We start from the raw sequence: 48,203 nt of genomic DNA on the forward strand, positions 1-48,203 counted from the left end.
ATATAACACATTCGCCTACTCGATTGCAAGTCTTTTTTTATTTTTAAATCATTTCAAAAATTAAAAAAATCTCCCCTGCAAAAGCAGCGAAGATTAATTTATCATAAGATTGCCTTTAGAGTCAAGTGTTTAATCTAAGTTTATTTTCGAATGACATCTTGGATGTATAGGCTTCTTTCCGTTGTTAGGTTTATAATATCCCCGTTTACATTGACCCAAGGGCGGGTTGGATGGGTCCGATCGGAGAATACAATTTCACCAATACGGTTATCACTCAGCTTGACCAAAACTCCATTATGGAATTGGGTTACTTTTTGGATAAACGTTTGGACTAATGAAGGGTCCAGCTTTCCGAAAGATTCGGTAAAGAGTTGGTCCAAAACGATATAACGAGAAGACGCTTTTTTATGATAACGATCGCTAGTCATGGCATGAAACATATCTGTGATCGCCACGATTTTGGAATAGAGGTGTATGTTCTCCCCCTTCACTCCAAGAGGATATCCGGAGCCATCTTCCCGTTCATGATGCTGCAGAGCAGTAAGCTTAACGCCTTCGCTAATTGCCTTTACGTTTTTCAAAAAGTTATAGCCGATGATTGTATGCTTCTTCATTTCTTCGACTTCTTCTTTCGTCAAACTGTCAGGCTTAAAGAGAATATGGGAATCAACCTTAGCATTGCCTATATCATGAAGAAGACCTCCCAATGCTACAGGAATCCAGTCTTTCGAAGGGAGTCCATGCCACTTGGCAAGGCAATACGATGTGAGACTCACCATGATACTATTATGATATATGTAGTCAGTAAGTTGAAACATTTTCGGTGTGAACGTCAGAATATGATATTGGTCGATATGTTGAAGCAATGTTTCAAGCTGTGTCCTAATTTCAAATATTTGGGGGTTCTCCCCACTTACCGAGGTAAACAGCTTTCTAAGCAAAGCAAGCATTTTATCATACTCATCGTAAAAAGGGTTGGATTTCGACACAGATACTGTTTCTTCTGCAACCGCATCTTTGACTTGCTGATCCGTTGTTTTGGATTCAATAGCAATGGCCGGGATGAGGAATGCCTTTAATATTTCGATTTCCTTTTCGGTAATGATTTTCCCTTTGGGTAGTAATAGATTGCCTCGTTTGGTCTGAACGTGCTCGATTAACTTCTCGCCGGGTTTCAACTGGGAAACTAGGACCATCGCCATGAATCACACTCACCTAACTTTCTGTCGTATCAATATTATTCTAAACGAAAAAGAATGGGGATGTAACCCCCATTCTCATCTCATTGCCGAAAATATGCATCAATTTTTCATGAAAATTATTCGATGCCTTCTTGGCCGTTATCCTCGTCGCCCTCATGATCCTCTAAAGGCTCTTCGCTTTTCTCAACTCGCGCCACAGTGGCCACTTCATCTTCATCACGGATGTTGATCAGCTTCACACCTTGAGTATAGCGGCCCATCATCGAGATCCCCGACATGCTGGTACGAATAATCGTTCCCAGAGCCGTAATGATCATAAGGTCCTCGTCGTCCCTTACAATCTTCAGACCGACAACAGGTCCATTCTTAGGTGTCACATTTAGCGTCTTAATCCCTTTACCGCCACGCGACTGAAGTCTGTACTCGGATACAGGCGTCCTTTTTCCAAAGCCTTTGGACGTTACGATCAAGACACTGTTATTAATATCGACAACGTCCATATCAATAACCGCATCGTCGTCTCCGATGTGGATTCCTTTTACCCCTGTAGCGGAACGGCCCATTGGGCGTACTTCCTTCTCAGGGAAGTGAATGGAAATCCCTTGCTTGGTCCCCATAATGATTGTCTGATTGCCGTCAGTCAGCTTCACACCAATCAAGTCATCGTCCTCACGCAAAGTGATTGCGATCAGCCCCCCCTTACGAATGTTTCCGTAATCGTTCAGAGGCGTCTTCTTCACTAGACCATTCTTGGTTGCGAAGAACAAGTGCTGATCGGACTCAAAACCTTCTACCGGAATGACCGCATTGATCGTCTCACCTTGCTCAATCTGCAGCAAATTGATAATCGGCGTTCCCCGGGCGGTACGGCTTAAATCCGGTACCTCATATGCTTTAAGACGATACACTTTCCCTTTATTCGTAAAGAACAATAGGAAATGGTGCGTATTGGTCACGAACAGATGCTCTACGAAATCATTATCTTTCGTATCCATCCCGATGACGCCTTTTCCGCCCCGCTTTTGACTGCGGTAAGTAGTAACAGGCAGACGTTTAACATAACCCGTATGCGTAATGGTGATGATGACATCTTCCTGCGGAATCAGGTCTTCATCCTCAATGCTGTCTCCACCAAAAGTTATTTCGGAACGACGCTCGTCTCCGAATTTTTCTTTAATTTCTTTGAGTTCATCGCTAATGATAGCAAGAACCAGTTTCTCATCGGCCAAGATCGCTTTGTACTCTGCAATTTTTTTCAGAAGCTCAGCATATTCAGCCTCAATCTTCTCGCGTTCCAATCCGGTCAAGCGCTGTAAACGCATGTCCAAAATCGCTTGAGCTTGATCTAAACTCAACGAGAATTGATCCATTAACCCTTCACGGGCTTCCTCGGTCGTTTGAGAACGGCGGATCAAGGCGATAACCTCATCCAGATGATCCAGCGCGATTCTTAAACCTTCGAGAATATGCGCTCTGGCTTCCGCTTTACGCAAGTCAAACTCCGTCCGGCGGCGAATGACTTCCTTCTGGTGCTCCAGGTAGTGGAACAGCATTTCTTTCAGGTTGAGTACTTTAGGCTCTCCGTTAACAAGCGCCAGCATAATGATCCCAAAATTGGATTGCAAGGCTGTATGCTTAAACAAATTGTTCAGAACGACATTAGGATTAACATCTCTACGCAGCTCGATGACAATACGCATCCCGTTGCGATCGGACTCATCTCTTAGGTCAGTAATCCCGTCAATTTTCTTATCACGGACAAGCTCCGCGATCTTTTCGATCAGACGGGCTTTAATGACTTGATAAGGCAGCTCATTGACAATGATACGGGCTTTATTGTTGTTTTCTTCGATGGTCGTTTTGGCTCGCATCGTAACCGAACCGCGACCTGTGCTATAAGCCTGCTTAATTCCTTCACGGCCCATAATAAAGCCGCCGGTCGGGAAGTCGGGACCTTTAATCGATTCCATTAATTCAAGCGGTGTTACATCCGGGTTCTCAATCAGCTGATGGACTCCGTCAATAATTTCGCTCAAGTTATGCGGAGGGATATTCGTTGCCATCCCAACGGCAATACCCGAGCTTCCGTTCACCAGCAAATTAGGGAAACGTGCAGGAAGAACAGCAGGTTCATGCTCTTCACCATCGTAGTTGGGTACGAAATCAATTGTTTCTTTGTTCAGATCCCTCAGCAGCTCCATCGCAATTTTGGATAAGCGTGCCTCGGTATAACGCATAGCCGCGGCAAAGTCTCCGTCGATAGAACCGAAGTTTCCATGGCCATCTACCAGCGTATAACGCAGCGAGAAGTCTTGAGCCATCCGAACCATGGTTCCGTATACAGAAGCATCACCATGAGGGTGATACTTACCGATGACCTCACCAACAATCCTGGCCGACTTCTTATACGGCTTGTCCGGAGACATGCCGAGCTCAGACATCGCAAACAAAACACGGCGATGCACCGGCTTCAGACCGTCCCTTACATCGGGCAAGGCGCGGCTTACGATGATACTCATCGCATAATCGATAAAGGAAGTCCGCATTTCCGAGCCGATATCGATATCTTTTATTTGTGAACGTTGTTCTTCGGACATGGTTTACCTCCTAAGGGCAAAACTTGATCATTTCTGTTGATGGAGACGTTTTATAATTAAATTATTTAATGAATTCGACTTGATAAAAGGACTCCCCGCATTTATTCGCGGAATCTGTAATGGATCTGCCTGGCGCGATGCAATCTCGCTGTAGGTTGTAAAAGCATACGCGATGCCTGCTTCCCTAAGCAGCTCGGCAGACTGCGTATCATAAATGCCGAATGGATAGGCAAAGGAATCAATCGGTCTTTCGTACAGCTGTCCCAGCTTTGCCCGGCATCGTTCGGTATCTTCAATAATCCGCTGACGAAAGGCCTGCTCCGTCTCTTCAACGGAGCCGTTATTCAGCCTTGTCGTAAAGAGAGCCCCTCCATTAGGGGCAGTGTCGTGCAGACTATCTGTATGGCATTGCACATCGATCCCTGCGTGCTCACGAGTCATTTGCCGGATTTCGTCACGGGACAGCGAGGGAATGCGGCTTTGCTCGGGATGCTCCAAATCCTTCGTAATCACAAAGTTGACGGCCGGGATATTCATAGCTTTGAGAATGGGGTAAGCATTCGTATAAAAGCTTTTGTACCCGTCATCAAATGTAACTAGAATTGCATTGGGAGGCACCGTCCCCCCAGCCAGAAACTGTTTAAACTGCGTGAGTGTGATGAAATGGTACCCTCTCTGAACCAAATCCGTTAGCTGGCTGTGAAACAACCGGGTCGGTATCGTAACCATCCCGTCTGCCGAATCGTCTATATGATGATAAGCAAGCACCGTGACCTTATCCGTATAGAGAGTGATCGGCGGCTGCCGAAACAATCCCGGTGTCAGCCATAGCAACACTAGGGCGAGCGCCCACAACCCGATTCTCTGGGCTACAGTTAATCCGGACATCCGTGATGGTCCATTAGAAGTCCAGATTTTTAACATATTTCGCATGCTTCTGAATAAAGTCTCTGCGCGGCTCTACATTCTCGCCCATGAGCATATCAAATATGGAATCAGCCTCAATCGCATCTTGAATGCTTACTTGCAGCAGTGTACGGCTTTCCGGATCCATTGTCGTCTCCCACAGCTGTCCTGGGTTCATCTCACCTAGACCTTTATAACGCTGTACATTCACCTTGCTGCCTTCCCCAAATTCTTGCATGATAATCTCACGCTGTTTGTCATTGTAGGCATAACGAATGATCTTGTTGCGCTCCAACTTGTACAATGGCGGTTGAGCTATATAAATATAACCTGCATCCAGCAGCTTCCGCATGTAGCGATAGAAGAAGGTCAACAGAAGCGTCCGAATATGAGCACCATCGACGTCCGCATCCGTCATGATAATGACTTTGTGGTAACGGGCCTTCGAAATATCGAAATCATCTCCGATACCAGTACCTAGTGCCGTGATCATCGCCCGGATCTCCGTATCGGATAAGATGCGGTCCAGTCTTGCCTTTTCTACGTTCAAAATTTTACCTCGCAAGGGCAAAATAGCTTGGAAATGACGGTCACGCCCTTGTTTGGCAGAGCCTCCCGCTGAATCACCCTCAACGATATAGATCTCGCTGATGGAAGCATCCTTGGAGGAGCAGTCCGCGAGCTTACCTGGCAAAGCACTCACTTCCAGAGCACTTTTACGCCGGGTTAATTCTCTGGCTTTGCGCGCTGCTTCGCGGGCACGTGCAGCCTGCACGCCTTTTTCAATAATTTTTTTGGCTACAGCCGGATTTTCATCCAAAAACTCATTCAGCTTCTCCGAGAAAAGGGACTCGACAATGCCGCGAACCTCACTGTTGCCGAGCTTCGTCTTCGTCTGCCCTTCAAACTGAGGCTCTGGAATTTTGACGGAAATAATCGCAGTCAAGCCTTCGCGTACATCGTCGCCAGAAAGGTTCGAATCACTGTCTTTGATTGCGTTATATTTGCGCGCATAATCATTCAAAATCCGCGTCAGCGCACTTTTAAAGCCAGACTCGTGCGTACCGCCTTCATGGGTATTGATGTTATTGGCAAACGAATAAATGTTCTCCGTATAGCTGTCGTTATACTGGAGAGCGATTTCGACCTGGATGGAGTCCTTTGACCCTTCCGTATAGATCGGCTCATGCACCGACTCGCGATTGCGATTCAAAAACTCAACGAATGAGACGATACCGCCCTCGTACATAAACGTATTGCTTACATCCGTACGCTCATCCACTAAAGAAATTTCGATTCCTTTATTCAGAAACGCCAATTCCCGGATACGGGATTGCAGCGTGTCATAGTCATATACTGTTGTTTCCGTGAAGATTTCTTCATCCGGCCAAAAGGTAATCGTTGTACCGGTTTCCTCTGCATCGCCTACCACTTTCAAATCATACTGAGGAATGCCGCGCTGGTATTCCTGCTGATGAATTTTGCCTTCCCGTTTTACTTGCGCGATGAGCTTTTTGGACAAGGCATTAACGACGGACACACCTACACCGTGAAGACCGCCCGATACTTTATAGCCTTCACCGCCGAATTTACCGCCAGCATGAAGCACGGTAAGGACAACCTCCAGCGTTGACTTCTTCAGCTTTACATTCTCACCAACGGGAATCCCACGACCATTATCGATACAGGTAATACTGTTATCCTTATGGACGATGACTTCGATCTTCGTACAAAAACCGGCCAAAGCTTCGTCAATACTGTTATCAACGACTTCCCAAACAAGATGATGAAGACCTCTGCCGCTGGTCGATCCGATATACATCCCCGGACGTTTACGAACAGCTTCAAGACCTTCGAGCACCTGTATCTGACTTTCATCATACGTATTTTGATTCACAGACATGTTGACACCCACTTTTCCAAGGTAAAATCTAGTTTGTTAACAGATGATGCGCCCGTTTTTTCAAGGTCATGGATGAGATTGGAGAGTAATATACTTTGGACTGCGTGACCACGAGCGATTTGCTTTCTTCTTCGCCGATCACTTCCACCCGTTTCTCTTTGATCGCGAAGCTGACAAATTGCTTTGAAATTTTCGAAGATTTTTCGATGGATAAGTCGAATATGGCAACGAGCTCGGATGCGCGAATAATTTTTTCTCCGCCCAGATGGATGAACATATTGGCCATCTCCTTACGTGAGACTTGGTTGAAACTAACCTTCGTTGCTCTATGTCAAGCTTCCGTTTCGCACATGAATAACAGAAGCGCTTTCCAGTTTTGCCAAATCTATGCTTTCAATGCCGGTCGTTGTTATAAAGGTCTGCACCTTATTCTGAAAAGTTTCGATCAGCTGCGTCTGCCGGTACTGATCCAATTCGGACAGCACATCATCCAGCAAAAGGATCGGATATTCTCCAACCTCTTCCCGGATCAATTCGATTTCTGCCAACTTCAAAGAGAGAGCCGTTGTTCTTTGCTGGCCTTGGGAGCCGAACGTTTGCACTTCCTTGTCGTTAATATAAAACAACAGATCGTCCCGATGCGGACCAACTAAAGAAACACCTCGCCGAAGTTCCTGTTCTTTCACCTGTGATAACTTTATCATAAATTGGTCAAATAAAACAGATTCATCTTCAAGAACCGCGTCGTCAAAGGCTGTGGAGTAGACAATTCGGAGCTGTTCATTACCTGCGGTAATGCCCGAATGAATCTTTTCCGCCCAGGATTGCAGCTTCTTTATAAAGCTTTGACGTTTTTTAATGATTTTAATACCAAATTGCGCCAATTGTTCATTCCAAACATCCAATAATGCCGCTTTTGTATCTCTGGTGGTGAATAATTGCTTTAAATACTGATTGCGTTGAGCAAGTATTTTCTGATATTGGGAAAGATCGTATAAGTAGGCGGGATGGACCTGACCCAGCTCCATATCCAAAAAACGACGGCGGACTGAAGGAGAGCCTTTGACAATTTCCAAATCTTCAGGCGCAAACATGACAACATTCAAGGAGCCTATGAAGTTGCTCAGTTTCTTTTGCTCGAGTCCGTTAATCCTGGCCTTCTTCCCTTGCTGGGAAATCATGAGGTCAAGCGTAATCGTGCCGTATTTTTTTTCCACCTCTGCGTGCAGCAGCGTATGGGGGGCATCCCACTGGATCAGCTCCCGGTCCTGGTGCGTCCGATGGGACTTCGTAAGTGCCAAAACAAAAATGGATTCCAACAGATTCGTTTTACCTTGTGCATTGGGACCCACGATAATGTTGACCATATGATCGGTTTCAAAAAAAACCTCGTCGTAATTGCGATAATGCTGCAAAGACAGCTTTTTCAATTGCAAAGCGGTTCCTCCTACAGGCTTTTCGCCGCTTTATTCACATGTTAATAACGCGCCACAACAAATTCTCCACAGCCTTCAACCCGAACCTTATCTTGATCCACAAGCTTTTTGCCGCGGCGATTCTCCGGCTCTCCGTTGACCCATATGGCCGTTTCCTGTAAAAAGCTTTTTGCTTGTCCGCCCGTAGAAATACAATCGGCCAGTTTTAGAAACTGACCAAGGGTAATGTAATCCGTGTGTATGGAAATTGTCTTCATGATTGTTGCCTCCAGAGCAATCTATTAGTTGGTCGTACGGTACGGCAAAATGAGCTGCAGCAGCGTAGACGCTTCTTCCGGACGAATGATAATCGGCTGCATCGCACCGGTGAACCCGATCCGGATCAGCTCGCTGTCCATCACCTTCAGGGCATCCAGCATATATTTCGAGTTGAACGAAATACGTAAGAGCTCGCCCGTCAGGCTCTGTACTTCCAGCTGTTCCGTCACTTTTCCCAGTTCAGAGGAGCTGGAGGAAACCTCGATCGTGTGATCCTCACGCATAATCAGCTTCACGATATTCGTTTTCTCTTCGCGGGACAGCAAATAAGCGCGGTCAATCGCTTCGGCCAGCTGCTGTGCATTAATAACCATCTCTGTCTGATACGATTGCGGGATCAGCTTGGAAGTGTCCGGATAAGTCCCATCCAGGATTCGCGTGTAGAACAGGATCGAGCTGAGCTTAAATAACACCTGATTTTCAGCAAAAATGACATCGATCAGCGTATTTTGATCCGGCAAAATTTTGGATAGCTCATTTAAGGTTTTACCGGAGATGGAAATATTATTTAACTGAAAATTAGCATCGACCTCAACCGGTGTTTCACGGCTTCCGAGACGATGGCGGTCACAGGCGGTGAATTTTAGCTTTTGATCGGCAATCGTCCACAAAATACCTGTCAAAATAGGTGTCGATTCATTCGTCGAAACCGCAAAAGAGGTTTGTTTGATCATTGTTTTCAATAAATCACTTGGCAATTGAATGCGACGGTTCTCTTCAATGCTCGGCAGTGTCGGATATTCCTCCGGATCCAAGCCCACCAGTTGGATTTCGGAGGAACCGGAACGGATTATCGTTTGAAAATGGTCTTTCACTTCAATTTCCACCTGTTGTGCAGGCAGCTTGCGTACAATCTCAACGAAAAACTTGGATGAAAGAACAACACTGCCCGGACGCTCCATTTGGATAATGCTGAGCTCGTTCTTTTCCTTGGGGATAAAGCTCTGGATGGAAATATCCGTATCGCTCGCTGTCAAAGTCAATCCTCTGGAGTCGGCATCTATTTTAATCCCGCTAAGAATAGGAATCGTCGTTTTGTTGGAAATGGCTTTGGATACGTGTTGAATCGATTCGTTCAGGTGTTCTTTCAAGATCGTTAATTTCATACTGTCACTCCTATAAATTCGAAGATGATGGAGATGGCCATATACCTCTATAATACATGTTTTTATTTAGTAATAGTAGTAGGGGCCGTGGATATGTGGATATGTGGAAAATAAGCACAAAACGAAAGCCTATCCACATGTGAATAGATTGTGCATAGGCCCATAGTTATGCAGATGTGTTTGCAAAGCAAAATAAGCATGCTTCGGCTACATCGTTACGTTTTTCACTTTTTCCATTAAATTTTGAATAATTTTGGTCAGCTCTGGATCCGTCTTTAAAGCAACCGATATTTTCTCATGCGCATGAATGACTGTCGTATGATCACGCCCGCCGAACGCCTCGCCGATCTTCGGAAGAGAAAAGTCAGTCATCTCTCTAGCCAAATACATGGCAATTTGCCGCGGATAAGCAACCATCTTGGTCCGCTTTCTTGCTTTGAAATCCTCCAGCTTAAGCCCGTAAAATTCTCCGACCTTTTGCTGAATATCCTGGATCGTAATCACTTTGGGGCGGCTGCTTGGAATAATATCCTTCAGCGCTTCGGCAGCAAGGTGCGAGCTGATATCTTCATTAATCAAAGAAGAGTAGGCGACAACGCGGATGAGCGCGCCCTCCAGCTCACGAATGTTGGAATCAATCTGATTGGCTATGTAAACCATGGCCTCATTAGGGATTTCCAGGTTCTCGGCCTTCGCCTTTTTGCGCAAAATTGCGATTCTTGTTTCCAAATCCGGCGGTTGAATGTCCGTAATCAATCCCCATTCAAAGCGTGAACGGAGTCTTTCCTCCAGCGTCGGGATTTCCTTAGGCGGCCGGTCACTGGAAATAATAATTTGCTTGCGTTCCTCGTGAAGGGCATTAAACGTATGGAAAAATTCTTCCTGCGTTTGTTCTTTTCCGGCCAGGAACTGAATATCATCTATAAGCAGCACGTCAATGTTACGGTATTTGTTACGAAAGCTTTCGCCCCGGTTATCCCGGATGGCATTGATAAATTCATTCGTAAATTTTTCGGACGAGATATACAGCACCTTGGCACTCGGATTGTGCTCGAGCACATAATGTCCGATTGCATGCATCAAGTGGGTTTTGCCTAATCCTACGCCTCCGTATAAAAACAACGGATTATAGGCTTTCGCCGGCGCTTCGGCGACAGCTAGTGACGCGGCATGAGCAAAACGGTTGCCCGATCCGATAACGAAAGTATCAAATGTATACTTCGGATTCATCATATGACTGAACGTTTCTTCCGGAGCAGCGGGTGGAACTTTGGCAGGGACGGTCGGCGGGGAGGAGGGGACACCGGCGGTTTTATCTTCATCCGATTCGATTATAAATTTTACTTCCGCTGGCTTGCCCATATAATCAAACACCGTATCTTTGATCAGCTTGGTATACCGATTCTCCAGCCACTCTCTGGCAAAATTGTTCGGCGCACAGATCACGACCTTCGATTCGTTAAAAACCACGGCTCTTGTGGATGTAAACCAGGTTTCAAAACTAGGTTTACTCAGCCTTGTTTGAATAATGGAAAGGACTTGCAGCCATTGCTCGTTGGGATGGCTTTCCACAATGTATTCACTCCTTCAAAAAAATAAGCGGTGTGGCGTAAGCCATACGGGTGTAGAAAAAACGCGGGTTATGTCGGAATGTATCCACATGATCCATAGGTTGTTAGTAACTATTATACAGAAGGCGTGCAAATTGTTCACAAAGATATCCACAGCCTGTTGATAAAAAAGTTGATAAATACATCCTATCCACAGGATGAGCATAACTATGATATCAAAATATGCTATGTTAATCAATGAAATGTTTGTGTTTATCCACATCTTCTATAGATTGTGTGTAACTGTTATACACAACACTAGATATTGTTAATAATCTGTTATTATTTCGACAAATGCCGCGAATTCGCGTTAATTTTTATACACAGGCGTTTCTTTGTGCGCATTTGACAGAAGTCGACTGGGAAAACTTTGTGAAACCGGGAAGTTGACTTTTCCCTTATATGATGGTTTAATGTTAAGAGGTATTTTTGGGAATGGATTTTCCTCGAGGAGGTGCATGATTGATGAGACCTACATTTAAACCGAATGTAAGAAAACGTAAAAAAGTACACGGCTTTCGTAAAAGAATGAGTACGAAAAACGGCCGTAAAGTACTGGCTGCTCGTCGTCTAAAAGGAAGAAAAGTATTGAGCGCATAATACAAGAGGCCACTGTCAGGTGGCTTTTTTTGTTGCCTTCATACGGCAGCGGCATAAAATGGCCTGTTTCCGTACAGGCTAGTTATTGTTTTGGCGAATGGACCCTGGGGAATAGGGAGAGTTCATAGTGGAAAAGAAAAACAGATTAACGAAAAGAGAATACTTCGACAAGGTGTACCGCGGCGGAAAATCGTCTGCGAATCACCAGTTTGTTCTATATTATTATATGAGGCCTCAGCAGGAGTCATTTCGTCTTGGCATTTCGGTGAGCAAAAAGCTGGGCAATGCGGTTGTTCGCAACCGGATCCGGCGTCTTGTCAAAGAAGTCGTGCGTTTGAACGTGCATCGATTCTCCGGCGGCTACGATTACATATTGATTGCCCGCAAGCCTGTTGTCGGCATGAGTTATCAGGAAGTGGAAAAGAGCATTCTTCATGTATTTAAAAGAGCCTCGATGACGGTTCGAAAATAGGCGGAGCCATTTCTTTTTTAGGGAGAGATATGGTATAGTTTATTATTGGAAAAGAAACTATAGGAGGATATTATTTTGACGCGTCGACTTGCTACCTATTTGCCGTTGCTTTTCATGTTCCTGCTGCTTGCAGGCTGTACTCCGGCAACCACTCCTATTAATCCGGAAAACGGAATATGGGACAAGTATTTCGTCGGACCGCTGGCCGATGTGCTGGACTGGTTTGCAAATGTGCTATGGGGTTCATATGGATTGGCTATTTTAGTCGTAACGATTATTATTCGATTTATCATATTACCGCTTACGCTGAAGCAGTATAAAAGCTCCAAGAAAATGCAGGATCTGCAGCCCGAGCTGAACAAGCTGAAACAAAAATTTAAAGATGATCCGAAAAAACAGCAAGAAGAGACGATGAAGCTGTTTCAAACGAACGGTGTCAATCCGTTGGCAGGCTGCTTGCCGCTGATCGTTCAAATGCCGATTCTTATCGCGTTGTATAATTCGATCATGAGAAATCATAACATTGCCGAACATTCCTTCCTATGGATGCAGCTTGGCACGAAGGACCCTTATTACATTTTGCCATTGCTCGCGGCATTAACGACCTTCATCCAGCAGAAGACGATGTCCTCTCAGATGAATCCGCAAATGAAAAACCTGATGTTCATTTTCCCTGTCATGATTTTCGTGATGGCAATGAACTTCGCATCCGCGCTTCCGCTGTACTGGATTTACAGCAACATCTTCACGATCATTCAAAATTACTTTATTTATGGTGGATCTCAAAATAAGGGTGGCCAATCAAAATGAAGAAAATGGTGGTTACGGGGAAATCGATTGAGGAAGCTGTAAAAAACGGACTTCAACAATGGAATACCACGGAGGATCGGGTAAAAATGACGGTATTGGAGCAGCCCTCTCGAGGGCTGTTCGGCCTCATTGGCACCAAGGAAGCGAAAGTGGAATTGGAGTTTATACCCGATGCTGTAGAAGAAGCCATATTTTTTTTGAACGATGTATTTAGAACGATGAGCTTGGAAGTACGCATTGAGAAGAAATCGGATAAAGACGGTATCGAGCTGCATTTATACGGTTCGGAGCTGGGCATGCTGATCGGCCGCCGCGGCCAAACTTTGGATGCGCTTCAATACTTGGTGAATATTGTAGCCAACCGCTATTCAAATTCACATTTGCGCATTGTACTGGATGCGGAGCAGTTCCGGGAACGCCGTAAAAAAACATTGGAGGACCTGGCCGCACGGCTTGCGGATCGGGTCATCCGGACGAAAAAGGAAGTTGTGCTTGAACCCATGTCGCCACAAGAGCGCAAAGTGATTCATGCGAAGCTGCAGGAGCATCCGAAGGTTCGCACGTTCAGCAGGGGTGAGGAGCCAAATCGCAGAGTGGTCATCGTATTCAGATAAACAACGCTATCGCTGCAATGATGTCATGGTTATGACTCATTGCTTTTTTTCAATTTACAGCCTATGAGATTGAGGTGCAGCTATGATTCATGATACTATCGCGGCTATATCGACTCCACTCGGTGAGGGTGGAATCGCGGTCATTCGGGTAAGCGGGGATGGGGCGGTTGCTGCGGTTGATCGGGTGTTTTTCGGTAAAGATAAACTTTCTGAGGTGGCCACGCATACGGTGCATTATGGCTGGATTAAAGAACCGGCGACAAAATCCCGCATTGATGAGGTTCTCGTAACTGTCATGAGAGCCCCCAGGTCCTTTACGATGGAAGACGTAGTGGAAATCAGCTGTCATGGAGGATTCATTTCGGTAAAAAAAGTGTTGGACCTATTGCTCGAATTCGATGTTCGTCTTGCCGAGCCCGGGGAATTTACAAAAAGGGCATACCTAAACGGCCGAATTGATTTGTCCCAGGCGGAAGCCGTCATCGACCTGATTCGGGCGAAATCGGACCGGGCCTACAAAGTGGCGATGAAGCAGTCCGAAGGGACGCTGTCCAAACAGATCAAATCGCTTCGCCATGACTTGGTTGAACTGATGGCACATATTGAAGTGAACATCGACTACCCTGAGCATGATGTCGAAGAGATGACGAATGCGTTCATTAAAGAGAAGTGTAATGCTGCGATGGCACAGATTGAGCGGCTATTAACTACTGCGCATCAGGGGAAAATCCTTCGTGAAGGCATTGTTACAGCTATCGTTGGGAAACCGAATGTCGGTAAGTCATCGCTGCTGAATACACTCGCGCAGGAAAATCGGGCCATTGTGACTGACATTCCGGGAACGACGAGAGACGTTATCGAAGAGTTCGTCAATGTCAACGGCATTCCTCTGAAGCTGCTGGATACGGCAGGGATTCGGGAAACGTCAGATATTGTCGAACAATTAGGGGTAGAAAAGTCGAAGAGTGCCCTAGTCGATGCGGATCTGATTCTACTGGTGTTCAATGGGGCTGAGCGGCTGCAGCCGGATGAGCTGGAGCTGATTGAGCAGTTGAAGGAGAAGCAAACGATTGTCATCGTTAACAAACTGGATTTGCCTCAGCAGTTGGAGATGGATCAATTGACCGCTCATTTTCCATCCGAACGCGTGGTTAGAATGTCGCTGCTAGAGCAGCAAGGAATCGCTGATTTGGAAAAAGCTATCGCTAGTATTTTCTTCAGCGGTCAGGTAGAATCAAGTGACCTGACTTATGTGAGCAATGTGCGGCACATTTCATTATTGAAAAAGGCAAGCAGCTCCTTACAGGAGGCGTTCCAGGCTACCGAAGCTTTTGTTCCTATAGACATGGTTCAAATCGACATTCGCAACGCTTGGGAATTTCTCGGTGAAATCATCGGTGACTCTGTCGGCGATTCCTTGATTGATCAAATTTTCTCCCAATTTTGTTTGGGTAAGTAATATATATATTTGCAGGTTGTGAAAGAGGAGGAATAGAAATGAGCTACAATGCAGGAAAATATGATGTGATTGTTGTTGGGGCCGGACATGCCGGCTGTGAAGCTGCACTCGCAGCAGCTCGTATGGGCTGTGAAACGTTAATGATTACTATTAACCTGGATATGGTTGCTTTTATGCCATGCAATCCCTCGATCGGTGGTCCGGCGAAGGGCCATGTTGTAAGGGAAATCGATGCCCTGGGCGGAGAGATGGGGCGGAATATCGATAAAACGTATATTCAAATGCGGATGTTGAACACAGGGAAAGGTCCTGCCGTTCATGCGCTTCGTGCCCAGGCAGATAAATTTTTGTATCAGCACACGATGAAACAAACGATGGAGAACGAGCCCAAGCTGACGATGCGTCAAGGTATGGTCGAAGAGCTCATCGTTGAAGATGGCGTCATTAAAGGGGTTGTTACCAAAACAGGTGCGCAATATATGGCAGACGCCGTTGTTATCACAACCGGAACTTATTTGCGCGGCAAAGTGATTATGGGGGAGCTCATGTATGAGAGTGGTCCGAACAACCAACAGCCGTCGGTGAAGCTGTCGCAATCTTTGAAGGATATCGGCTTGGAGCTGGTTCGCTTCAAAACCGGAACTCCGCCGCGTGTTCATAAGGACACGATTGATTTTAGTAAAACGGTTATTCAGCCGGGCGATGAAAAGCCGAAGTTTTTCTCGTTTGAAACGACAGAGGAAATTCCGGATCAGCTGCCATGTTGGTTAACGTATACCTCAGAAGATACGCATCAAATTATTAACGATAATTTGCATCGCGCTCCTATGTTCTCCGGTGCGATCGAGGGGACAGGACCGCGCTATTGCCCATCCATTGAGGATAAAATTGTCCGTTTCAGCGATAAACCAAAGCATCAAATTTTCTTGGAGCCGGAAGGCCGCAATACTTCGGAGTACTATGTTCAAGGTCTTTCCACAAGTATGCCTGAGGATGTTCAACTGGACATTTTGCGTTCCATTCCGGGTCTGGAAAAAGTAGAAATGATGCGTACCGGCTATGCGATCGAATACGATGCTGTTATTCCAACGCAGCTGAAGCCTTCGCTTGAAACGAAAGTCGTGAGCGGATTGTTCACAGCCGGACAAATTAACGGAACATCCGGTTATGAGGAAGCGGCAGGTCAAGGGGTTATGGCCGGAATTAATGCGGCGCGTAAAGTTTTGGGCAAAGAAGCGGTCATTCTGGACCGTTCGCAGGGCTACATTGGCGTGTTGATCGATGATCTCGTGACCAAGGGAACGAACGAGCCGTATCGTCTGCTAACCTCCAGAGCGGAATATCGTCTGCTGCTTAGACATGACAATGCGGACCAAAGATTGACGCCTATCGGATATGAAATCGGGTTGATCAAAGAGGAGCGTTACCAGAAGTTCCTGTTGAAAGTACAACAAATCGAAGAGGAAACCGAGCGTTTGAAAACGACAAAGGTTAAACCATCCGAAACTCAAGCCATGCTGGCTTCTTTGGGCAGTGCGGAAATTAACAACTCGGTTGATTTGATCTCATTGCTTCGCCGTCCGGAAGTCACCTATGCTCATATTCACAGCATTTCTCCGGCTCCAGTAGAGCTGTCTGAGGAAGTGATGGAGCAAGTAGAGATTCAAGTGAAGTATACCGGGTACATTGAAAAGCAGCTTGCTCAAGTGGATCGTCTGCACAAGATGGAGAAAAAGAAAATTCCGGATGATATCCGTTACGATGAAATTCACGGTATTGCTACGGAAGCGAAACAAAAGCTTGCGAAAATTCGCCCGATCTCGATCGGTCAAGCATCCCGGATTTCGGGAGTTACACCGGCAGACATTTCGATTTTGCTTGTTCATCTGGAACATTACAATAAAGTGGTTGCAGCCAGGGGTTAAATAATGGATTCTATACAAACACAATTTGTAGGTTGGTGCAAGGAACAACATATTGATTTAACAGCTCATCAGCTCGATCAATTCGAGACGTACTACAAGGAATTGGTCGAGTGGAATGAGAAGATGAATCTGACTGGCATTACGGAGAGAGAGCAAGTGTATGTGAAACACTTCTACGACTCTCTTTCCGTTTCCTTTTTTACATCGATGTCTGATAAGCAAAATATTGCTGATATTGGATCAGGGGCAGGGTTTCCGAGCATTCCATTAAAAATAGCGTTTCCTCATCTAAAAGTCACCATTGTGGATTCTTTGAATAAAAGAATTCAATTTTTAAATCACTTGTCAGAGCGTCTTGGATTAAATGATGTAAGCTGTATTCATGGTAGGGCAGAAGATGTAGCACGAATATATAAGCATCGTGACCAATATGATCTGGTTACAGCAAGGGCTGTTGCAAGGCTGGCCGTGTTGAATGAGTTTTGTCTTCCTTTTTGCAAGGTAAACGGACAATTTATTGCTATGAAAGGCAATGAGCCTGCTGAAGAAATTAAGGAAGCAGCTTATAGCTTGAAACAGCTGAAGGGTGTAATTTTACATACGAATCGTTTCGTTTTGCCGGATAGTGAAGCATCAGTAAGACATTTGGTAATGATCGGGAAGCAATCGGCGACGCCAAGTAAGTATCCACGAAAAGCTGGAACTCCTTTAAAATCACCACTCGTGTAAAAAGAAGTATGTTCCACGTGAAACAAATATGTCGTACAGCTAAATAAAATGAACGAAGAAAAGGGTGCCTTATGCATGCCTTTTTTTCATAATTATATGTATAAATAGTCTATTTATATTAAACTATGAAATCTTTGCGTCAATTTACTAAATATAATAAGTGGGACCCCAGCCGGATGCAGGAAAATTCAAATTGCTGGAGAATTAGTAAGTAGCAAGGTAAGAATAGGAAAAGCGTTCAAGAGCAGTCCCCCAATAGTTGGTTATTGATGGCGGTCAGCTGTTCTTGCGATCAGAAAGTGTCTGACGAGGTTGGACGTACAGCTTTCTTTTCTCTAAAAAGTTTCTTATTTACGGCAAAAGATCGGGTGGATAAATTAATGAAAGAACAGATCTCAAAATTGTTTGGATTTTCGGAAAAAGCCACGGCGGATGAAATTAAAAATATTTCAATCCGCGACATTATCCCAAGTCCATATCAACCTAGAACGATTTTCGATGATGAACGAATTGATGAGCTGTGTCAGACCATTAAAACTCATGGCGTCATACAGCCGATCGTAGTTCGTATGAGGGAAAATGCATTTGAGTTGATTGCTGGCGAACGCCGTTGGAGAGCTGTCAAAAAGCTTGGTCTGGACACCATCCCGGCTATTATTCGTGATTTCAATGATTCTCAAGCAGCCTCTATCGCATTAATTGAGAACCTTCAACGTGAAGGGTTAACGGCGATTGAAGAAGCGCTAGCTTATCAGCAGCTGATTGATCTGCATTCGTTGACACAAGAAAGCTTGGCCCAGCGTCTGGGGAAAAGCCAATCCACGATCGCAAACAAAATCAGATTGCTTAATTTAAGCGAGCCTGTTAAAGCTGCTTTAATGGAGCGCAAAATTACAGAGCGGCATGCGCGCGCGCTGCTTTCTTTGGATCAAGAGGAGCTGCAGATCAAGGTTCTGGAGGATATTTTATCCAAGGAATTGAACGTGAAGCAGACAGAGGCGCGGATTCAATTTTTGAAAGAGACTGTGAAATTGAAGAAGGCGAAGCGAGTTTCTTATTCCAAAGATGTGCGTCTTGCTTTGAATACGATTAGGCAGTCTGTCGATATGGTTACGTCTTCAGGCTTGCAAATCAATACGACAGAGCAGGATTTTGAGGATCACTATGAAATTGTAATCAAGATACCAAAAAGATAGTTTTTGTAGTATGATAGGGGATAGATTTACAAAAACATAATGCATGGTACAAGCTCCGTAAAGGAGCTTTTCTTTACCGCAATTTATAAGCTTTCGAGGTCATCGGATGTGGAAATTATATTTGGCGATAAAACCATCCATAGAACGCGGTCGCTCATCTTGAAAGATGGCGAAGCCGTTGTTCCTTGCTTGGGCAAGAAAGGATAAGCTCGGCAGCTTATTACTGCGATCAAGTGGATAAAATGCATGCTTCTAATATGGGTTGCTGACGCAATCGTATAGGATGAGGGATGATCCATGGCTTCTGATTCGTTGCATTTGCCTTTGTGGTTTGGTGTTGCTTGTTGTAGGTTTTGTGATAGCTAATGTTACCCTGGGATACTTCTAGTTTTGGGATTGATTTGTATGCGTAGTGCCATGTTTGTACAAGTATGTTATTGAGGTGAAATGATTTTGTCTAAGATTATAGCAATTACGAACCAAAAGGGCGGGGTGGGCAAAACAACGACATCCGTTAACTTAGGTGCTTCTTTGGCTTCCTTAGGGAAAAGAGTTCTTTTGGTCGATATTGATCCCCAAGGAAACACCACGAGTGGAATCGGGGTCAACAAAGCTGATGTCGTCTATTGTATCTACGATGTAATCATTAATGATATCCACCCCAAGGATGCAATGGTGGATACGGCGATCCCTAACTTGAAAATCATCCCTGCAACCATTCAGCTGGCAGGGGCTGAAATTGAGTTAGTACCTACGATCTCGCGCGAAGTTCGTCTCAAAAAATCGCTGCAGCTAGTGAAGCATATGTTCGATTATATTCTTATCGACTGTCCGCCATCTCTAGGTATTTTGACGGTGAACTCCTTGACGGCTGCGGATTCCGTTATTATTCCGATTCAATGCGAATACTACGCTCTCGAAGGGTTAAGCCAACTGTTGAATACCGTGCGTTTGGTTCAGAAGCATTTGAACACAACGCTTCAAATAGAGGGCGTCTTGCTAACGATGTTTGATGCGAGAACGAATCTCGGCATGCAGGTTATTGAAGAAGTAAAGAAATATTTTCAACAAAAGGTTTATCAAACGATTATTCCCCGGAATATTAGATTAAGCGAGGCGCCCAGCCATGGGCAATCCATCATTACTTACGATCCCCGTTCCAAAGGGGCCGAAGTTTACATGGAGCTTGCAAAGGAAGTGATCGCGCTTTGAGTAAACGGTTAGGAAAAGGACTGGATGCTCTGCTTCCTGCATTAAGCATTAATGACGACGATAAAGTCGTGGAAATTCCGCTATCGCAGCTAAGAGCGAACCCATATCAGCCTAGACGAACATTTCATGACGATACGATCAACGATTTGGCTGCTTCGATTAAAGAACATGGAGTTATTCAGCCGATCATTGTTAGAACGGTTCTTAAAGGTTATGAAATTATTGCCGGTGAGCGTCGATTCCGTGCGTCACAAGTATGCGGCTTGGCAACCATACCGGCTGTAGTCAAAAAGTTTACGGATCAGCAGGTTATGGAAATTGCATTAATTGAGAACGTACAGCGCGAGGATTTGAATGCCATGGAAATCGCTGTCGCTTATCAATCATTAATGGATCAGTTTTCACTTACACAAGAAGAGCTATCTGTAAAAGTCGGGAAGAGCCGTTCCCACATTGCCAACTTTTTGCGGTTGATTCATCTTCCGGAAGAAGTAAAGCAGTATGTTTCACGTGGAACATTGACGATGGGACACGCAAAGGCAATCGTTGGCTTGAAGGATGCAAAATTGATTAAATCGTTGGCTGAACAAGCTATTAAGGATCAATGGAGCGTTCGGGAGCTTGAAGAAGAAGTGAAGCGGCTTGAAGAAAAGGTGAATTCGAAAAAGGCTCCAACGAAGTCTAAACGTAAAGATCCGTATATTAATCAACTGGAAGAAAATTTACGCGAGGCTTATCGCACTACGGTTAAAATTAAACATAACAACAATAAGGGCAAGATTGAGTTGTTATATTATTCGAAGGAAGACCTTGATCGTTTGCTTGAGCTGCTGCAAGGCCGAATTTCTTAACAACGTCTTATGTTCTGAAGGCGCAACTAATTTGTCTCATTGAAAGATGTAGCATACCTTGTTATTGCCTGGTCATTTAGGGCATCCTAGGTATGCTACTTTTTGTGAAGGAAGGTGATGTTATGAGCAGTGAAGTAGCTTATTTTGATCATGCGGCTTCCTCTTGGCCCAAACCTCCGGAAGTCCTGCAGGCGATGCAGGAATGCATGCTCCATTACTCGGCTAACCCGGGACGGGGAAGTCATCAGATGGCTGTTAAGGCGAGTCGTGTGTTGTTTGAAACGCGAAAGCATTTGGCTAAATTGTTTAAAATCAAAAATCCTAATGATATATCCTTTGCCTTAAATACGACAATGGCGTTGAATCAAGCTATCAAAGGATTTGTACAAGCAGGCGATCATGTGGTATGTACCGCGGTGGAGCATAATTCGGTACGAAGGCCATTGGAATATTTGAAAAGAACCAAAGGTATATCAATTACATATGTAAAAACGAACGCAAAAGGTGAGCTGGATATAGAGGACGTGGCTAACGCCCTTACCGATAAAACGTCTCTTCTTGTCTGCAGCCATAGCTCGAATTTGCTGGGAAGCATTCTTCCGGTGGAACAAATGGGGGAGCTTTGCCGTAAAAAAGGGGTAAGGTTTCTTGTCGATGCTGCTCAATCTGCAGGTATTCTTGAACTTGATGTAGCTCGTATGGGGATTGATATGCTTGCATTTCCGGGCCACAAAGGATTGCTCGGTCCTCAAGGTACTGGCGGGTTGTATATAGCCCCTGAATTGGAGCTGGAGCCGCTTCTGCATGGGGGTACAGGAAGTCAATCCGAGGCAATTGATCAACCGACGGTTAGGCCTGATCGATATGAATCGGGAACACAAAATACGGTAGGGATTGCTGGGTTGAACGAGGGCGTGAAATTCATCCTTAAAGAAACGGTGGAACGAATTCATCGTAAGGAATGGGAGCTAACCCAAGCTTTGATGGCCGAATTGCAGGGAATTGATGGTGTTGAGCTGTTAGGGCCTGATTTGGGACAAAATAGAACAGGGATCGTAGCGTTTAATGTAAACCAAGCGGATTCCTCAGAGGTAGCTTTTATTTTGGACCAGTCTTTTCAAATCGCGGTTCGCGCAGGTTATCACTGTACACCGCTTGCCCATGAAATGGTGGGTACGCTTGAAAGAGGAGCTGTTCGCGCCAGTGTGGGATACTTCACGACAGAGGATGAAGTGCGGCGGTTGGTGGGTGCGGTCAAAGAAATTGCGAAACATTTGAAATAACAGCATGAACGACATATGTGAGGATAGTACAGGAGGATAAAGCATGGGGGAGATTCTTGATCTGATTGATATGAAGGTTGTTCTTATTGCTTTTGCATTCATATTGATCGTATTTATTGTATTGATGCTGGTGTTGTGGAGCAAGCTTAACAAGCTCCGCGCAAAATATATGTCCATGCTTAATGGAGCAGGAACCATGAATGTGGAGGAAGCACTTATTGAGCTGCAGGGTAAAGCAACTGCTCTCAACGGGAAGACGGACACGGTCCAGCAGCAGATTACTCTGATTCAGCAGCAAATGAAGAAAATGAAATCGAACATAGGAATCCACCGCTACAATGCTTTCGCAGAGAGCGGCAGCGACCTTAGCTTTTCTGTTGCCATCCTGGATGAGGAATTGGACGGCGTCGTGTTAACCGGGATTCATAATCGGGAAGAAACCTATGTCTATGCGAAACCGATCCAGCAGGGGCAATCAAGCTACACCTTATCTCCGGAAGAAAAAGAAGCTATCCATCGAGGGTCACAAAAGAAGTAGAAGAAGCGGTCATTCGCCGCAAGCTGCCCAGAGCGACTTGAAACGATTTGGCAATGACTTCAGCCATATTCATAACGAGACTTAATCGGGTATTCTGAAGAACAAAGTATTCCATAAACCCTCCTACATTGACAATGCCTGTAATATGCATGTCGCCAACTGGGGGGAGTTCTTTATTGACACCCGCGCCCGGCTTCACCGGTCCGCTTCCGATTTGAATACAACCGACACTGGTTAACTGGCCTAAGCAAGCATCGATAGCGATGATAAAAGGATTGTTGTACTCACTTTGGATCAGTGCCAGTGTATCTTTCAGGTTCATGGCATGTACCGGTTGGTCCAAGGTGCCGTATAGATGCAGTCCGTCAATGTTGTACCTCTGAAGCTGAGTTCCTACGAGAGGGCCTAAAGAATCGCCGGTGGAACGATCGGTTCCTACACAAACGATAATTAGTGGCTGCTGCGAGGGGATTTGTCCGATAATAGAAAATAAACGCTCGGATAAAACTTCGATGATGTTGTTATCCGTGTGGGGGACCTTAAGTGCTTCAATTTCTTCCGGTACAACGTTTCTATGAAATGGCATTTTCATATAAATAACCCTCCATATACTAGGAGTATAAAAACATTTTTTACTAGTATACGGATAGAGGAAACGTTTTATACGTCATTTTATAAATATAATGGAAGTGAGGCGGAGGGCCGTGCTGCTTATGGCATTCGATTCCACACAACAAGCGTTGCGTGCGGAAATGCTTCTTGAATATGCCGACATCGAGAATGATATGTGCCCGACACCGAAGGATATTACCGCGGGTTGCGCCCTTTCCCTTGAGTTTCCCGAAGAGGCCTTAGAGGAAGTCAAGCTGATTGTGCTGGAGGAAAGAGTTGAAATCCGGGGGATCTATTTTAAAAAAAAGGATCGATATGTTAACATAGAATGGTAAGGTGGAGAGAATATGATACAAGGCAAGTTCCAATTATTTCTGACGGGTACTTTTGCCGAGGAAGCGACAACATGGAAGAAAGCACAGGAACAGCTTGTTACTTATATAACGAATCCTGCCGTTTGGACTCAATTTCTTATTATTGCTTTGAAGATCCTGTTCATTTACTTTGCCGGTAGAATTGTTATTAAGTTAGCGAACAAAGCATTGGAGCATATGCTGGTAGAGCGGGATAAACACCCATTGAAGTTTGACCAGCGGCGATCTAAGACAATTGGAAAATTATTGGGAAATGTTATTACTTACGTAGTGAATTTCATCGTCATTCTTATGATCCTTAATCAGTTCAATATTCGCTTGGAGCCTGTGCTTGCAGGTGCCGGAGTACTTGGGTTAGCTATCGGTTTTGGGGCACAAAGCTTGGTGAAAGATGTTATTACCGGGTTTTTTATTATTTTCGAGGATCAATTTGCAGTTGGAGATGTCGTTCAGATCGGAACGTTCAAGGGTACGGTTGAAGAAATCGGGCTGCGCGTGACCAAAGTAAAAAGCTGGACGGGGGAAGTGCACATTATCCCTAACGGTACGATTGCGCAGGTAACGAATTTCTCCGTCAACAATTCCGTAGCCATTGTCGATGTAACGATTACATACGAGGAAGAAATCGATAGAGCTCTCAATGTGCTGCGTGATACGGTAAGTAAGAGCTATGAAAACAACGTGAATATGGTCAAAGCGCCGCAGGTGCTTGGGGTTCAAACGATGGGACCCTCCGAAGTGACGCTTCGGGTAACGGTGGAATGCAAGCCGAATACCCAGGGCTCAGTGTCGAGAGAGCTGTACGCAGAAATTAAGCGAGCGTTCGATGCAGAAGCTATTAAATAAAACAGAATTGCCAAAAGGGGGAGTGAGCATGGAAAGAAAGCAATATCAGTTGGGCGATATCGTACAAATGAAGAAGCCTCACCCTTGCGGAACAAACGAGATGGAAATTATACGAATGGGGATGGATATCCGAATCAAATGCGTAGGCTGTAAGCACAGCGTGCTTGTGCCGAGAACGAAGTTCGAAAGCAAGCTTAAAAAGGTTTTGAGGTCCAACCCGCAGGCTGGAGAAGGAAATACAAACGAATCCGATTGAACTTAAAATTAGGGGTTGCCATGGGGCAGCCCTTTGTGCTATTATAGACCTTGTCCCTTTTGGATTGCGGAAAGGTACCCAAGAGGCCCAAGGGGGCTGACTCGAAATCAGCTAGGCGGCGCAAGCCGTGCGTGGGTTCGAATCCCACTCTTTCCGCCACTAACTATAACAAGAACGAACCTTCTACTCAATGTGGGAGGTTTTTTAGTTGCGTTTATATTTCTAGAGGTACTGTAAAAAGTTGATTACATTGTTCATACCATATATAATTTGAAAAGATCATTTTTGCATTTTTCAATGGGAAGCAGCAACCTGTTCGCTAAGAAGGCGATGGAATAAGAAATCAGGAAATGAAAGGTTCCACGTGAAACAATATAGATTTCCCTCCTGCCTCCAAAGACGGGAGGGTTTCTGCTGTGCCAATGGGGTTGGACAGAAAGGACGAATTCATGAATACATTGGTTAATAATGAAACGATTTTAAGGCAGTGTAGAGTTGAGCAGCATGAGTACAAGGGAGGGGCAGCACAATGCTAGGCACATACCTTACAGGGCTGACTAAACAAGGCTTAAACCAGGTTCGAATGCATTATGGCATCCAAGGCGTAAGCTCATTGAAAAAGCAAGAGCTGGTTGACGTGTTGGTTCAACAAATCCCGGACAAGCTTGCAAATATTTTGTATGTTATGGATGATACCCGTTACAATATAGCTAAACGAGCTGCCGAACGAGGCCGTGTGGACAAGCTTTCATTGGAGTATCACCGGCTTAACTACTTTCAAGAGCTGGCGCTGTTGATTCCTTCCGACGAAGATGGGAAAGCGGATTTAGTGATGCCGGAGGAAATTCAGCAAGCGATGAAGCGGATCGACCGTTCGGAGCTTCAGCAAGTTGTTGCCCGGAATACAGAGTGGGTTAAGCTGACTTTGGGGATGCTGTATTATTACGGAACCCTAAGCCTGAGCGAATTACAGAGCAGGATTGAAGACTATACTGGAACCAACCTGGATTCGAAAGAATACGAAGCGGTTATTTTGCAAGCAGCCCTTTATTACGATGATATTCAGTTGAGTCCGAAGAGAGCAAGGTACCAATTCGTCGAGGATTGGGAACAACTAGAGAAAGAACAACAACGCAGAACGGATTTATCTTACTACCCATTCACGAAGGAAGAGCTGCTTCAAGCCGGAGAGGTGGATTTCGTTGATCGTACGCCAATCTATCGCAACTTCGTGAAGCTGATTAGAAATAACTACTCGATTTCAGAGGAAGAGGCAGACTTCATTGTTGAAGAATGCGTCATTTCTATTCGAAATGGAAAAAATACGAGTGAATTATTTAAAGAACTGCAATCAAAGATTGAGCTTGATGAGGTAGAATTGATTAAAGCTGTGATGGAACAAAGCATTATGTTGCATAATCATACGAGACAATGGACATTGAAGGGATATACACCTAATCAATTATCAGCCAGCCGGTCCAATAGATATGCGCAAAATGCAGAATCAAAAGTCGTATCGATTCACTCAGCCAAAAAAATCGGCCGCAACGATCCTTGTCCTTGCGGCAGCGGTAAGAAATATAAAAAATGCTGTATTAGCAAGGAACAGCTAGGTTAAAACGCTAAACTTTCCTTTTGAAGGATTTTATTTGATATTCTATGGAAAAGACGCCATCCTGCGGAGTTAACTTTCTACTCCGTTGTGCGGCGTCTTTTTATGGTTGCTAACGTATCCTATTCCTGAAATACCGCGAAGTCGGTTATCCTTAGACAAGTGCAGCCGGGTAACTCAGGACCGGCTTCTTTTTCGGACGCTGAACCGGTCAATAGCATAACCTATGATGGTCCAGGACAAAATCGTCAACACATACAAAAGTGCGGCATTAACGTTGGTATACCCGACAATCGGGTAGAACCAGGCCGGTACGCTGAGGCAGTAGAATAAAATATAAATCGGCTCCGAGTCATGTCCGATGGCATGCATTAAACAGACAGCGGCTCCGATGGCTGTGAACAGCAAAGTAAATTTATAATGCATGAGCAAGCTCCTTTAGGCGTTGATTTGGAATCCCTCCGCGCAGTGTTGCGCAAGAGGGGGTCAGGCTAATATTTGCGTTTCCATTTCCGGTTATGATTGGAGGTTTCAGGAAAGGAGTCTCCTTTTTTCAAGGTGATGATCTTGGGGTTGTTAATCCCCATATGAAATGCATCTTCACCCGCCTCCATATATTCTCCGTCGTTAGGAGCTTTATCACCGGGTCTAAATTGGCTCCACTCGCCCATAGCTGGTCACCTCCCGTACGAAGTGTACCGATAGTTTCTCCGAACCAGGGGGGTTGCATGTCATTTAATATTTACCAAGTTTCATGCAAATAAGAGTTCATTCGGTTAAGCCTGCAAAATAAACTTGTCATTGGCTTTCGATTTTGCTATAGTATTATGGTGCGAGTTTTGAAACGTTAGTTAATTTACTCGCTCCTTGCTCCTATTAGAGGGGCCGTTAGTCCAAAAGGAGGTGAAACCATGCGCAAATATGAAGTGATGTACATCATTCGTCCGGACATCGAGCAAGAAGTTGTTCAATCTACGATTGAAAAGTTCCAAGGCATCATCAACAACGGTGGCGAGATTACTAAGCACGATGTTATGGGTAAACGCCGTCTTGCGTATGAGATCAACAAGCACCGTGATGGCCATTACGTGTTAGTTCAATTCAACGCTAACAACGAGGTTATTACTGAGCTTGACCGTGTGATGAAGATTTCCGATGAAGTCATTCGTTACCTGATCACTAAAGACGTAGCTTAAGTTATCCATGTGCCGTAATTGACATGCTGGGAGGTTGTTAGATTGCTAAATCGTGTGATTCTAATCGGAAGGCTGACACGTGATCCCGAATTGCGTTATACTCCGGCAGGTGTTGCCGTAACTACGTTCACGCTGGCTGTGGATCGTCCTTTTACGAACCAACAGAAAGAACGTGAAGCGGACTTTATCAATATTGTGACATGGCGTCAGCTTGCTGAAACATGTGCCAATTATTTGCGTAAAGGACGGCTGACTGCAGTAGAGGGCAGAATTCAAGTGCGCAACTACGACAATAATGAAGGCCGGCGCGTATATGTGACGGAGGTTATTGCCGACAACGTTCGTTTCTTGGAATCCTCTAACAGTGGTGGAAATCGCGAAGAAGGTATGGGTGGTGGCCAAGCTCCAAGCCAAGGCCAACAGCGTTACAGTGGACCGCGCGACAATCAAGATCCATTCCAGGATGACGGTAAACCGATTGATATTTCTGATGATGATTTGCCATTTTAACGTAGAAAGGACTGAGCATCGATGAGTTTCCAAAGAAGAGACAACGGCGGCGAAGAGCGCGGCGAGCGTAAATTCGGCGGTCGTGGTGGAAAAAAAGGTGGTAAACGCCGTAAGGTGTGTTACTTCACTGTAAACAAAATCAAGCACATTGATTATAAAGACATCGAAACGCTGAAGAAGTTCATCAGCGAGCGCGGCAAGATTCTTCCACGCCGTGTAACTGGAACATCCGCTAAGTACCAACGTATGCTGACGATTGCGATCAAACGCTCCCGTCAAGTAGCGTTGCTGCCATACACTACGGAATAGTAGTTTTTAAAGAAGAGACGACTCGATCTATTATCGGGTCGTCTTTTTTTTCGCTGCAATAGAATTTATTAGCTTCCGAGGCCATCGGATGCGCAAGGTGAAGTGAACATGAAGTTTTGGTAAAATAGAGGAGCGATCTGTCGGTGGGGAGGGTCGTATATCTTCCCTAGGAATCATAGTGTAGTATTATAAACGAGTTTGAAGTTGAGTACGGGAAGCTTGCTTCCGAAGAAAGGGTGGCCCTAGAGTGAACATCGCTTTTTTTCTTGTGCCGAAAGATGACGTTATTTATTTATCTCCGAATTCCACGATGCGTCAAGCATTGGAACGAATGGAATACCACCGCTATTCGGCCGTACCCTTAATTGATGAGGGTGGACGGTATGCCGGAACAATTACGGAGGGAGACCTGCTGTGGAAGCTGAAGCATTCGCCTGAGTTTGGATTCGAGAATGCGCATAAAGTACATCTTAAGGATGTGCCGCAGCACATGAACATCAAGCCGGTCCGGATCGATCAGCAAATGCAGGACTTGATCACACTGGCTACGAATCAAAACTACGTTCCTGTCGTTGATGATAACGGGGTTTTTATAGGGATTATCCGAAGACGGGAAATCATTGATTATTGCTTCAAGCTGTGGCAAGCGGAACAAAAAGTTTAAACTGTGGTATAATTAACTAAAGTGTGCTTAAGGAGAGAGGCGGCTGGTCCTACATGGAACGAGATGTGGATTTGGCGAAAAGGGCCAAAATTATCGAATGGCTGAAGACGGAAATCGTGGATCATGTAGCACACCTGCTCAAGAGCATATGGGAAGGCAGCAGCACCAAAATGGTGGATGCTCTGGCAAGTCTCGTGGCCAGCTCTTATATTCTCGGAAGACGTCTCGGCATCTCCCTTCGCAGTTTAGATGAAGCGGTTCTGGAAAAAATGAAGAAGCACAGGCAAGAGGGACATCAATTAGAGGAATGGTACGGAGATATTTCCGCTTTGGAAGAACATTTGCGTAAGAGGTGACGAGGTTGGGGAAGGGTTCCGTACGTTTGTTAGGCTGGAGTGCTGCAACCATTGCACTGCTCCTGTCAGTGTTAACACCGTTTAGCTTGATTACATTTCATCTTCTGATGATTCCGGTCATCATCCTGTTCGTGAGGCTGGAAACGAAAAAGTTTCTGCTTTATTACGGTTTAAGCTTAGCGATAGTTTATGTGCTAACCTCACTTTTACTTGTCAGCTGGGCAGGTGTCATGCTTGTAGCGATATCTTTGTTCCTGCTGCCTCCGGTCATTCAGATGGGGAATTTGTATAAAAAAAGGGCACCTGCCCGTACCGTGATTACGGCAGGCACCGTGACCTTGCTGCTTGAAATGCTGGTCAGCCTAGTGGTGGGTTATGCCTTCGGCTTCAATATCATCGACCGAATGAAGCAATTTATGCTGGAAAGCATCAATACGTTACCGGCACAGCTTCAAGCCGTATTGGTTGTCGACAAAGATACATTGGTACAACTGGTCAGCCAGATGCTGCCGCTGTATATGATTGGCTATTCTTTGTTCCTGGTTGTGATTGCCCATTGGTTAGCACGAAAGCTGCTCAACCGTTCCGGGGAGGCCTTGCCTGCATTCAAGCCGATTCGGGAATGGATGCTGCCGAGATCGTTCGTCTGGTACTACCTCATTGCCTTATTTATGGAATTTTTCGTAAAAGATACGAACTCCATTTTTTTTACTCTGCTGCTTAACTTGCTGCCGTTGCTGACGGCGGTGTTCGCGGTGCAGGCGATAGCTTTTCTATTTTTCGTGGCCCATCGGAACCGATGGAATCGTGCGCTGCCCTTCGGAGGGATCGTGCTGCTGATCTTTGTCCCGCCGGCTTATTTCATGTTCAGTATGTTGGGCGTTTTTGATGTGGCGTTCCCGATCCGCGAGCGGATGACCCGAAAATAATGAAATGATTAGGAGCGAGTAAAATGCCGAAGTTCTTGCTTAAGCGATGGCATGGCTTGCATATCGTATGGATTTTTGTACTGCTGACGGTATTGATTTTTATATTGATGCTGTATCAATGGGTAATCAGCGTGATTGCCTTGTTTCTATGCGGGATTCTCGCTTACTACACCTTGCAGGCGGAGCAGGCGTTCCGCAAAGATTTCAACGATTACGTCGGTACGTTGTCACACCGTATTAAACGGGCGGGCAATGAGGTGATTCAGGAGCTGCCGCTCGGGATTTTGCTCTTCAATGAGGAGAAGATCGTAGAGTGGCACAATCCGTTCGTGGCCAAAATGTTATCCAAGGATTCGCTCATCGGCGAATCGGTCATTGAGCTGTTTCCTACGATGAAGTCGCGCAAGGAGAAGGAAGCGAAGGAAACGAAGTTCGAAATTACGATCGGCAAAAATATTTATCTTGTGCAAGCCCGGACGGACGAGCGTCTTCTGTATTTTACCGATATTACAGCTTATCGCACATTGTCGGTCAAATATGAGGAAGAGCGGCTCGCCATGGGGATTGTGACTATGGACAATCTGGACGAGGCTACGCAAGGAATGGATGATCAGACCCGCAGTATCATGATGGCGAAGGTGACGGGAGAAATTACGGAATGGGCGCAAAAAAACCAGGTGTACCTGCGCCGCACGGCGTCTGACCGGTATCTCATTCTGATGGATCAAAGAGGACTGAAGGCATTGGAGCAGTCCCGGTTTGAAATATTGGATGAAGTTCGTGATCTGACGATCGAGCACAAGCTGCCGCTCACGCTGAGTATTGGTATTGCTTCCGGTGTCGACTCCTTGACCGAGCTCGGTTCCCTGGCTCAGACGAGCTTGGATATGGCTCTGGGGCGCGGGGGAGACCAGGTGGCGGTTAAGGTAGGGGAGCGGCTTTCCTTCTACGGAGGGCGTTCCAATGCGATTGAGAAGCGGACGCGCGTACGGGCTCGCGTGATCTCCCATGCACTCCGGGATCTGATCCGGGAATCCGAGAAAGTCATTATTATGGGTCACCGGTATCCGGACATGGACGCGATCGGCGCGGCTATTGGGGTATTGAAGGCAACGCATGTCAGCAACAAGGAAGGTTATATTGTGCTCGAGGGTATAAACCCTTCCATTCAGAAGCTGATGGATACGATCTATGAGGACGAGAAGCTGAACAGGTGGTTCATTACGCCGGAGCAGGCGATGCAGATTACGAACCAACGCACGCTGGCAGTCGTTGTGGATACGCATAAAGCGTCGATGGTTGCAGAGCCGAAGCTGCTTCAACTGACCCAGCGCAAGTTCGTTGTGGATCACCATCGCCGCGGCGAAGAATTTATCCAGGATGCGACGCTGGTATATATGGAGCCGTATGCTTCATCCACATGTGAATTAGTGACGGAGCTGCTGCAGTATTTCAACGAAAGATTGACGATGGGGGTACTGGAAGCCACGGCGCTGCTGGCCGGGATCGTGGTGGATACCAAAAGCTTCAGCCTGCGCACCGGCGCGAGAACATTCGAGGCGGCATCGTTCCTTCGCCGGAACGGGGCAGACTCGTCTTTGATCCAACGGCTGCTGAAGGAGGATTTGGACGCGTATATTCAGCGTTCCGAGATCATCAAGAATGCCGTTATTATTTATGATCATATTGCGTTGGCGGTGACCGAGCCGAATCGCAAATATTCTCAGTTGCTCATTGCCCAGGTTGCTGATACATTGTTAACTATGACGGGTGTGATGGCTTCATTTGTCATCAGTGAACGCCCGGACGGTTTAATCGGCATTAGTGCCCGTTCTTTAGGCCAAATGAACGTGCAGATCGTGATGGAACGGATGGGCGGAGGCGGTCATTTGACCAACGCAGCCACACAGCTGGAAAGTACGGTTGGGGAAGCAACACAAAGATTAAAACAAATATTGAGTCAGATGCATGCAGAGGAGGGGCTTTTCGAATGAAGGTCATTTTATTGAAGGATGTTAAAGGGCAAGGTAAAAAAGGGGAAATTAAAGACGTATCTGAAGGTTACGCGACGAACTTTTTGTTCCCGCAGCAGCTGGCTGCACCGGCAAACGAGTCGTCCGTGAAAATATTGGATAACCAGAAGAAGGCCGAGCAGCGGAAGAAGGACCAGGAGAAGGCGGAAGCCGGGGAGCTGGGTAAAAAGCTGGAAGCCTTAACCGTCGAGCTGAAAGCAAAGTCGGGTAAGGACGGACGCCTGTTCGGTGCAATTACAAGCAAGCAGGTAGCTGAAGGTTTGGAAAAGCAGCAAAGCATTAAATTGGACAAGCGTAAAATTGTAATGGATGATGCGATCCGCACACTTGGCGTAACCGAGGTTGTCGTGAAGCTGCATCCGGAAGTGACTTCCAAGCTGAAGGTTCACGTGACGGAGGAGTAAGACCCGAAAGTCCTATGAAGCTGGGACGGTAACAACGGGGAACTTAAGCGAAGAGACGGTACCATTTATCTGGATAAAAAAGGTTGGGCTTGCCTTAGAGGAAGCCCATTTCTCATGCAGCCAAAAACCAATTAGAAGGCCCTAGGAGGAGACGAGCTTGAACGAAGGTATGTTTATGGATCGCATCCCTCCGCAAAATTTGGAAGCCGAGCAGGCTGTGCTCGGCGCTATTTTGCTTGATAGCGATTCACTCGTAACCGCGATGGAACGTATCACGGCTGATGACTTTTATCGCGCCTCGCATCAGCGCATCTTCGAATCGATGATCGAGCTGGCGGAGGAGAATGAGCCGATCGACTTGATCACGCTGACCGCAAAGCTGCAAAATAAACAGCAGCTGGAGGAAATCGGCGGGATCACGTACTTGTCGGAGCTTGCGAATGCCGTGCCGACGGCAGCAAATATCGACTACTATGCCCAGATCGTCGAAGAGAAATCGATGCTGCGGCGCCTGATTCGCACAGCAACGAACATCGTAACGGACGGCTACGCCGGATCCGATGAGGTGGCCGACCTGCTGAGCGATGCGGAGAAGAAGATTCTCGAAATCTCGCAGCGCCGCTCGAGTACCGGGTTTATCGCCATCCGCGATGTGCTGATGGAAGTATTCGACAAGGTGGAGTTCCTTTATAACAATAAAGGCGGCGCCACCGGGGTCAGGTCCGGGTTTCAGGATTTGGATAAAATGACGGCCGGCTTTCAACGGTCCGACTTGATTATCGTAGCCGCCCGTCCATCCGTAGGGAAGACGGCGTTTGCTTTGAACATCGCGCAGAACGTCGGGGTGCGCGAGAAGGAGACCGTCGCCATCTTCAGTCTGGAGATGGGTGCGGCTCAGCTCGTGCAGCGGATGATCTGCGCCGAGGCAAACGTGGATGCCACTCGGATGCGGACGGGCTTCCTTGAGGGCGATGATTGGGAAAAGCTGACAATGGCGATCGGTGCGTTGTCCGAGGCCAACATTTATATCGACGATTCGCCGTCGGTCACTGTAGCCGATATTCGCGCCAAGTGCCGCAGGCTGAAGCAGGAGAAGGGGCTCGGTATGATCCTGATCGACTACTTGCAGCTGATTCACGGTCGAGGGAAGGGAGACAACCGGCAGCAGGAGGTATCCGAAATTTCCCGTACGCTGAAGCAAATCGCGAGGGAATTGAACGTTCCTGTCATCGCCTTGTCCCAGCTCAGCCGGGGCGTTGAGCAGCGGCAGGATAAGCGTCCGATGATGTCCGACTTGCGGGAATCCGGTTCGATCGAGCAGGATGCCGATATCGTTGCGTTCCTGTATCGTGACGATTACTATGACAAGGAATCCGAGAAGAAAAATATTATTGAGATTATTATCGCCAAGCAGCGGAACGGTCCGGTAGGCACGGTGGAGCTTGCGTTTCTCAAAAACTTTAACAAGTTCGTCGGCCTGGATCGAACGCATCAGGAAGTCGGTTAATGGCCTGAGTTTGTTGCACGGGGAACATTTTGCGTGAAAAGGAATACAGTGGTAAGGGTGTCTCACCGCTTACCGCTTACATATGAATAATTTCCGAACAATGGTTGAGGGGCCTTCATCATTGTTCGTTTTTATTGACTTTATGTATCGGTGCTGATAAACTATTTGATGGTGCTTTATGCCTTTTGGCTAATTATAGGTGGATATTCACCTGACGGGGGTTATGAATATGTCAACGGTTGTAGTTGTCGGAACCCAATGGGGCGATGAAGGAAAAGGAAAAATAACCGATTATCTGGCTGAATCTGCAGAAGTCGTGGCACGTTACCAAGGCGGTAACAATGCCGGCCATACGATTTTGATTGATAATAAGAAGTATAAATTGACGATGGTTCCATCGGGCATTTTCTATGAAGATAAAGTATGTGTTATTGGTAACGGAATGGTTATCAATCCTGGCGCCTTGCTGGAAGAGATCGCTTATGTTCATGAGAACGGGTTTTCCAGCAGCAATCTTCGCGTCAGCGACCGCGCTCATGTCATCATGCCTTACCACCTGGTGCTGGACGGGTTGGAAGAAGAGCGCAAAGGCGATAACAAAATCGGAACGACCCGCAAAGGGATCGGTCCTTGCTATATGGATAAAGCGGCAAGAAACGGTATCCGGATCGCTGATCTGATGGATGCCGAGGAATTCGAACGTAAGGTGCGCCACATGGTAGCGGAGAAGAACGTGCTGATCGAGCAAGTGTATGGCTCTAAAGGTCTGGATGCAGACACGATCATCGAAGAGTACCTGGGTTATGCTGAAAGGCTGCGTCCTTATGTTACGGACACATCCGTTGTCCTGAACGATTTGATCGATGCCGGCAAGAAGGTGCTGTTTGAAGGCGCTCAAGGCGTTATGCTGGATATCGACCAAGGTACGTATCCATACGTAACGTCCTCCAACCCTTCGGCTGGCGGCGTATGTATCGGCTCGGGCGTAGGCCCGTCCAAGATTCAACAAATTATCGGGGTAGCCAAATCCTACACGACCCGTGTCGGCGACGGTCCTTTTCCAACCGAGCTGCATGATGAAATCGGGAGCTGGATCCGCGAAAAAGGCCATGAGTACGGTACAGTTACAGGTAGACCGCGCCGCGTAGGCTGGTTTGACAGCGTTGTTGTCCGTCATGCGCGCCGTGTCAGCGGCATTACAGGCTTGTCCTTGAACTCTCTGGACGTTCTGGCGGGTTTGGAAACCGTGAAAATTTGTACTTCCTATAAATACCGTGGGGAAGTTATCGAGCATTACCCTGCCAGCTTGAAAATGCTATCCGAATGCGAAGCTGTATACGAGGAGCTTCCAGGCTGGAGCGAGGATATCACAGGCGTGCGCAGGCTGGAGGATCTTCCGGAGAATGCAAGACGCTATGTGGAGCGTGTCTCCGAGCTGACAGGCATTCCGATTGCAATCTTCTCGGTAGGCCGTAACCGTGAGCAAACGAACCTGGTTCAACCGATTTATTCTTAATATAACGATAAAGCTCCCGAAGTCTGGACGATGCATACGTCCGCAGGCTTCGGGAGTTTTTTTGTGATGATTCATACTTTCATGGGGTAGGCGGGGGATTTTTTCCACGAGGACGGTTGTATTACTTCAAATAGGTCAATACTGGGGAAGGGAGATGATCGAAACTTCTAGCATTCGGGAGATGGTGAACAAGTGAAAGGGATGGCTTGGCTGATCAAGCTGATCATGAGCGCATTGATTACTTCAATGGTGTGTATCGCATCGACCTTTTGGGTGATCAATACGTATGTAGATATGGTTCTGGAGCAATATCAATTGAAAACGACTGTGCAATCGACGCCGAGCTGGTCTCAGCTGGTTGGACGTCTGACACAGCAATTATCCATGCCAAAAGCGGATTCCCGCAGCGTGGCACTAGGCGAGAAGACGCCGAAAGACCAAGCGGTGACGGGAGCAATCTCCCCCGATGGATCAATTACGGTTCCATCAGGTGCAGGAGGGGGTTCCGGTTCCTCCAGCGCGGGGGCAGGCAGTACAGGAAGTGAAAGCCCAGCCACAACCCCGACAGGCAAAGAAGGCACGCCAGCCGACAAAAATCCGCCGGAGGATGCCATCGCGGTGTTCGGTCACCAAAGCGGTCAGTCCGGGTCTAGCACTGGCTCCGGGAGCTCATCGGCGAGTGATGCGGATAAACGCGTGGTTGTGTCCGGTGAAGATTTCACGAAGAAGAAGGATCAGCTGACGAACGAGGAAAAAAACAAAATATTTAATTTGCTTATGACGCGTGTGCCACAGGATGAGATGCAGCGGATTTCGAGGCTGATGGAAGATGGCATTACAGCTGCAGAGCTGAAAGAGATCGAGCAGGTGCTGCAAAAGTATTTGAAGCCCGAGGAATATACGCAGCTGCTCAGTATGATCAAACCGAGCTAGTTTGTGGCCCAAGCAAGCCGAAGGCCCGAAAAGCACAGAGGCAGGCAACGGCATGCCTATCCGAGGAGGATGGAGCTGGATGTTTTTAACCGACTGCGCTTGGGATAAAAACAACACAAAAAGGCATTTCCTGATCAGGTCTATACCTGGATGGGAAATGCCTTATTTTATTTTATCACAATACAATTTTTTAAGCTTCCGAGGTATCGGATGTGAAAATTATATTTGGCGATAAAACCAACTATAGAACGCGGTCGCTCATCTTGAAGACCTCGATAGAGGTTTTATCATAGGGGATGGCCCCGGTTGGCGGGCTCAGCAAGCTGTGGGATATGCAGGTTCCTGGTATCACTTGCAGCGGCACAGCGGCATGTCGAAGCGGTTCACCCTGGTTATCGCTGTCCGCCATGCTTGGCGATGGTGTCTTCGGCCTGCCGGGAGCGGGAGGATTCCACGAGTACTTGCAATGTAAAGGCAGTCTCGGATTCATTTTCTAATGGAGAAGGCTCCATGAGTCCTTGGGAGAGAGAAGGTTCTTCGACGGGATACGCGGCTGCTGCGCGGGGTTCGACATAAATATCAATGGCGCCTTGTTCCCGCAAAGCCGCGGCAGCCTGCTGCATTTCCGGATAATTCCTGAAGGTTGCTGTGATGGTTTCCATTGTTTTACTTCACACTCCTGCCACGAAAATTTTGGAAAAAACCTCCAGCGACGCGAATGATGTTGAAACAAGCCGCTGGATTATGGTAAATTGGTTAAGGAGCATTTTTGTTGACAAGAATGCATCTGTTTTGTAGCTTTTTGCTTCGAATCAGCCTTTGACAAACGCGGACCTCCTCACAATGGGAAGGAATAGCCGTTGATATGTGAATGTAAGGTTATTGTCCCTATTTTAGGTTTTTTTATGTATTCTCGTAGAAATTGACTTAAAAGGAGTAGAACATGAGAGTTTTCAGGGGAATGGATTGGGTGAAGGGCCTGCTGGGCAAGTCCAGGCAGAAGCTGCCTCAAATCCAAATGCAAAACTTGACTGCTAAGCTGAGAGTCAAACCGGTTACCAAAGAACGAGTTCAAGCAACAAAAGATAGAGCAATCCAAGGGATGAAGGCCCATAAATGGACGCTGGTCAAAACGGCATCGGTGGTAGGGGTCGTATCCGCATTAGTGTGGGGCGGCAACTCCTATGTCCATGGCAATATGTCAGAAGTATATCATGTCATTGTGAACGGCCAGGAAATCGGAACCGTCACGGACAAGGCGCAAGTCGAGCAATTTAAAGATACGAAGATAAAAGAATTAGCAAGCAGCTCTGCCGATGTCCGGATGTCGGTCAGTGCCCCGACCATCGAATTCATGCCTGAAAAGGCTTTCATGGCCCAAGGAGACGAGCAGCAGGTGCTGGACAAGCTATCGAGCTATATTACGGCTCATCCGGTAGGGATCGAGATGCTGGTCGATAGCAAGCCTGTCGGCGTAGTGAAGGATGAAGCGACGGCCAACCAGGTTCTGGATTCGATCAAAGCTACGGCTCTGGACAAAAAGAAGTCATCCGGTGTTGTTAAGGTGCTGTCGGCTTCGCCTGCGGTACAATCTGCCGATGTTGTAGAAGTACAAAAGGTAGAGTTCGTGCAAAAGGTAGAGTTGAAGGAAGTGGATATCCAGCCGCAGGATGTCATGAAGCCGGAGGATTTGAAGAAAAAGCTGGAGACCGGCGACGTACAGCCTACGAAATATACAGTGGAAAAGGGCGACTGCGTCTCCTGCATTGCCAAAAAGCTAGATATTCCGAAGCAGGTTATTTATCAGAACAATCCGACGATCAGCGATGATATGATCAAGGTCGGTCAACAGCTTGACTTGACGGTGCTGCAGCCGACGCTGGCGGTTCGTACCGTAGAGAAGCTCGTAGAAACCCAGGAAATTCAGTATGACACCGAATACCAGCAGGACGACAGTATGCGCTTGGGCGAGTCTCAGGTCATCAAGGCCGGGAAGAACGGCGTGAAAAAGGTCAGTATTCAGGTCACCAAAGTCAACGGGCTAATGACCGACGAGACGGTGCTGAATGAGGAAGTGGTGCAGCAGCCTGTCAAAGCGGTTGTACGCAAGGGAACGAAGGTTGTTAAGGGCGAAGGAACCGGAAAGTTTGCGTGGCCGGTGCTTTCTTCAACCATTACAAGTACGTTCGGCACGCGTTGGGGGGCTTTTCACAAAGGGATCGACTTGACGGGGAACCGTAACATCATGGCCTCCGATAACGGGAAAGTCGTGTTTGCCGGTGTGAAAGCAGGCTATGGCAATGCCATCATTCTTGACCATTTGAATGGTTATAAGACACTGTATGGACATTTGAGCCAAATCAATGTGTCGGTTGGCAAGATCGTAGAAAAAGGTGAGAAAATCGGTTACATGGGCAGCACCGGCGATTCAACGGGTGTGCATCTTCACTTCGAGGTGCAGGTCAATGACGAACCGCAAAATCCACTGAAATATTTGAACCGGTAGCACTCATAGATTTCATAGTACGGTTATACAAAAAAGGGGCATGGAAGAAGCAGGAAAGCTGCTTGTCCGTGTCTCTTTTTGCTTCAAGGTATGGTAAGATAGAAGGATAGACGATCTCACAGGCGGTGAACCGAGATGGCGAAAATACTCGTTGTCGATGATGAACAACCGATTGCGGATATATTGAAGTTCAATTTGGAAAAAGAAGGGCACGAGGTTATATGTGCCTATGACGGCGGGGAAGCGGTGGAGCTGGCCTTTAAAGAGGAGCCGGACCTGATCCTGCTGGACTTGATGCTGCCGGTGAAGGACGGGATGGACGTGTGCCGGGAGGTGCGCGTCAAGCTGAACACGCCTATTATTATGCTGACGGCCAAAGATAACGAAATTGATAAGGTACTGGGACTGGAGCTGGGCGCCGATGACTACGTGACCAAGCCGTTCGGTACGCGAGAGCTGCTGGCCCGGGTGAAAGCGCATCTGCGGCGTCAGACGAAGGCTCAATCGGCTCCGGTCGCGGAAGCCGGCACAAGGCAGGGCATTAAAATCATGAGCCTGTTCATCGATAGCGACATGTATGTCGTGTATAAGGACGAAGTGGCGCTCGACCTGACCCACCGCGAATTCGAGCTCGTCCAATATTTGGCCAAGCATTGCGGGAAGGTGATGACCCGCGAGCATTTGCTGCAAGCCGTATGGGGCTTCGAATATTTCGGCGATGTGCGGACGGTGGACGTAACCATTCGCAGGCTGCGAGAGAAGATCGAGGATGATCCGAGCCGGCCGGAATATATTTTGACCCGAAGAGGTCTTGGCTACATGATGCGCAACCCGAAGACCGGGGGCTTCTGATCTATGAAAGGACTTCGATTCTTTCAATCGATCCAAGCGAAGCTGATTATTATTTATGTCCTGCTCATTCTGATCGCGATGCAGCTGATCGGGGTTTATTTTATCCGGACGCTGGAGAGCTATTTCAAGACGGATTTTATCGACTCGCATAACAAGCAGGCGCTGCTATTAACACAATTCGTGGAGCCGTATTTGTCAGCCAACAATGAAGACAACAAGGCCGGGGAGGCCCGGAAAACGTATGCCGATCTGAACGATGTCGTCAATAATTTGTTCGCGATCAGCAATGCGGAAATCCAAGTGATTGACGCAAACGGGATTGTGCTGTCCACCTCGATGGCAAGCCATCAGGCGATTGTGAACCAGAAGAATACGCAAACCGAGGTCAGCCGTGCCCTCCAAGGCATCAAGGACAACCAGCGCATGTTTACCGACCTGGATGGGGTCCGCAAGATGATCATTGCCAAGCCGATTAATTCGGGCGCAAAGGTTATTGGCGCGGTCTACATCATTGCCTCGATGGAGGATCTGTACAATACGATGAACCGGATCAACCGGTTTCTCATTACGGGTACGCTGATTGCTTTGGGGTTGACGGCGGTGCTCGGCGTCTTGCTGACGGCTACCATTACGACGCCGATTAAGGCGATTACAAGGCAAGCTACAGCCGTTGCGGAAGGACGGTTTAACGATAAGGTGCAGGTGCTCGGCAAGGATGAGATCGGCCAGCTGGGGCAGACGTTCAATTTCATGATGGAACGGCTGAAGGAGGCGCTGTCGCTCAACGAAGAAGAGAAGGAGAAGCTGGCTTCCATTCTGACGAATATGAACGACGGCCTCATTGCTACGGATGACCAGGGCCGCGTCATTGTGATAAACCGGCGGGCGAAGCAGATTTTGCAGGTGAATGAGGATACGACACTGGGCAAGCCGCTGCATGAGGTACTGGGAATAACCAGAGAAGCTTTAAGGCAGCAGGAGCCGGATGAGGATCCTACGCTGATGATGCATTTTTACCACGATGAGGAAGAAGAGCAGCTGTCGGTTCGTGTCACCTTCACGACGATTCACAGCAAAGGCAAGGGCTCGGCAGGAACGATCGCCATGCTGCAGGATGTGACGGATCAGGAGAAGCTGGAGGAATCCCGGCGTGAGTTCGTAGCTAACGTATCACATGAGCTGCGGACCCCGCTGACGACGATCAAGAGCTATCTTGAAGCGCTGGAGGACGGGGCGCTGGAGGAGCCGCAGGTGGCGTCCAAGTTCGTAAGCGTCACGCGCAATGAGACGGAGCGGATGATCCGGCTCGTAACCGATCTGCTGCAGCTGTCCCGGCTGGATTCCAAGCAGGCGATCATCAGCAGAGAGCTGACCGATGTCAGCGAGATGCTGGAGGAGGTGGCGGACCGCTTCTCCTTCCAGCTGGAGCAGCGTTCGATCCAAATCGATATTGACGTGCTTCCGGACGTAGAGGAAATCGTTCTGGATCGCGACCGCATCGATCAGGTTCTGGACAATTTGGTGTCCAATGCAATCAAGTACACCGCAGACGAAGGACATATTGTTATCCGTGCCGTGCGACTGGACGCGAAGCTGCTGGAGATCTCTGTACAGGACAACGGAATCGGGATTCCGAAGAAGGATTTGAGCCGGATTTTCGAGCGTTTTTACCGTGTAGACAAGGCGCGCTCCCGCAATATGGGCGGTACTGGCCTCGGTTTATCGATTGCCCGGGAAATAGTAAGGGCGCATGGCGGAACGATTGCTCTCGAGTCAGATCTGGGTCATGGAACGAAGGTTACCTTTACGCTTCCTTACCTTCGAGATGAGGAGGCTGCCGAATGATTGAAAAGCTGAAAACAGCGGTGCTTGTGCTTCTGGTTGCGCTCAGCTTGCTGCAGACCTACTTTCTATCCTACAACTCCCCCAAGTTCGATCCGTTAGTGCAGGAGGAGTATGTCAAAGCGGATCCGATCGGATCGCAGGCTACGCTGGAGGATTTGTTATTTCCGAACGAAATCGTGATGCATATGGGCAATCAGCTCCATACAGTGCTCTACCCTGACACGGTGACATACAACTCGGTACTGGATAATGTGAAGCAGCGGACGCTGGACGGCTTCCGGAAGACGACGCTGGCCACGTTAGGCTTGAACTGGGACGATGTCCGGAACAAGCAGCAGGGTATTGAAGTGCGCTTCCGTGACGGCGTGCCGATCAACGTGCTCCAACGGGTGATGCAGCTGAAGGGAGAGCTTCCTGCCGATAACGATATTATTACGAAAATCTGGATTTTTGCGAAGGATACGAAGGATGAGGTCCGTACGATTCTTTTTACGGATACAGCCAGTACGGTCTATGAGGTGCAGAAGGCGGATATTTCGGCCAAGGATATTGAGCGTTTCGTCACGCTGGAGGGGGTCATTCCCTATAAACCGATGGCGAATGGAGATTATTATTTACCGACGAAGCCGCTTTCTTTTCCAGCCTACAAGCTTCCTTACACTTCGATGTCGGTCGATCAGCTGAAACGAAGCTTTTTCGTGGATCCTGCGATCACACGCAACATTTCGGAGCGGGACGGCTCGGAGATTTATACGGACAGCAAGCGGGGACTGCAGTTGAAAAATGACCAGCGGTGGATGACATATTCCGACCCTGTAGCGCCTGTCGACAGTAAGGTGGACCTGCGGGACAACCTGCTGTCCGCCGTTCAATTCGTCAACCAGCATGGGGGCTGGAACGGTACCTATGTAGTGCAAAAGGTGCCGCAGCGGCTGCTGCCCGCGAATCAGGCGTTTATTTTCCGCCAATATTACGGCTCGCTGCCGGTGATCAATCAGCGAAGTGACAATATCGGATTTATTAAAATGGCGCTGCAAAAAGGCGTCGTATCGAGCTACGAGCGGTCGACCATTATTCCGGAGCCCAAGGGCGTGAATAAGCGGGACGCTTCGCTGCTTGGAGGCGAGGCGCTGGATGCGAAGCTGGAGCAGTACAGCAAGAAGACGGCTGTCATCTCTGTATTCCCTGGCTACAAACCGGTCATTAGCGATCAGACGGAAGAGCTGGTGCCGACCTGGACGGTCGAGCTGCGCGACGGGACGTATGAATTTTTGGAGTAGGCTGATTATTTCTTGGAGCTATCGGGAGGTGACCTCATGGATTGGGGCCGAGCCAAGTTAATTTTGATTTTATCGTTTTTTATGCTTAATGTGGTGCTCGGCTACCAGCTGTGGACGACCCGGTCCGACCTCCTGGAGTTCGATGCCAATACGGCCAGCGCGGCGGAAGAAATTCAACGGCTTCTGAAAAGCAAAAACATACAAGTGTCGGTGGAAATGCCGAAGGAAATTCCCCGCTTGAAGGAGATTGTCGTCAAATTCGACGAGAAGATGAAATCGGACAAAAAAATTCCGGTCAGCGCTCCGTTCAAATACAGTCCCATCTTGGGCAAGGGAGCCACGAAGGATGCGGCAGCCCGGGCGGTGATTCCGAATATGGATGCGTACCAGTATGACCCGGTGCTCAGCGTGAACGGGGTGTACGTGTTCCATCAGCTGTACAATGGGGTGCCGATGTTCGAAGTGAAGCTGGAGCTGAATGAACAGAACGGGCTGATTACCTCTTACAGCCAAGGGTATGTGGAGGTTCAATCGGAAAGCGATCAGAAGGAGCAAAAGGTCATATCGCCGTACACCGTCCTGCGCAGCCTGATCGAGACGTATTTTCCAAGCGGGAGTGTCGTGAATAGTATCAAGCTCGGGTACCATGGGCAGGTGTTTAATTCGCAGACGATGTTTATGGTGCCGTATTGGCGCGTATCGCTAGGCAATGGCGATGGGGACATTTATTATGTCAATGCGTTGAACGGTGCGGTGGAGCTTCCGCAGAAGAACAGGAAGTAAGCTGCTGGCTGCTCTGGGGTGTTCCTTTGGGGGGACGGCGAAGCATGGATTTCGGACATGGGGGCAGCCGCTGCGGTTCAAGGGCTAAGAGGAGATGGGAGTCAGTCAGATGGGAATTCGTTTTACGGTATTGTCGAGCGGTTCTACGGGAAACGCGATGGTGGTGGCGACAGAGGAAAGCAAGGTGCTGATTGATGCCGGATTGAGCGCCAAAAAAATCGATCAGCTGCTGAAGGAAAAAGGAATGTCCGCCTCAGAGCTGGATGCCATTCTGGTTACGCACGAGCATGCGGATCATATTAAGGGTCTGGGCGCGGTGGCGCGGAAATTCGATCTGCCGATCTATGCTAATGAGAAGACGTGGGAAGAGCTGAACAAGCACGTCGGAGAAATTGCCGAGGATAAGCGGTGCGTGATGGACACCGGGGAAATCCGCGACTTCGGATCGCTGCAGGTGCAGTCGTACGGTATTTCCCACGATGCTGCGGAGCCTGTCGGCTACTGCTTCTACGAAGGCGATCAGAAGCTGAGCCTGGCGACGGATCTCGGCTACATGAGCGCCAAGGTGAAGGAGCAGATCCAGGACAGCGATGTGCTGGTGCTGGAATCGAACCACGATATCGAAATGCTGCGCATGGGGAAATACCCGTGGAACATCAAGCGCCGGATCCTGAGCGACCTCGGTCACTTATCGAATGAGGCCGCAGGGATCGGTCTGGTCGATGTCATGACAACGAAGACGAAGCGGGTGTACCTGGCGCATTTGAGCCGGGATCACAACCTGATGGATTTGGCCAGGCTTACGGTGAATAATGTAGTAGAGGACCGTCTGGAGCCTGAGGACCATCGGGCGAAGCTCATGGATACGTACTATGACCGGGCTACGGAGTGGGATCGGCTGGATACGGAGTAGCCGGGGCGAAGGCGGCGTCGAGCTGGGCTGACATGGCCGCGATATCTTGAGCGGTGATGATGCCTTTTTCCACCAGCACCTCAATCAGTGCGCTAACAATCAGTGCATTCTGGTAATGCGCGTTTTTGAGGTCGGCCAGCTTGCCGATGAAATCTACTTGCTCCAAATGGTTGGTAATCCGGTTCATGGTAGGATCATCCTTTCTTTGCTTAGGGGTTTTTCATAGATTCAAGTATGGTAAAATAGCTATGGACGGGTTCCCACGGTTTCGGTGGATCAAGTCCATTCGGTATACTTCTATTCTAGTCTTTTCCTACGAAAAACATTCCACTTCTATTTTAAAAGTTTACGAGAGGCAAGAACGCTAGTTTGGGGACTCTGCGCGGCAGCGTCAGAGAAGGGAGCGGGAGAAGATGAGCCTGTTTGATGATGATTTTTATTCCACCAAGGTTTCGCGTTGGGATCAGTGGTCCCCGGGAGGTTGGAGGAGGAAGGCCCCTTGGATTTGGCCGGCCTTGGGAGGCGCTGTGGTTATGCTTGGAGTTGTGCTGCTGTTCAGCGTGGGCACAGGCTCCAAGACGGTGGAAACCGCCGCTGCGATCAGTCCCTCGGCTCCGGCAGCCTCCGGCGCGATAGCACCGGGTGATGCGCATCAACTGGCCAGCGACTCCGTCGTTCGTATGGTGGAGAAGGTTGGCCCCACGGTGGTCAGTATCATAGGATCGCAGAAAGAAGGAGAAAAGGCTTCGCCCCGCGGAGGCACGAGAGGGCTTGGCTCGGGTGTGATCTTCCAAAAGGAAGGCGACAAGGTCCGCATCGTAACGAACAACCACGTGGTGGAAGGCTTCAACCAGTTGGATGTGGTGACCTCCGCTGGTGAGCAAAGAAAGGCGACGCTGCTGGGCCGCGACCAGATGACCGATCTCGCCGTGCTGGAGATGGACGGAAGCGGGATTAAGCAGGTGGCTGAGTTCGGGGACTCCCGTACGCTCAAAGCCGGCCAGACGGCCGTTGCCTTCGGTAATCCGCTCGGTCTCGGCTATGCCCCGACCATTACGCAGGGCATTATCAGCTGGCCCAAACGGACCATTCCCGTCTCGCTCGGTCAACAGGGCGAATATGATTGGGAAATGGACGTCATCCAGACCGATGCGGCCATCAATCAGGGCAACAGCGGCGGGGCGCTGGTCAATCTGGACGGCAAGGTTATTGGCATCAACACGTTGAAAGTGGCCGATATGGGCGTGGAAGGGCTGGGCTTTGCGATTCCGATTACGGAAGCGAAGCCGGTGATTGATACGCTGATTAGCGAGCATAAGATCAAGCGGCCTTATATCGGGGTGGTTACGCAGGATCTGCAATCTTTTGCAGGGACGGAAGTATTAAAGCTGCCTGCAGATGTGAAAACTGGTATTATTGTATTAGATGCGACGGGTCCGGCCAAAGAAAAAGGGCTCAAGACGAATGACGTCATCGTGGAACTGGACGGCAAGCCGGTGAGCAGTACGCTGGCGCTGAGGAAATATATTTATGGTCAGAAGCAAATCGGCGATAGTCTGAGTGTGACCTATTACCGGGGCAGTAAAAAATCGACCTTGACGCTTAACCTAGCGGAGCTCAAGGATCGGTAACCAAAGACATAGAGTGAGTGGGGTCTTACCATGTATGTAGTTTGTAAGGATCATTTGGAGCTGGCGATCGATCAGTTCGTCGATGAGTATGAGGATGCTCCGGATATCGTAGATCTGGAAGAAACGCGGTTTCCTGCCTGGGAACCGCCTGCGCATTGCGAACGGTGCCAGGAGAAGGCCAGGTTTCTGGTTGTGTAATGAACGGAGGAGGGCCCTGCGCGGCAGAAGCGTAGGGTCTTCTTTTGTAGAGTGGCAGGGGAAACCGTAGAAGCGGATAAGGGTATGGATACTTTTCAGATAAAAAAGGATGGTCGGCAGAAGATGCAAATTCAGATTATTGCGGTAGGGAAATTGAAGGAAAAATACCTCGTTCAGGGGATCGCCGAGTATGTTAAGCGCCTTGGCCCGTATGCCAAGGTGCAGATCGTCGAGGTGCCGGATGAGCGGGCACCGGAATCCATGAGCGCCGCCGAGGAGGCGCTCGTCCGCCAGCGCGAGGGCGAACGTATCCTCGCGCACATCAAGAGCGACGCCTACGTCGTGGCGCTCGCGATTGACGGCATGACGCTATCGAGCGAGGAGCTCGCGCGTCATGTGGAGGAGCTGGCCACGTATGGGCGCAGCCACGTGGCTTTCGTGATCGGGGGCTCGCTCGGCCTAGCCCCCGCGGTGTTAGCCCGCGCCGAACGCAAGCTGTCGTTCGGGCGCATGACCTTGCCGCACCAGCTCATGCGGCTGGTGCTGGTGGAGCAGATTTATCGGGCGTTTAAGATTATACGGGGGGAACCGTATCACAAGTAGGGGCAAGTTATAAAATTAGATGCATTTAAAAAATGCATCTAATTTTATTATTTTTCTAATGTTTTGATTAAGGTGCTTTATAAAAATTAGTCCCCACATAGAAAGAAACACTTTTACTGAGCAATGTTTTAAAAAATGTTGAGATATCCGGATTGCTGTTTCTATACTGTGTATTAATTATAATAGGAGAATTAATTGTTGCTAAATTTGTGGGGTTAAAAAACCTTGATTTTTCAACCCCATTATTATACTTATCATAAATAAATTGTTTATATTCTTTATGGATTTTACTATTTTTAGATTCTTGTAGCTTTAAGAAAAAGTGATATTTAAAAAGCCAATATTCTTCTTCCCATGAGGACGAATTTTGTAGTTTTTTTTCAATTGAATCAAATAAAACATTATTTATATTCTGTTCATTATCAAGCAATAACTCTAGAGCAAGAACTGAGCTTATATCATCCATGCTGCTGATAATTTTTACTAGTTGATGAGTAGTACACGCATCATGTATGCCAATGGATACAAAGATGCTTAATAGTGAATAAAGTTCTTGATGGAATGATAAGTCTAAATATCTATCAATATTCTTCTGTATTTGTATGCTCATTTCCATAATGCACGGCCTAACAGAGTGACGAATAATGTTTTCATCTAAAACATTGATAAATTCCATGAAATAGACTGACAAGTGTGGGGTCATTAGGACCATATTAAAAAGTTGCTTGAAAATATGTCGAGTTAAAGGGGTCTGTCAAATCTTTTGTG

General features: G+C 47.5%; 51 protein-coding genes and 1 tRNA gene. 37 read left to right on the forward strand and 15 right to left on the reverse strand.

Going from position 1 to position 48,203, the window contains the following annotated elements; genetic code table 11:
- Nucleotides 1-140: 140 nt before the first annotated feature.
- The 9 genes from CF651_RS19925 to dnaA form a co-directional block, all read right to left on the reverse strand.
- Entirely contained in the window at nt 141-1,202 is a 1,062-nt protein-coding gene (locus CF651_RS19925) for an HD-GYP domain-containing protein (protein ID WP_094016631.1), read from the reverse strand.
- 116 nt (nt 1,203-1,318) lie between these two features.
- Complete coding sequence (gene gyrA / locus CF651_RS19930; RefSeq protein WP_094016632.1) at nt 1,319-3,799, reverse strand: DNA gyrase subunit A; 2,481 nt, start codon at nt 3,797-3,799, stop codon at nt 1,319-1,321.
- Nucleotides 3,800-3,826: 27 nt separating this feature from the next.
- The gene (locus CF651_RS19935; protein ID WP_245856059.1) at nt 3,827-4,723 is read right to left on the reverse strand and encodes a polysaccharide deacetylase family protein; all 897 of its coding nucleotides are present in this window, start codon (nt 4,721-4,723) and stop codon (nt 3,827-3,829) included.
- The gene (gene gyrB, locus CF651_RS19940; RefSeq protein WP_094016634.1) at nt 4,701-6,608 is read right to left on the reverse strand and encodes a DNA topoisomerase (ATP-hydrolyzing) subunit B; all 1,908 of its coding nucleotides are present in this window, start codon (nt 6,606-6,608) and stop codon (nt 4,701-4,703) included. Before gyrB ends, CF651_RS19935 begins: the two co-directional genes overlap by 23 nt.
- A gap of 28 nt (nt 6,609-6,636) precedes the next feature.
- Nucleotides 6,637-6,885 (reverse strand): extracellular matrix regulator RemB, encoded by a 249-nt coding sequence (gene remB, locus CF651_RS19945; RefSeq protein WP_094016635.1) that lies wholly within the window; start codon nt 6,883-6,885, stop codon nt 6,637-6,639.
- A gap of 49 nt (nt 6,886-6,934) precedes the next feature.
- Entirely contained in the window at nt 6,935-8,044 is a 1,110-nt protein-coding gene (gene recF, locus CF651_RS19950) for a DNA replication/repair protein RecF (RefSeq protein ID WP_094016636.1), read from the reverse strand.
- Nucleotides 8,045-8,085: 41 nt separating this feature from the next.
- Nucleotides 8,086-8,301, reverse strand: a complete 216-nt coding sequence (gene yaaA, locus CF651_RS19955; RefSeq protein WP_094016637.1) for a S4 domain-containing protein YaaA — start codon at nt 8,299-8,301, stop codon at nt 8,086-8,088.
- Nucleotides 8,302-8,325: 24 nt separating this feature from the next.
- Nucleotides 8,326-9,468 (reverse strand): DNA polymerase III subunit beta, encoded by a 1,143-nt coding sequence (gene dnaN, locus CF651_RS19960; protein WP_094016638.1) that lies wholly within the window; start codon nt 9,466-9,468, stop codon nt 8,326-8,328.
- A gap of 207 nt (nt 9,469-9,675) precedes the next feature.
- Nucleotides 9,676-11,040, reverse strand: a complete 1,365-nt coding sequence (gene dnaA / locus CF651_RS19965) for a chromosomal replication initiator protein DnaA (RefSeq protein ID WP_094016639.1) — start codon at nt 11,038-11,040, stop codon at nt 9,676-9,678.
- A 503-nt stretch (nt 11,041-11,543) separates the two neighbouring features.
- On the opposite strand from dnaA, the gene rpmH reads away from it, so the two are divergent.
- From rpmH to CF651_RS20025, 12 genes are all read left to right on the forward strand, one after another.
- Entirely contained in the window at nt 11,544-11,678 is a 135-nt protein-coding gene (gene rpmH, locus CF651_RS19970) for a 50S ribosomal protein L34 (protein ID WP_010502230.1), read from the forward strand.
- Between the two features lie 127 nt (nt 11,679-11,805).
- On the forward strand, nt 11,806-12,150 hold the full coding sequence (rnpA, locus tag CF651_RS19975; RefSeq protein WP_094016640.1) for a ribonuclease P protein component: 345 nt from the start codon (nt 11,806-11,808) through the stop codon (nt 12,148-12,150).
- Nucleotides 12,151-12,225: 75 nt separating this feature from the next.
- Nucleotides 12,226-12,960: a membrane protein insertase YidC gene (yidC, locus tag CF651_RS19980; protein WP_094016641.1), complete on the forward strand. Its 735-nt coding sequence runs from the start codon at nt 12,226-12,228 to the stop codon at nt 12,958-12,960.
- A complete protein-coding gene (gene jag, locus CF651_RS19985) occupies nt 12,957-13,574 on the forward strand; it encodes an RNA-binding cell elongation regulator Jag/EloR (RefSeq protein ID WP_094016642.1) in 618 nt (205 codons plus the stop codon). Before yidC ends, jag begins: the two co-directional genes overlap by 4 nt.
- Before the next feature lie 82 nt (nt 13,575-13,656).
- Nucleotides 13,657-15,033 (forward strand): tRNA uridine-5-carboxymethylaminomethyl(34) synthesis GTPase MnmE, encoded by a 1,377-nt coding sequence (mnmE, locus tag CF651_RS19990; protein WP_094016643.1) that lies wholly within the window; start codon nt 13,657-13,659, stop codon nt 15,031-15,033.
- Nucleotides 15,034-15,071: 38 nt separating this feature from the next.
- Entirely contained in the window at nt 15,072-16,958 is a 1,887-nt protein-coding gene (gene mnmG, locus CF651_RS19995) for a tRNA uridine-5-carboxymethylaminomethyl(34) synthesis enzyme MnmG (RefSeq protein WP_094016644.1), read from the forward strand.
- A 3-nt stretch (nt 16,959-16,961) separates the two neighbouring features.
- Nucleotides 16,962-17,687 (forward strand): 16S rRNA (guanine(527)-N(7))-methyltransferase RsmG, encoded by a 726-nt coding sequence (gene rsmG, locus CF651_RS20000; protein WP_094016645.1) that lies wholly within the window; start codon nt 16,962-16,964, stop codon nt 17,685-17,687.
- Nucleotides 17,688-18,067: 380 nt separating this feature from the next.
- Nucleotides 18,068-18,883 (forward strand): nucleoid occlusion protein, encoded by an 816-nt coding sequence (gene noc, locus CF651_RS20005; RefSeq protein ID WP_094016646.1) that lies wholly within the window; start codon nt 18,068-18,070, stop codon nt 18,881-18,883.
- A gap of 453 nt (nt 18,884-19,336) precedes the next feature.
- The gene (locus CF651_RS20010) at nt 19,337-20,095 is read left to right on the forward strand and encodes a ParA family protein (protein ID WP_094016647.1); all 759 of its coding nucleotides are present in this window, start codon (nt 19,337-19,339) and stop codon (nt 20,093-20,095) included.
- On the forward strand, nt 20,092-20,946 hold the full coding sequence (locus tag CF651_RS20015; protein WP_094016648.1) for a ParB/RepB/Spo0J family partition protein: 855 nt from the start codon (nt 20,092-20,094) through the stop codon (nt 20,944-20,946). The genes CF651_RS20010 and CF651_RS20015 overlap by 4 nt, the downstream gene beginning before the upstream one ends.
- A 122-nt stretch (nt 20,947-21,068) precedes the next feature.
- Nucleotides 21,069-22,229, forward strand: a complete 1,161-nt coding sequence (locus CF651_RS20020; protein WP_094016649.1) for an aminotransferase class V-fold PLP-dependent enzyme — start codon at nt 21,069-21,071, stop codon at nt 22,227-22,229.
- A 43-nt stretch (nt 22,230-22,272) separates the two neighbouring features.
- Entirely contained in the window at nt 22,273-22,767 is a 495-nt protein-coding gene (locus tag CF651_RS20025) for a DUF4446 family protein (RefSeq protein ID WP_094016650.1), read from the forward strand.
- On the opposite strand, the gene yyaC is transcribed toward CF651_RS20025, so the two are convergent.
- Nucleotides 22,739-23,359: a spore protease YyaC gene (gene yyaC / locus CF651_RS20030; RefSeq protein ID WP_094016651.1), complete on the reverse strand. Its 621-nt coding sequence runs from the start codon at nt 23,357-23,359 to the stop codon at nt 22,739-22,741. The two genes, CF651_RS20025 and yyaC, sit on opposite strands and share 29 nt — an antisense overlap.
- A 121-nt stretch (nt 23,360-23,480) precedes the next feature.
- Here yyaC and CF651_RS20035 point away from each other — a divergent pair, with 121 nt between their 5' ends.
- The 5 genes from CF651_RS20035 to CF651_RS20055 all read left to right on the forward strand — a co-directional run bounded on the left by CF651_RS20035 (nt 23,481) and on the right by CF651_RS20055 (nt 26,473).
- A complete protein-coding gene (locus CF651_RS20035; RefSeq protein ID WP_179232898.1) occupies nt 23,481-23,714 on the forward strand; it encodes a putative Se/S carrier protein in 234 nt (77 codons plus the stop codon).
- A 12-nt stretch (nt 23,715-23,726) separates the two neighbouring features.
- The gene (locus tag CF651_RS20040; protein ID WP_094016653.1) at nt 23,727-24,599 is read left to right on the forward strand and encodes a mechanosensitive ion channel family protein; all 873 of its coding nucleotides are present in this window, start codon (nt 23,727-23,729) and stop codon (nt 24,597-24,599) included.
- A gap of 28 nt (nt 24,600-24,627) precedes the next feature.
- The gene (locus CF651_RS20045) at nt 24,628-24,855 is read left to right on the forward strand and encodes a DUF951 domain-containing protein (RefSeq protein ID WP_094016654.1); all 228 of its coding nucleotides are present in this window, start codon (nt 24,628-24,630) and stop codon (nt 24,853-24,855) included.
- 68 nt (nt 24,856-24,923) lie between these two features.
- Nucleotides 24,924-25,014 (forward strand) — tRNA-Ser (locus tag CF651_RS20050).
- Between the two features lie 370 nt (nt 25,015-25,384).
- Complete coding sequence (locus tag CF651_RS20055) at nt 25,385-26,473, forward strand: YecA family protein (RefSeq protein ID WP_094016655.1); 1,089 nt, start codon at nt 25,385-25,387, stop codon at nt 26,471-26,473.
- Nucleotides 26,474-26,644: 171 nt separating this feature from the next.
- Here CF651_RS20055 and CF651_RS20060 read toward each other — a convergent pair whose 3' ends face one another.
- Together CF651_RS20060 and CF651_RS20065 are read right to left on the reverse strand one after the other, a co-directional pair.
- Nucleotides 26,645-26,893, reverse strand: coding sequence for a hypothetical protein (locus CF651_RS20060; protein WP_094016656.1), 249 nt, complete (start codon nt 26,891-26,893; stop codon nt 26,645-26,647).
- 65 nt (nt 26,894-26,958) lie between these two features.
- On the reverse strand, nt 26,959-27,138 hold the full coding sequence (locus CF651_RS20065; RefSeq protein WP_094016657.1) for a YjzC family protein: 180 nt from the start codon (nt 27,136-27,138) through the stop codon (nt 26,959-26,961).
- A 240-nt stretch (nt 27,139-27,378) separates the two neighbouring features.
- On the opposite strand from CF651_RS20065, the gene rpsF reads away from it, so the two are divergent.
- The 11 genes from rpsF to CF651_RS20120 all read left to right on the forward strand — a co-directional run bounded on the left by rpsF (nt 27,379) and on the right by CF651_RS20120 (nt 36,824).
- Nucleotides 27,379-27,663, forward strand: coding sequence for a 30S ribosomal protein S6 (rpsF, locus tag CF651_RS20070; RefSeq protein WP_094016658.1), 285 nt, complete (start codon nt 27,379-27,381; stop codon nt 27,661-27,663).
- Nucleotides 27,664-27,705: 42 nt separating this feature from the next.
- Nucleotides 27,706-28,173, forward strand: a complete 468-nt coding sequence (gene ssb / locus CF651_RS20075; RefSeq protein ID WP_094016659.1) for a single-stranded DNA-binding protein — start codon at nt 27,706-27,708, stop codon at nt 28,171-28,173.
- Between the two features lie 21 nt (nt 28,174-28,194).
- Nucleotides 28,195-28,482 (forward strand): 30S ribosomal protein S18, encoded by a 288-nt coding sequence (gene rpsR, locus CF651_RS20080; RefSeq protein ID WP_028550641.1) that lies wholly within the window; start codon nt 28,195-28,197, stop codon nt 28,480-28,482.
- 247 nt (nt 28,483-28,729) lie between these two features.
- Entirely contained in the window at nt 28,730-29,146 is a 417-nt protein-coding gene (locus CF651_RS20085; protein ID WP_094016660.1) for a CBS domain-containing protein, read from the forward strand.
- A gap of 53 nt (nt 29,147-29,199) precedes the next feature.
- The gene (locus tag CF651_RS20090; RefSeq protein WP_094016661.1) at nt 29,200-29,502 is read left to right on the forward strand and encodes a MazG-like family protein; all 303 of its coding nucleotides are present in this window, start codon (nt 29,200-29,202) and stop codon (nt 29,500-29,502) included.
- Between the two features lie 5 nt (nt 29,503-29,507).
- Nucleotides 29,508-30,431, forward strand: coding sequence for a DUF2232 domain-containing protein (locus tag CF651_RS20095; protein WP_245856061.1), 924 nt, complete (start codon nt 29,508-29,510; stop codon nt 30,429-30,431).
- A gap of 23 nt (nt 30,432-30,454) precedes the next feature.
- Nucleotides 30,455-32,425, forward strand: a complete 1,971-nt coding sequence (locus tag CF651_RS20100; protein WP_094016662.1) for a DHH family phosphoesterase — start codon at nt 30,455-30,457, stop codon at nt 32,423-32,425.
- Complete coding sequence (gene rplI / locus CF651_RS20105; RefSeq protein WP_094016663.1) at nt 32,422-32,868, forward strand: 50S ribosomal protein L9; 447 nt, start codon at nt 32,422-32,424, stop codon at nt 32,866-32,868. Before CF651_RS20100 ends, rplI begins: the two co-directional genes overlap by 4 nt.
- Before the next feature lie 169 nt (nt 32,869-33,037).
- Nucleotides 33,038-34,375: a replicative DNA helicase gene (gene dnaB, locus CF651_RS20110; protein ID WP_179232900.1), complete on the forward strand. Its 1,338-nt coding sequence runs from the start codon at nt 33,038-33,040 to the stop codon at nt 34,373-34,375.
- 229 nt (nt 34,376-34,604) lie between these two features.
- On the forward strand, nt 34,605-35,891 hold the full coding sequence (locus tag CF651_RS20115; protein WP_094016665.1) for an adenylosuccinate synthase: 1,287 nt from the start codon (nt 34,605-34,607) through the stop codon (nt 35,889-35,891).
- A gap of 192 nt (nt 35,892-36,083) precedes the next feature.
- Complete coding sequence (locus CF651_RS20120; protein WP_094016666.1) at nt 36,084-36,824, forward strand: hypothetical protein; 741 nt, start codon at nt 36,084-36,086, stop codon at nt 36,822-36,824.
- A 392-nt stretch (nt 36,825-37,216) separates the two neighbouring features.
- Here CF651_RS20120 and CF651_RS20125 read toward each other — a convergent pair whose 3' ends face one another.
- Nucleotides 37,217-37,486 (reverse strand): hypothetical protein, encoded by a 270-nt coding sequence (locus CF651_RS20125; RefSeq protein ID WP_094016667.1) that lies wholly within the window; start codon nt 37,484-37,486, stop codon nt 37,217-37,219.
- Nucleotides 37,487-37,767: 281 nt separating this feature from the next.
- Between CF651_RS20125 and CF651_RS20130 the strand changes: the two genes are divergently transcribed.
- From CF651_RS20130 to CF651_RS20155, 6 genes are all read left to right on the forward strand, one after another.
- A complete protein-coding gene (locus CF651_RS20130) occupies nt 37,768-39,330 on the forward strand; it encodes a peptidoglycan DD-metalloendopeptidase family protein (protein WP_094016668.1) in 1,563 nt (520 codons plus the stop codon).
- 135 nt (nt 39,331-39,465) lie between these two features.
- Nucleotides 39,466-40,182, forward strand: a complete 717-nt coding sequence (gene yycF, locus CF651_RS20135) for a response regulator YycF (RefSeq protein WP_094016669.1) — start codon at nt 39,466-39,468, stop codon at nt 40,180-40,182.
- Between the two features lie 3 nt (nt 40,183-40,185).
- Nucleotides 40,186-42,027 (forward strand): cell wall metabolism sensor histidine kinase WalK, encoded by a 1,842-nt coding sequence (gene walK, locus CF651_RS20140; protein ID WP_094016670.1) that lies wholly within the window; start codon nt 40,186-40,188, stop codon nt 42,025-42,027.
- The gene (locus CF651_RS20145; RefSeq protein WP_094016671.1) at nt 42,024-43,307 is read left to right on the forward strand and encodes a YycH family regulatory protein; all 1,284 of its coding nucleotides are present in this window, start codon (nt 42,024-42,026) and stop codon (nt 43,305-43,307) included. The genes walK and CF651_RS20145 overlap by 4 nt, the downstream gene beginning before the upstream one ends.
- Nucleotides 43,308-43,343: 36 nt before the next feature.
- A complete protein-coding gene (gene yycI, locus CF651_RS20150) occupies nt 43,344-44,090 on the forward strand; it encodes a two-component system regulatory protein YycI (protein ID WP_094016672.1) in 747 nt (248 codons plus the stop codon).
- 109 nt (nt 44,091-44,199) lie between these two features.
- Entirely contained in the window at nt 44,200-45,003 is an 804-nt protein-coding gene (locus CF651_RS20155; RefSeq protein ID WP_094016673.1) for an MBL fold metallo-hydrolase, read from the forward strand.
- On the opposite strand, the gene CF651_RS20160 is transcribed toward CF651_RS20155, so the two are convergent.
- Complete coding sequence (locus CF651_RS20160) at nt 44,972-45,190, reverse strand: hypothetical protein (RefSeq protein ID WP_094016674.1); 219 nt, start codon at nt 45,188-45,190, stop codon at nt 44,972-44,974. The genes CF651_RS20155 and CF651_RS20160 overlap by 32 nt on opposite strands.
- Before the next feature lie 226 nt (nt 45,191-45,416).
- Between CF651_RS20160 and CF651_RS20165 the strand changes: the two genes are divergently transcribed.
- The 3 genes from CF651_RS20165 to rlmH all read left to right on the forward strand — a co-directional run bounded on the left by CF651_RS20165 (nt 45,417) and on the right by rlmH (nt 47,435).
- Nucleotides 45,417-46,634 carry a S1C family serine protease gene (locus tag CF651_RS20165; protein WP_094016675.1) on the forward strand — a complete coding sequence of 406 codons (1,218 nt, stop codon included), beginning with the start codon at nt 45,417-45,419 and terminating at the stop codon, nt 46,632-46,634.
- A 30-nt stretch (nt 46,635-46,664) separates the two neighbouring features.
- Nucleotides 46,665-46,832, forward strand: coding sequence for a CxxH/CxxC protein (locus CF651_RS20170; RefSeq protein WP_094016676.1), 168 nt, complete (start codon nt 46,665-46,667; stop codon nt 46,830-46,832).
- A gap of 123 nt (nt 46,833-46,955) precedes the next feature.
- Complete coding sequence (rlmH, locus tag CF651_RS20175; protein ID WP_094016679.1) at nt 46,956-47,435, forward strand: 23S rRNA (pseudouridine(1915)-N(3))-methyltransferase RlmH; 480 nt, start codon at nt 46,956-46,958, stop codon at nt 47,433-47,435.
- Nucleotides 47,436-47,502: 67 nt separating this feature from the next.
- On the opposite strand, the gene CF651_RS20180 is transcribed toward rlmH, so the two are convergent.
- Nucleotides 47,503-48,111 carry a hypothetical protein gene (locus tag CF651_RS20180; protein ID WP_144029082.1) on the reverse strand — a complete coding sequence of 203 codons (609 nt, stop codon included), beginning with the start codon at nt 48,109-48,111 and terminating at the stop codon, nt 47,503-47,505.
- Nucleotides 48,112-48,203 lie beyond the last annotated feature (92 nt).

It is taken from the genome of Paenibacillus rigui (assembly GCF_002234615.1).
Classification (GTDB): Bacteria; Bacillota; Bacilli; order Paenibacillales; family NBRC-103111; genus Paenibacillus_S; species Paenibacillus_S rigui.

What these genes read in the sequence shown, in the direction of transcription:
- CF651_RS19925 (WP_094016631.1), bottom strand. Translation starts at nt 1,202, where the DNA reads ATGGCGATGGTCCTAGTTTCCCAGTTGAAACCCGGCGAGAAGTTAATC.
- gyrA (WP_094016632.1), bottom strand. Translation starts at nt 3,799, where the DNA reads ATGTCCGAAGAACAACGTTCACAAATAAAAGATATCGATATCGGCTCG.
- CF651_RS19935 (WP_245856059.1), bottom strand. Translation starts at nt 4,723, where the DNA reads ATGTTAAAAATCTGGACTTCTAATGGACCATCACGGATGTCCGGATTA.
- gyrB (WP_094016634.1), bottom strand. Translation starts at nt 6,608, where the DNA reads ATGTCTGTGAATCAAAATACGTATGATGAAAGTCAGATACAGGTGCTC.
- remB (WP_094016635.1), bottom strand. Translation starts at nt 6,885, where the DNA reads ATGTTCATCCATCTGGGCGGAGAAAAAATTATTCGCGCATCCGAGCTC.
- yaaA (WP_094016637.1), bottom strand. Translation starts at nt 8,301, where the DNA reads ATGAAGACAATTTCCATACACACGGATTACATTACCCTTGGTCAGTTT.
- dnaN (WP_094016638.1), bottom strand. Translation starts at nt 9,468, where the DNA reads ATGAAATTAACGATCTTGAAAGAACACCTGAACGAATCGATTCAACAC.
- rpmH (WP_010502230.1), top strand. Translation starts at nt 11,544, where the DNA reads ATGAGACCTACATTTAAACCGAATGTAAGAAAACGTAAAAAAGTACAC.
- jag (WP_094016642.1), top strand. Translation starts at nt 12,957, where the DNA reads ATGAAGAAAATGGTGGTTACGGGGAAATCGATTGAGGAAGCTGTAAAA.
- mnmE (WP_094016643.1), top strand. Translation starts at nt 13,657, where the DNA reads ATGATTCATGATACTATCGCGGCTATATCGACTCCACTCGGTGAGGGT.
- mnmG (WP_094016644.1), top strand. Translation starts at nt 15,072, where the DNA reads ATGAGCTACAATGCAGGAAAATATGATGTGATTGTTGTTGGGGCCGGA.
- rsmG (WP_094016645.1), top strand. Translation starts at nt 16,962, where the DNA reads ATGGATTCTATACAAACACAATTTGTAGGTTGGTGCAAGGAACAACAT.
- noc (WP_094016646.1), top strand. Translation starts at nt 18,068, where the DNA reads ATGAAAGAACAGATCTCAAAATTGTTTGGATTTTCGGAAAAAGCCACG.
- CF651_RS20020 (WP_094016649.1), top strand. Translation starts at nt 21,069, where the DNA reads ATGAGCAGTGAAGTAGCTTATTTTGATCATGCGGCTTCCTCTTGGCCC.
- CF651_RS20025 (WP_094016650.1), top strand. Translation starts at nt 22,273, where the DNA reads ATGGGGGAGATTCTTGATCTGATTGATATGAAGGTTGTTCTTATTGCT.
- yyaC (WP_094016651.1), bottom strand. Translation starts at nt 23,359, where the DNA reads ATGAAAATGCCATTTCATAGAAACGTTGTACCGGAAGAAATTGAAGCA.
- CF651_RS20035 (WP_179232898.1), top strand. Translation starts at nt 23,481, where the DNA reads ATGGCATTCGATTCCACACAACAAGCGTTGCGTGCGGAAATGCTTCTT.
- CF651_RS20040 (WP_094016653.1), top strand. Translation starts at nt 23,727, where the DNA reads ATGATACAAGGCAAGTTCCAATTATTTCTGACGGGTACTTTTGCCGAG.
- CF651_RS20045 (WP_094016654.1), top strand. Translation starts at nt 24,628, where the DNA reads ATGGAAAGAAAGCAATATCAGTTGGGCGATATCGTACAAATGAAGAAG.
- CF651_RS20055 (WP_094016655.1), top strand. Translation starts at nt 25,385, where the DNA reads ATGCTAGGCACATACCTTACAGGGCTGACTAAACAAGGCTTAAACCAG.
- CF651_RS20060 (WP_094016656.1), bottom strand. Translation starts at nt 26,893, where the DNA reads ATGCATTATAAATTTACTTTGCTGTTCACAGCCATCGGAGCCGCTGTC.
- CF651_RS20065 (WP_094016657.1), bottom strand. Translation starts at nt 27,138, where the DNA reads ATGGGCGAGTGGAGCCAATTTAGACCCGGTGATAAAGCTCCTAACGAC.
- rpsF (WP_094016658.1), top strand. Translation starts at nt 27,379, where the DNA reads ATGCGCAAATATGAAGTGATGTACATCATTCGTCCGGACATCGAGCAA.
- rpsR (WP_028550641.1), top strand. Translation starts at nt 28,195, where the DNA reads ATGAGTTTCCAAAGAAGAGACAACGGCGGCGAAGAGCGCGGCGAGCGT.
- CF651_RS20090 (WP_094016661.1), top strand. Translation starts at nt 29,200, where the DNA reads ATGGAACGAGATGTGGATTTGGCGAAAAGGGCCAAAATTATCGAATGG.
- CF651_RS20100 (WP_094016662.1), top strand. Translation starts at nt 30,455, where the DNA reads ATGCCGAAGTTCTTGCTTAAGCGATGGCATGGCTTGCATATCGTATGG.
- rplI (WP_094016663.1), top strand. Translation starts at nt 32,422, where the DNA reads ATGAAGGTCATTTTATTGAAGGATGTTAAAGGGCAAGGTAAAAAAGGG.
- dnaB (WP_179232900.1), top strand. Translation starts at nt 33,038, where the DNA reads ATGTTTATGGATCGCATCCCTCCGCAAAATTTGGAAGCCGAGCAGGCT.
- CF651_RS20115 (WP_094016665.1), top strand. Translation starts at nt 34,605, where the DNA reads ATGTCAACGGTTGTAGTTGTCGGAACCCAATGGGGCGATGAAGGAAAA.
- CF651_RS20125 (WP_094016667.1), bottom strand. Translation starts at nt 37,486, where the DNA reads ATGGAAACCATCACAGCAACCTTCAGGAATTATCCGGAAATGCAGCAG.
- CF651_RS20130 (WP_094016668.1), top strand. Translation starts at nt 37,768, where the DNA reads ATGAGAGTTTTCAGGGGAATGGATTGGGTGAAGGGCCTGCTGGGCAAG.
- yycF (WP_094016669.1), top strand. Translation starts at nt 39,466, where the DNA reads ATGGCGAAAATACTCGTTGTCGATGATGAACAACCGATTGCGGATATA.
- walK (WP_094016670.1), top strand. Translation starts at nt 40,186, where the DNA reads ATGAAAGGACTTCGATTCTTTCAATCGATCCAAGCGAAGCTGATTATT.
- CF651_RS20145 (WP_094016671.1), top strand. Translation starts at nt 42,024, where the DNA reads ATGATTGAAAAGCTGAAAACAGCGGTGCTTGTGCTTCTGGTTGCGCTC.
- yycI (WP_094016672.1), top strand. Translation starts at nt 43,344, where the DNA reads ATGGATTGGGGCCGAGCCAAGTTAATTTTGATTTTATCGTTTTTTATG.
- CF651_RS20155 (WP_094016673.1), top strand. Translation starts at nt 44,200, where the DNA reads ATGGGAATTCGTTTTACGGTATTGTCGAGCGGTTCTACGGGAAACGCG.
- CF651_RS20160 (WP_094016674.1), bottom strand. Translation starts at nt 45,190, where the DNA reads ATGAACCGGATTACCAACCATTTGGAGCAAGTAGATTTCATCGGCAAG.
- CF651_RS20165 (WP_094016675.1), top strand. Translation starts at nt 45,417, where the DNA reads ATGAGCCTGTTTGATGATGATTTTTATTCCACCAAGGTTTCGCGTTGG.
- CF651_RS20170 (WP_094016676.1), top strand. Translation starts at nt 46,665, where the DNA reads ATGTATGTAGTTTGTAAGGATCATTTGGAGCTGGCGATCGATCAGTTC.
- rlmH (WP_094016679.1), top strand. Translation starts at nt 46,956, where the DNA reads ATGCAAATTCAGATTATTGCGGTAGGGAAATTGAAGGAAAAATACCTC.
- CF651_RS20180 (WP_144029082.1), bottom strand. Translation starts at nt 48,111, where the DNA reads ATGGAATTTATCAATGTTTTAGATGAAAACATTATTCGTCACTCTGTT.